Origin of the sequence: Marinifilum breve (genome assembly GCF_003202155.1) — a bacterium.
In the GTDB taxonomy this organism is placed as follows: Bacteria; Bacteroidota; Bacteroidia; order Bacteroidales; family Marinifilaceae; genus Marinifilum; species Marinifilum breve.
In genome coordinates this window covers 692,055-749,725 of the sequence record NZ_QFLI01000002.1, presented here as the reverse complement: position 1 = coordinate 749,725, position 57,671 = coordinate 692,055, and the positions used below count along the sequence as shown (strand labels likewise).

Sequence of the window (57,671 nt, the reverse complement as noted above, 5' to 3'; positions counted from 1 at the left end):
GAAGAGGTTCGGAATTGAGAAACCTAAGGTTGCTTTGATTTCTGCTACTGAAAAACCAAATCCTGCATTCCAGGGATCCGTAGATGATTCAATTATCTGTAAAATGGCTGATCGTGGTCAGATTAAAGATTGTATTGTAGACGGACCATTGGATGTATTCTTGGCTTGTGATCCAGCATCAGTTGAAATTAAAGGAATTCCAACACCAATTAATGGAGAAGCAGATTGTTTGATTTTCCCATCTTTAGAAGCTTGTAATTCTTTCTACAAAGGATTGATGCTGTTTGGTGGTGGAGAACTTGGTGGATTAATTCAAGGAACAACCAAACCAGTGGTAGTAATGTCGAGAAGCGAGAGCGAAAAATCGAAATTCTACTGTATCGCATTATCTGTTTTAATGGCAGACTAGAATAATTGGTAACTATCAATTTACCTTATAGGAAGAGAGATACGGCAGTATCTCTCTTTTTGTTATAAGCGTTTGTTTTCCATATATACTTTTAAGGTTTCACGGTAACTCGATCCAACTGGAATTTGATTTGTGTTGATAAGAATCACTCGACCATTGAATTGGGTAATCTTTTCTAGCGGTACGATGTGAGATTTATGTACACGCATAAAACCATAAGGGGCTAATATTTCTTCCAGTGATTTTAAGGTTTTAAGTGCCAGGTAGTAATTCTTTCCGCAATAGATTTTGGCATAATCTTTCATGCCTTCAATGTAGTCGATGTCTTTCACCCAAACTTTTACATATTCATCTCCTTCTTTGATGAAAAAGGAAGGTGACATCGCTTTATTTGTCTCTGTAGCTGGTATGTCCAGGCTAAGGAAACGGTCGATGGTTTTTGCAAACCGATCGAAGGGGACAGGCTTTAACAGATAGTCAATCACATCCAACTCAAAGCTCTCAATGGCATAATCGGAATAGGAGGTGACCATCACGAACTTTGTATCGGATGTAGTCAACTTTACCAGTTCGGTTCCGGAAATGTTTGGCATGGCAATATCGGTAAATGCCATATCTACCTTATGCGAATTAAGGTAGGCAAATGCCTCTTCGGGATCTGTAAAACACTCCAATAGTTTGAATTGTGGATATCTGGTCAGGTAGTTTTTCAGGACATCAATAGCCAGTTGTTCGTCGTCTATAATGATTGTGGTATAGATTTTCATGCTTCCAAGTTAAGTTCCAGTTCTGCCAGGTAAACCTTGTTTTGTTCTGTTAGCGATAATCTTGAAGTTTTAGGATAGCTTAACTGTAGCCTGTTTTTTAAGTTGTCCAGCCCTTTGCCTTCTCTTTCTTCATATTTTTCCGGCTTGTTGCTCAAGATACTGTTTTGAACCGTAAACTTCATCACCTTGTCTTCCAGTTTCAAATTAATATGAACAAAAGCTTCAGAATTGTTGGTGTAAAAGCCATGCTTAAATGCATTTTCTACCAATGGAATTAGCAGTAAAGGCTCTATAAATTTCCCTTTGCTTTCGCCTTCAGTCTCAAAAATGATATTCGCTTTTTCTCCAAACCTGATTTTTTCAATGGCAATGTATTCTTTTAGGAATTTAAGTTCCCTTTCAATTGGGATTCTACTCAAATTCACCTCGTCGGTCAGGTAACGCATCATCCCCGATAGTTTTAATATGGTATCTGGTGTAGACGGGTGATTGTTCAGTGACATGCTGTAAACCGAATTCAAAGCATTAAAAAGAAAATGGGGATGAAACTGTTGGCGAAGTAATTGATTTTTGGTTTCATCGAGAGCTTCTTTTACTTTGTGATACCTGCTTGAAAAAATATAGTCTAGATGATCAATAGCAAGGAACGTAAGAAAGAGTATGCCTCCAAAACCTATGTATTGCATCATATCATCGAATACTGATGCAAATGATGGATCCGACAGGTGAGGCTGAGTATTCTTAAAATAGGCTATTGGGATGAGAGAAATAAGCATGAGGCTTATCAGGCCTGCAAATAAAAGATACTTTTTATTCAATGCCAATTTCCCTTTTAGGAAATAAAGAATGTAAACAAACAGGCTGGTCAACCCATATTCAAATACATCTCGATAAAAGAAGTCAGGGAACTCCAGTGGCCAATTGATATCATAAGCGGGGACATATATAAACAGGAAGGCAAAAATGTAAAGGCTGTGAAAAAATATTCGTATGCGATTCTTGATTTTCGGCTTTTTTAAGTGTTCCAAAAATTCCTGGTATGTGATCATTTTTAATTGAATTGGTTCGATTGTAAAAGTAGAGAATTTGATTCAAAACAAGTCGATGAACTCTTTCGTCAAATCGATTGGGAATCATCCTACGTCGATTTGGTTTTTCTTTCCATAGCTGCTCCGATATATTCGCTTCCAAAAGAAGTGAAAAGTAGAAATCAGCTTAAACTTTGTGTGGACAGCATGGTGAGAGCATTAAAATTGATATAAATGAAAAAATTAAGTGTTGTAACAATAGCCCTTCTAATGCTTGTTGGGGTGGTGGTTGCCAAGGAAAAAAAAGACAAACGAACACCTTTTCCAAAAGTGGAATATCGTGAGAATCTTCCCTATGTTGAATATCAGGATGCTTGGGTGAAGTTGTTAAGTATAGAAGGAAAGCCTGTGGGTGAGTATATTGACTATGCCCAAGATATGGATCCTAGCGATTGGAAATTTTGTTTTACCCGATACCTGCACTATATCATGGATGATATGAAGATGAAGCGAGGCGAAACGGTAAAGGTTGCTTTTGAGCAAAATGGAAAAATCATTACTAAAGATTTTAATCTGAAAAAGGGAAATCGTGATCTGGCAACCGATTATATGGAGAAAATGATTGGTCAGAATAGGATTCAAAGAAAGCATTACTCTGAGCATCCTGCAGACTTGAAATACCTTCAGCGCAGGTTAGATGGATATGCTCAAACACAAGAGGATTGGATAGGTGCAGACCAGGCAATTCATGATCTGGAGCACCTGGAGTGGCAGATTGTGAACAATTATTCCTATGCCGAACTGCGCCCCTTCGATTACAAGGCGGCCTTGGATGTGATTCGTCAGGATTTGAGAAATGGCATTTCAAAGCGTGATTTTGCCATTCAGTTAAAAATGTTCATGGCCAACTTTGGGGATGGCCACAGCCGTGTTAGCATGAGATATCTTTTTGCCGAGAAATCGGAATTGATGTCCTTTCCATTTCAGCTTATAAAAGAGGGAAAAAACTTTATTGCTGTAAATGTTGGTAAGAAAAACCTATACAAGAAAGACTATCCTCAGCTTCTTTCTGTTAATGGAATTCCAACAGAGGACTTGTATAAAATTGCAGAGAGATTCATATCCAAAACAACACCAAAGTTTGTTGAGCGCAACTCTTTGGATTACCTCTCTTTTAGTGGTTTAATGTTAAAGCTTGCAGGCCAGGAGGTAGGTAAGAGTGTTACGCTGTGCTTTGGTAATGGTGAAAAACAGATCATTGAAGAGGTAAAGCTTGAGAAATACAATCCTCAAAGTGCTATGGAAAGAAATTATTTCAAAAAGGAGGTTTTAGAGGGAAACCTTGGTTACTTGGCATTTCAGGAACATATGGATGATGAGGATGAATTTATAGAGTCTTTGCACAAAGCCATGGGGGAATTTAAGAATACCAATGGCCTGATTATTGATATACGTGGCAACGGAGGCGGTAGCCGAGCACCATTAAAAGCGTTGTTGCCTTACTTTATTAAAGAGCCAAAGGTTACCAATGTGGCGCGTTACCGAATTGATGCAGACAAGGATACTCATCCTAAGAATGGCTACTTGCCTGCACGTTATGCTTATCCTGATAATTATGAAGCATACTCTAAAGCCGAGAGAAAGGCAATCAAAAAAATCAAAAGATCTTTTAAGCCTGTTCGTTCTGTCAGCGCTTATAAATTCACAGAGTATCACTATATGGTTGTAAGCCAGACAAGTGATAATGGCACTTACTACTACACTAAGCCAGTTATCGTGTTGGTGGACGAAGGGTGTTTTAGTGCATCAGATATTTTTGCAGCTGGAATTAGGCAAGGCGATAATGTTCGTTTGTTAGGAAACACAACCGGAGGAGGTAGTGGTTTTTCAAAAAGCAGACGTCTGCCGAATTCGAGAATTAAAGTGAAAATGTCAAGAATCTATTCTTATCAACCTGATGGGAACATGTACGATGGTCATGGTGTGATTCCTGATATTCAAAAGGATTATACCTTAACTGATCGCTTGGGTATAACCGACAGCCAGTTAAAGAAAGCTTGTTCTTTATTGCAATGAAAGATGTATTAGTGAAATAGTGTGAAAAAAGGATTAATGAAAAAATTAAATATGTTATTAAAGATACGACTTTTCTTTTTGGTAGTAGGTTTTATTTTAGGAGGAATTATTGTTTCGATACCATGGTATTTTGCCTGGAAATCGGAGGTGCGACAGGCAAATGCAACTTTTTTCGAAAACTTGCTTGATGAACCTGAGGAGATACTTCTTGAAAAGAGAGTGAATGATTTACATGTTCTTTCAGAAAATGAATGGAATTGGAAATTTAAGGATATGAAAGGTGACGATTATCTTTTAAGGGATTATTCAGGGAAAGTGATTTTCCTTAATTTTTGGAGTACATGGTGTTCTCCATGTCTTGCCGAATTTCCTAGCTTGGTGTCTTTGAATAAACAATTCGAAGGAAATGAGAAAGTAGAGTTTCTCTTCTTAACAGATGAGAGTTCAGCAAAGGTAAATAGATTGTTGAAGAGGAGACCAGACATGAAGGGGTTGAAATACTTTCGTTATGAGAGTGAGTTAAAGCCAAATTTGTTTGGTGGAGATGGAATTCCTAATACCATAATAATTAATAAAAAAGGGGAAGTAGTAGTTGAACATTTAGGGGCAGCGCTTTGGGATGGTGAAGAGGTGATTGGTTTATTAAATAAATTGATTACCGAGTAAAAATGAATAAGAAAAGAGAGGCAGGAAAGAGCCTCTTTTTTCTGTTTATGAGATTTTAATATGAGTATATAATATGTTCTTTTGTTATAATTGCGAATTCATCATTTTTAATTCTTTTCTTTGCTCCATGACAAAACAAACACCTTACTGCTTAATGCCTTGGATCCACTATCATGTAGGAAACGCAGGAAAAGTAAAGGCCTGTTGCGTGGCCAATATCCCTTATGGCGATTGTAATACGCAAAGCTATAAGGATATCTGGAATGGAGAAGAAATAAATACGATTCGTGAGAAATTCGAGAAAGGTGAAGCAGATAACAGATGTGGTGTATGTCAGCGTTTAGAACAAGCAGGAGGGAAAAGTATCAGACAAGAAACACATGAAAAGTTCGGAGAGCTGTTTGAAAAAGAACATCCTCAATTGCCCATTTACTTTGATATTCGATTTTCCAATGCCTGCAATTTTGCTTGCCGCACTTGTTGGCATGGAGCCAGTTCTGCATGGTTTCCAGAAGCGAAGCAGTTGAAGCGAAATTTGGGAGAAATAGCTTTATTACAAAACATTGCTGATTTTGATAAGTTTATTGCAGAAAGTGGAGAAGCCTTGCTGCAAGCCAAAGAAATCTATTTTGCAGGAGGCGAGCCTTTGGTTACCAAGGAGCATTATCAATTGCTCAACTGGCTGGTAAAGCATAAGACAACACAAATGAAATTGCGATACAATACCAATTTTTCGGTTTTGAAGTTTGGTGAATATGATGTACTCGAATATTGGAAACAATTTCCCGAAGTTGAAATTCTTGCTAGCATAGATGCACATGGAAAATTAGGAGAATACATCCGTAAAGGTTTCAATTGGCAGCAGTTTCAGGAGAATAGAGACGCAGTTCGACCTTTGAAACACATTCGTTTTATTATTGCTCCAACCATTTCTGTTTTATCCATTAAGAATTTACCTGAATTGTACCGAACCTGCCTGATGGAGCAGATTATTGAACCTGATGGCTTTTACATTAATATGCTTGATAGACCACTATATTACAATACCAAAGTGATGCCTGAAGAACTTAAGCAAGCCGTTGTTGTTGAATACCAAAGATTTTATAGCTGGGCAGAGAAGAAGCAAATTCCTCAATCAGTAATAAACCAACTAAAAGAGTGTGAAGCATACATGCTAAGTGAGGACCTTTCGAAATATTGGCCTCAGTTTTTAAAGGAAACCAAATTGATGGATGGGATAAGGGAAGAGAGCTTTGTTAAATTAGGAATTCCCAAAGACTAATTGTGTGTCGCGGATATTTGATACAATAAACTAAAGCCCAGATCGTAAGACTGGGCTTATTGATACAATATAATAATCAGACTTATAGGTTATAACTTATTCCAATTCTGATACCGCCTTCCAGTAAATGTTCATGATATTTTTCATGAGAGAACGGAATAAGTGCATGAGATTTAATGTAGGGATTTACAAACAGGCATGCACCACATGTAAAGTCATATTTCATACCCAATCCCAATATACCTCCTATACCCGATTGAGAATCGATGATGCTTGAATCTGAGGCATCAATATCGATTGAGAACCCCCCATTCAGAAAGAAATATTTTCCAAAATTTGTTCTCATTGTTAATGGTATGCTTACCATTGAAAGATCACTTTTCGATTGAATAGCCTCATGTCCAGGAATAAAATTTGGCTCAGAAACAACTGAACAATGAAGGTACTCTATGCCAGTTTCCAGTTCTAACCACTTGTTAAGCTTATGAGTATAGTTGATTCCAATAGCGTAAAAGTTTTCACTATCGTAGCTTGCAGCACCAGTCAAAGATTGAAAGTGGACTACATCGCTATCTGCAAAAGAATAAGTAAGGCCGATTTTGTTTCGTGAGTTTTTCTTAGATATTTCTTGTGCATTACTATAATTAAAAGTGAATAGTAAGCAGGTTAGAATTGCTAATGTTTTCATTTTATTTATCACTCTTAGTTGTTAATACTTTATTTTTAATCGATGCAATATGTTTATGCAGTTTACGGTTGTCAATTGTATAAACCCAAACAGTATCTGTGTACATGTACGATTTTACAATGCTTTTTAAATCAGGAAAAATAGCTGGTCTTGATCGGCCATTTTTAGAATAGTACAATCCATCTTTGTAATACATGCCATGATTGATTCTGTCTTGTTCTTGTAGAGCTAACAATGCCTCTTTGGGCATATTGTGTTTGTTCTTCTTGAATTCTTTCCATGAGATTGCCTTACTTTCCAAATTGATAGCGTCCAATACAATAAGGTAAGTTTTGGAACCAATTAAGGTTTCAGAATCAAAGTAAGGATGAGGATTAATATTGTTATTCTTGAAAAAATTCTCCAAGGCAAAAGAAAAACAAGTTTGTCCATCAAATTTACATGACTGAAAATAGAATGCTGAATCAGCCTCAATTTGTGGCATATGCTTTCTATCTTTCAACTTTTCCATCATTGCTTTAAGTTCCTTAAAACGTTCTTGAGGATCTCTAATAAACTGATGTATTTCAAGTACCGTATCTAGAATGTGATAATTGAAAATACTATCTGACTTTTTAACTTTTACAAGCTCTTTGTTTTTATCTTGCTTGAATTGGTATTGATAAGTAATGTCATGTCTTGTTAAATTGTCGACATATTGGATTTGTGATTGTGGAGAACAAGCCAACACAAATAATGCAAGCATTGCTTGAAGGAATTGGTTCATATATTTTTTCATTATTGGGTGTTTTGGTTAGGAAATATATTTATTCATCGTATATCTTTAAATTCTCTTCTTCAACTTTTTTCCATAGAGCTTGATTATCAGGATCAGCCCAGGCATTTTTAACTGCCTCGATATATTCTGGATGTTTTCTATGCCTGATTTCCAAAATACTTTCTTTAGGTGTGATGATGAAGAGAAACCCGAATACTCCAACAAGGATAATTCGTTTTAAAATTTCAAAGTAGAACTTGTCTTTTCCAATTGAATATTTGACTATAGAAACTATGGTAGCAATTAATAGTCCCAATATACCAGTAAGTAAATTTACCTCTGCCATTGGATACAATTGCAATTTGAATAGCATTCCTATAAGGCTTAAGGATAAAACCATTCCGGTAAGAACTGTTCCAAAAATTCGTAATTTACTAACATTCAGGTAAGCCTCTTTCTTTAATATTCTCGTGAAAGGAATTTTGTTGAATAAAGCAAAACTTAAATACATGTATAAAAGTGCTAAACTTGTAAAACCCAATGCCGAAATAACTCCATTAAAAGTTACATGATTCATGCTAAGTATTATAGATATGAACGCGATTATACTTAGTACTATTTCTGTTCTTTTCATGTTTAATAATCAATTTGTCAAACTTGTTAAACTGCATCATTCAGTTTAACAAGGATTTTGAATGCTTCATTATATGGAAATCAAAAAGATTGACTTTTAGTTATAATACCATAGTAGACCATTTTAACCTGCCATAAGTAAGCTTTGGTGCGATCGTTTTTGGAAAGATTCTGACCATTGGAGAAATCAATAATAAGAAATGATTTAGAATCAACAGCTTCTCCATCTTTTAATGCAGGTACCCAATTGTAATCAAGTTCTTTAATTGTCTTGATTGCTTTTTTATCGTATTCTTTATCAATTGATTGTTCAACTTTAATATTCTTTAAATTACCATCCTTGCTAATTACAAAGGAGTAGATGAATACTGTTGGAGTGCCATTTTTGATCACACTTTTGGGTATTGTTAAAGATTTCGCTAAATCATACTCAGCTTGATTTTTAAATCCAATATGAATTTGAGGACTATCCACTTTATCTAGGATGTATTTATCATCTTTCTTGATATAGGTAGAATCTTTTGTAATTCTGTACCTGTTACTTATTAATTTATTTGTACTGAAATCATACTCTAAGTATGGAAATTTACCTCTACCGTAATATTTCCAAAGACCGACTTTTTTGTCATCCTTATAATTACCACTAATTAAGGTGTCATTTTTGCTAGTGTCTATATAATAATAAAATCCCTCTTTTAGTTTACTTTTTTTCTCAATTTGGTATACTTCTTTGTGAATGAGGTTTATTTTTTTCTTTACGGTTTTGTACTTTTTTTGTCCAAAACTTACAAATGAGAGCATAAGTAAAATGTAGAGTAGTGTAATTTTCATGTGTTTTTAATTTTTAATGAATTTGTATTAAAATTTTGTGATTGTTGATTATTAATTCTGGAAATGGGATTTGCAAATGCTTACTCCATTAACTTCAATCTTTCCTCTCGACGGAATATGATCTTGGCAGAAGGAGTGAGGCCAATTTCCAATTCGATTTCCTCCAGATTCATACTGTCAATTTTTACTTCCCCTTTTATTTCAACAGCCTTAAATAGACCAATTAATATAAAATTGAGAAACTTGTTCTTTTTGGTTTTGGTCAGAATGGCTTCCTTCTCTTCGGAGCTAATTTCATGCACTTGCTTAAATCGTGCAAATAGGCGAGGCAGAAGAGCTATATCGACATCCAAACGAACCAAAACAAAACCTGCTTTCTCAATATCCGGTAGAGCATCATTTAACTTTTGTATCCCAAGCTTAAGTTTATCTTTGCCCGAACTTTTAATATTGCTCCAAAGCTCAGAACCTTTTTTCTTTGCACCATCTAGTAAATCATCAAGTGTGTTTGCCATAACTATAATAATTAATATATCTGTACTTTGTTTTTGTGTTTTTTTCCGTTCTTCTTTGCTTCCATACATTCATTGATATGCACCAAAAGATGTCGGCTAGCAGGCATAAGTAGAATCCCTGCTATGTTTTTTTTACCCCAAAAATCAATAAGCCAGGATGCTTTCTCATCTTTTGCTACTGCACCCAATGATATGATCTTTTCTATTCCTCTTTTCGATACTTTGTTCTTTAGATCAGCATATGTAAGTGAATTTACAATTTCACGAGTTCTTTTACCTACGAGTTTTCTGTAGTTCCTTAAGGCTTTAATATTTATTATCTTACTAAACTCGATTATTTCGTCAGGTTCTAAAGCATTACCAGTATCATAAATTGGTGAATTTATTTCTTTCAAACACTTGTATTCATCAATAACTTGTCCTTTTTCGGCTACAAGTAGATTCATTGTAATATCCTCAATTCGTGTTGAGTGCCATATTCCATATGCTACAGTTCTTCCTTTTTTATTCTGACTGATACGAAATGAGACATCATCCATATCCTTCCATAATTCATCTTCGAAAGTAAAAAAATCAACTTTCGAAACATCTGAGGCATGAACTCTGGCATGTTGATCAAGAAAGAGTTTAATTGCTTCCTGAAATGAGGACTCTTTACCTAACAAATCTCTTAGTCTCTTTTGATTTTGATTCCAAGTTTTCCTGGTATATTCCATTTTAATATTTCTTAGGATTAATTTTTGTGAAAAATGAGCACATATGTTTCCCCATATTTTGTAATAGAATTATAAATTAATCAATATTGCAATAAAGGTTATGACTCCAATAATTGTGGTAAATATTCCAGTTTTCCTGGATTTGGTCCAGCCAGAAAGAGCGATTAAAACTGAAAGAGCAATAATACCGAACATAAATGCCAAGAAGCCTGTAATTTTAGGAAGTCTTAATTCGGAGGAATCAACATTGAGAGGGAATCCATCCGTGGTCATCATCACAATTTTAGTCATGGCAAATAGTGTAATTAAAAAGCAAGCTGCTGCTATGGTCGTAACTTTTAGAATATGATTCGATATTCTTTTTTCCGTGTTGCTAACCAATAGATTTGCCAATACAGCAATCGAAAAACCGCTCAATAATGAACTAATTACAATTAATTGATTGGCAATTTTGTTTAAATACTCAGGTTCTAGTTCTATCATTTTCTCGAGTTTATGCTGTTTTTGTATTAGTTACCAATGGGAACATTTATTTCCCAAATACCATTGTTGTGCTAAAGAAAAATCCTCTATTGGAAAAATCCATATTGCTCGATGAACTGAGATCTGCCAAACCATGCTGATAGCCAAGAAATGCATCCCATGTACCAAAGGCTATATTCAATCCCGTTTTAATTCCATAGTCCCAGTTTCTTAAATGAGAAAGTTCACCAGTGTTTTTTCCTCCAATACGATAGGCGCAATAAGGTGCAAAACTGGCTCTTACTGGTTGAGGACAACCAACAATTTTGTGATTGAATATCTTGTAATTAAATCTTAAGGGTACTTCAAGATAATTTAATCGGATGTCTTTCGAGAGCTCTTTGCTGTGTCCTCCTATCGAGTTAAATATGAATCCACTTTGGAAAACAAATTTTCCCTCAAGTTTCTTTGGGGTATAATCCATTATAAATCCCAGCTCATAACCTGTCTTCGAGTGGTCAAATGCACTGTTGTTTAGTTTCATGCTGTTGATACCGACACTAATTCCTGGTCTCCATTCGCATGATAGCATCTTTCCTATAAACTTGTATGCAGCACCATGTTCTTTCATCGTAATTAAACTCTTGTATTTCGAAAGATCCATTGTGGCCGTATCCAATTCTAACAATCGTATCATTTCCGATTCATTAATACGACCGGCATGGCGAGCTAAGTATTTTTTATACTTGTCCTGTACAAATATGATTGGGCTAATATTATCCTTCTTCGATTTTTTTAACCATTTGGCGTATTTGGTTTCACCTAGATTAAAATCACTGGTAATGAATTTTCGTTCCGATATTTTGTTTTTTACTTTGGGAGCATCTAAGATCGACTTCATCGCCTCTCTCTCAAGGCTATCATTTAATCCATATAGAATGGTTATATATCTGGCATCTTTAATTCCTGCTTTTAATCCATTCTCTTTCTGGGATTGCTTGGTACTGTTAGAAATAAATTGCGAAAGGTCAGCTTTATCCATACCACCATCTTTACGCATTAATATTTCTTCCTTCGAATTAACAATTACCAATACAGGAACACCTTTGTCAATATTATATCGAACCTTTAATTCTCTTCCTTCCGGACTATCAATATCACAATAAACCAGAATGTGTTGAGCTAAAATCTTTTCGGAAACTTCAGGGTCTGTAAACACCTCTTTCTTCATTTGCTTGCATGGTGTACACCAACTAGCCGTAAAAAACAACAGAATGTTTTGATTCTTTTCTTGTGCAAGCTTTAGTGCATCATCATAACTCGATATACTGCTTTGAGCAGAAGCGATAGAGGTTAATCCAAATACCAGTATAATACTGATTAAGTTTTTGATGGTTTTTAAATTCATACTTGTATTTTGATTTGGTTAGTATTGTTTTAGGTTTTAAGAATTGGCTTTAGCAGAAACTTTCATTTATTTGTAATTGGTACATTCTAACTTGTTTTGTGATCTGATTTCGAAATGTCATAAACAAATAAACTATTGTTGTGACGTACATATAAACAGCCATTGTAAATGACAGGATGTGTGTAATGATCTGTCTTTTTTGTACCTGGAACTTTAAATTTTCCTCTGGTTTCAAATTTTTTATCAAGGGGATTAACCAGGTAAAAATAACCTTCATCTGAATAACAATACAGCAGAGAATCCGCAGAAATGATTGCAATGCGATGAGGCTTACTATTGCGTACAATCTTATATTTTTTCATTCCAGTATTCCAATCAACACAGTTGAAAGAATAATTGGCTACATCAGCACCATATATATTATCTCCCAGTATTACCGCATCTCCTTGTTCTGCAGCTAGCGATTCACATTTCCAAACTTCTTGTACATTGCTGCCATCTGCCGAAAGTTTTAATTTTACTGTGTGTCCTTTCCATCCATCTATAGCAAGGATATGTCCGTCTTTATAGATTGGAGTATTGGAATGAAGATCCGACTTCATCGGATGCTTCCACAATCTTTTTCCATTTGAAATGTCGATACCCACAATAGATTTTCGCAATTGGATCACAAATATTTTTTTTCCATTCCTTTCAATGAGAATAGGATTAGAATAGGCATTCTTTTCACCATTTCCCTTACTTGTCCATATTGGCTTACCAGTTTTACGGTTTAGTGCAACAACACAGGTTTCTGGTCCGGTAGGGGTGCAAATCACTTTATCTCCATCAACAATTAAATTTTCTGAGTATCCCGAGTTGTGAGGACGACCATTAAATTCCTTTTTGATGTCTTTTTTCCAAACTACATTCCCATTTTTAATATCAAAGCAATATACTACGCCAACACCGGTAAGGAAATAACCATAGTCACTACATATAATAGGAGTACCTCGACTTCCAGGATAATTGTCAGTAAATTCCAATCCCATCTTTTTCTTCCAAAGCAATTTTCCTTTGTGATTAAATGCCACAATAAAACTGGTGTCTTGCAAGCTGGCTACAGTATACACAACATCATCGGTTACAGCTGCCGAAGCATAACCAACACCAAGATCATTATATTGCCAAAGTAGTTTTGGACCTCCTTTTGGCCAGCGTTCCAGCAAGTTCTTATCGGGATATATACCATTCCTTTTTGGACCACGCCACTGTGATAGTATCTTACAAGATGGCGCTTTCTTTACAATAGCTTCGGCTTTTTGTTTCGTGGCAGTTTTCTTATTCTCGTCTGTCTTAGATGGAGTAGGTTTGCATTGACTGAGTATGAATAGCAATGATAATAGGAATGTGAGTAACGGAAGTGCTGATTTATGAGTGGTCATATTTTAATTGTTTTGGGTTTGTAGGTTAGGGTTTAACTTTTGTAGAGATAGGGATTTGCCTTTTTATTTAAGTTTCTATTCAAAAATCATCTCAAAAACGAGGTAGTGTTTTATTCCAAACTCCTTTCCCCAGCTCTCAATTTCTTTACCACTACTTTCTACAGCACACCAATATTTCATTCCATCTTTTTCATAAGGCAGAATATAAGCGAGTAAGTAGAATTTTTTCCCATATTCAATTTTCTCACCAGATACTTCAGCAACGTTTCTCAAACTATAATCATCAGAGTCGATTGCGTCAAATTCTTTTGTTGTGGAAAATCTCGGAAACTTGAAAGTCATTTTTAATTTGTTTTCCTGTGTCAATTTTGAAATGACTTTTAAGTTGAAAATCGTATCGTTTACTTTTGATAATTGCTGGAAGCTAATTTTAGCACTATTTATAATCGTTGTGTCCGATTTAATCACTCCATCCCAAATTTCCTTCACCGATAAATGGTAGCTTTTATCTTTTAACTCTTTGCCGGTAAAGCTTATTTTTAGATATTCAATTCCCTCAAAGCGGAGGATGTCACTTAATTCAGAATCAATAGATGAATAGGAGGATGTCATCTTTATAGCATTTTTAGATTCTTGTGCGTATGACAAGCCTGAGCTAATAAGGAATAATAAAATCAGAATATTTCTCTTCATTATTTGTGGATTTGGTTAGTATTCATATTAAAATTGAAAGAAGCACATGCCTAACATCTTCGCGGTGCTTAGCATGTGTGAATTCTTCAAAATATGTATAAGTAATTTGATTTTAACTTTCAGCTTTAACAGCAGCCTCAGGATTAAAATATCCTTCCAATTCTTCAAGTGTATCATTAGAAGTGAAAAGATCCTTAACTACCTGACCTTTTTCCAGAATCACGATGCGCTCACTTACTTCGGCAATATGATTCAAGTCGTGACTAGAGATGAGCATAGTTAGGTTCTTTTTCTGATGTAAGTCTTTCAACAACATCTTCAGGCGTATCTGAGAGGAAGGATCCAGGTTGGCAAAAGGCTCATCCAGAATTAAAACTTCGGGTTGACTAATGATAGCACCAAAAATGCCAATCTTCTTTTGATTCCCTTTCGAGAAGTCGCGAACATATTTGTTCTTATTCAGGATTTCATCTCCAAAGAAATCAGCAAAATCATTGTAAAATGCTTGCAGTTCTTCTTTGGTAACGCCATTAATATCAGCAATAAACTTAAAGTATTCTTCAGGTTTTAAAAAGTCAATTAAAAAGCCTTCGTCAAGGAATGAACCCGTGTAGTTTTTCCATTGACTGTCAGCATGTACAGCAATATTTTTACTCAATACCTGTCCACTGTTTGCTTGAATCAAATCTAGTATCAATCGAAACAAGGTGGTTTTACCTGCTCCATTATTCCCAACCAAACCAAAGGATTGACCTTGTGGAATCTCCAATTGTTCTATGTCTAAAACCTTAACGGCATTATATGCTTTGCCTAAATTATCTATATGTATCATGTTATTTTCTTTTAATCCGGATTATCTATTAGTGTTTCTTAAGGGTATTTATTATTTATCTCTAAACCCTTCTGACATTTGGTAGCGCTTGTTAATAAAACGTTGGGTGATGATATCCAGTAACTTCTCGCGGAATAATATTCCTAAAAGCCCTATGGTACCTATGATGGTAATACCAATATTGGACTGATCTAGTAAACCGAAAGGGATATATATTAATATTGGCAAAACCAGTAATGGAATGATAAGGACAAAATGTCTTCCACTCACGCCCTGGTAATTAAATGATGCACCTTTAGAAAGATCCATGTATTGATTGTTGTTTGTTGCAAAATAAAGGAGTAGTAGACTGTTAATGCCAATATTAAACAAAAAACATGCGCAGTTTACCAACAGAACATTTAATCCATAGTATACATAGAATGTAGATAAAAGAAAAAGAATGATACTGCTTGAAAGCATCAGGTAGTACTTGGCTTTTATATAGTCCTTATAAGTATTATTGGTGGTCAGCATCAAATCAAAATGTCCCGATTCCCAGGCAAAGAAGTACAAACCAAAATTCATCATAAAACCACCTGAAATAAATATGCCTATGAAAATCAGAAAGCCATTCATATCCAGATTTTTCGGATCATTGTAAAAGAACAATCCATAAAGCAGGAACAGAGGTGCCATAAACAGCATGGTTCTGGTGCGTTTGTTTCTTACGCACATTTTAAGCTCCAGTAGGGCAAAGGTTCCTATTTTTCCGAAGCGATCCAGGTAGTTCAAATTCTCTAAACTGCTTCTTTGGTTGGTATCGCCCTTTCCAAAATCTTCCAACGAAAAGTGATTGTATAGTAATTGGAAATTCAGGTAATAAGCCATTGCAAAAAGCAATAGTCCCGTTAGTAACCACAATGGCTGAGCAATTACTTGCATAAATACAAGGGAAGAAAAAGCCTGAAGATCGATAATGGCAAACTGATCCAAAAAAAGCAGAGCCGCAACACTGGCAAGGAACAGGTAAAAGACATATTCATGTTTTATCTGCACTCTTTTAATGTAGATAGACAGATAGTTCACAAACAAATCACCAGTCATAACAGTAGCAACAATCACCCAAAAGCTATAAGCATCCATCTGCTTGTGCAAACCTAGTGTAATAGCCAAAACAAAACTAAGCGGCAGGATGTTAAGACTGTTAAACAACGGTTTGGTCAACATGAAATTAACCAGCTTGCTTTTCTTTATGGGTAAAATCAAATAAGGCTTTACCATTAAAGTTGGCAGTTTCTGTAGCATGTAGCGAAACAAAAGAATGGCCAAAAAGAAATACACTCCATAGCGCATTAAATCAGCTATAGGATTTGCCGAGCTTTTGGCAAGTGCCGAGCCCAGGTAAAAGCCTCCTCCCAATAATTCGAGGAATAAAATGAAAAAGACAAAGCCCATGAAGACTTTAATGCCAACACTCTTGGAAACCGCCGCCGATCGGGTGGCCGCTTTCCATTGATGGCTTAGTAATGTGAATTTTTGCATATCTGATGTGTTAAATTTTCTTGTTTTGATTCAAGTTAGGTTATTCTATTCGTGTTATCTATTAGGAATAAACTTTACTCAAAAATCTTCTCTTCTTCTTTTCTCAATTCCACTTCTTTATGCACTAACTTCACTAGATCGATGCCTTTAAAGTCTGATGAGCATGCATTTTTAAATGACAATTTTAATCCAGCGTGTTTTGCGGCAACTAATCCATTAATAACATTTGCAGTATTGCCTCCAGCTAGGGCATGAGCTTCCAATTCAGTTCTGTTTATTGGAATACCACCTTTGTTTGCTGTTATCAAACCCATTACAATATCCTGAATAGGAGATTTTCTCAGTCGCATAAATATTAATTCCATTAATGTAAGATTTACCCCTGATAGCAGTGCAGAAAACCAGAGTGCAACTGGGACTAAATAGAAAAATACTGGTATTCCGATTAATACCGATACAATTAATAGAATAATTGTGCTTATGTCGTTCATAGTGTTGTTTTATAAGTTGTGGATTTAAAATTACCTTGTATATAATAGAATAAAGCTATTATAATCAGATGTGTTTTTTAAGTGGTGATGTTGTGGCTCTTCTGAATGACACTTAATACATAGCCCAATTAAGTTTTCATCACTGCAGTCTTTCTTATATCCGTTTTTGTGATGAAGATGAAGATACTTAGTATTATCGCTTAAGTTGATTTTACATTTTTCACAATGGAAGTTTATATTTCGCTTGTACCGATTACTAATAAACTTCCAATTGGGAGGATATTCATCTTGGTTAAAGTCATTTTCTTCTCGTTTGGGATTGACTCCATGTCTAGTCGTGTCATATGATTCAAAAAAATCAGCGATATTAAAATTATTAAATATCTCTTCTCTTTTAGATTTATAATAGTTGTATCCCTTATAATTTAATTCTCTAAGGCAATTTTTACATACATCTAACTCTTTCCAATAAGTTTTTCTTGAATAATCATCTTGCAAAAGATTCAATTTAAATCTAGTTGATGGATTATCTTTATCCCTATATGCAGCTACATATCTTTCTATTCTTCCATTATCAACATATGATCTTAATGTACTACATCCAGCGATATGATATTTGGGAGTGTGGCTGAAAGGTTCTCTTATGTATAGTAAAACAGGTTTGCCTGTTTCTTTATGGAGGATTGTACCGTCATCATTTACATCAACATCTTCGAAGAAATCCACTTCTGCGCCATCATCACTTTTTAAAATTTCAAATGCAGTTTGTTCAATTTGAACATCTGTTAGTTTTAAAAGTTTAGCTCCCATAACTTTTCTCAACGCATCCAAAGTATTAAACTCGACGTCTATTTTCATATTTATTGATTTAATATTTTGACCATTCTTTGTTCTGCATTGGTTTTAATCCGAAATTCGACTCTTCTTGATTGTGATCTATTTTCAATACCAGAGCTGTCAAGTTTTATTCGACTAAATGAAAGCCCTGTTGCTGTTAGGTGTTTCATAACCCAATCCTTTTGAATGTTAGGAGTGAGATTACTATATATATAATTAAAGGTAGAGAAAGCTCTCCTTTGTGAAAGGTTCATATTATAAATATAGGATTCATCTTTATTCATACCAGCTTTTCCCTCACTTGAAGTATGACCTTCAATTTTTATTTCCTCTATGTCATTTATATATGTTGTATCTGTAATGATTTTTAAATAACGGGGAATAAAATCACTAAGAATTTCCTTGAATTCTGGTTTTAGTTGAGCTTGACCTGCTCCGAATAAAACTTCTGGAGATTTGAATTTTACAGAGATAGTGGTACTATCAATTTCAGCATTCCATTTTTCTAGATCATTTTTAAATTCCTCATGTAATTTATCGTATAAATCATCTTGTAATTTATTATATGTTACTGCAATTTCTTTTATTTTGTTGAATTGTTTTTTTACAACGAACATATAACTTATTGCGATAAAAAGGAATACCATCATCAAGACGGACATTAGGTCGGAGATGTGTATCCACTGACTTTCTTCGTTATTATTATTATCTAATGCCATTTTATTTTAATTTTTTGCTTCTAAACGTTCTGCTAGATTTACAACTTCTTTTAACTTGTTTGTTAATGGTACATAGTCTTGAACAAATTTGTTAGATACAGAAGCAAGTTGGTTTCCTAATGCTTCAAGTGCCTTAGTAAGCTCAGAGGAAAGTGCTTCATCAAGCTCTTTAAACTGCTTCTCGATACTAGCATTGACATTATCTATTCTGCTAAGTGTAATTTCTTTGATTTTATCTTGCGCTTCAGTAAGGTTGACACTCTGTTTTTGAATTTCATCAATTGATGATTTAATTCGATCTGTAAAATTACTGGTAAGTAATTCAATATTATCATTAATTTTAGGTAGAGCACTTTTAGCTTGATTACCCAACTCAGCAAAACCATTCAATCCAGATAAAACATCACTTAGTGCTTTTTCCATTCTTTGACTAGCATCAATTAAAATAGTAGAATTTGCTGCTAATTTATTTATTGCAATTTCAGTGGAAGTCATACAATTACTTGTTTGTTGTAACTGTGCAATAGATAATTCAATTTGCTCTTTGTAATTTTCTTGCCATACTAATATTAACTTCACAGCATGATTTAATTCTTTGAAGTTTTCTCCGAATTGCTCATTTATCTTTGTATTAAAGTCATGCATAACATCTGTGAGGGCATCAATTAAGGCTTGAGTATTATTAGCAACCATTTTATCAGCAAAAGTGTTAAATGATTTATTTAGCTCGTCTAATTTGTCAGTTGATGTAGTTCGTAATTTTTGTATTTGAGTAATGATTGTAGAATCTCCATCTCCTGTTAGTGACTTAATTAACGCATTATTAGAGATAATCTGATTATCGTTTATATCTTTTAGTAGTAATGCGAGAGTTTCAATACTTGCTCCTTTTGAGTCATTAGGTTTGCGATGTATCCCATAAATGCTTGGCTTTATTTTTAGAATTAAGGAAATAGTCATTCCTCCGATAGAAGTTATAAAAGCTAAAGTTAGACCTTGTAGAAGCTGAGGAATACTACCCTGAATGTCATTTACATTAAAATCTAATAATCCTTTAGTTACACCAATAAAAGTTCCAAGTATTCCCAAAATTGTAGAGAAAGAAGCAAGCTCTTTTGAAGAGAATTTATTTCTAAAGAGTCTAGGAAATAAAATGATAATAAATAATCCAATACCAATTAAAGAATAGTCAAAGTAGTTCATTATATATTTTTATTAAAATTAATAAATCAAGTTTTATTAGAATTGTAATTCTTTGTAAATTAATTTTATTTTAAATTTAATTTTCTATTCAATTACTTATGAGATCTTTGATTTGATTCTATCTCTTAATATAATAGGTATAGGTGTATAAAAACAATTCAAGCCTACCAAATTTAATAAATCTATTACACAATAACATTTATTTTTATAATAAAATATATAAACCTTATGTAATTTTGGTTGATCCTAAATAATTAATGGCTCTGCATGATTCATAGTGGGTAATTCTTTAGAATTATCATTACCGAGCTTCACTTTACCTCAGTGCTCACTATGGGCATTGGAAGGTCAAGCTAATTAGACGTAGAAAAAGTTGTATTAACTATGGCTATGTCAACCTGAGGGATATTTATCGAGAGCGATTCGAAATAAAACTTTGCTATGGAATGGCGAGCAGTATCCGATTGGCTTGACTTTTGAACGATAGAGAATAACCCAAATAAAGAACAAAACTTAATGCTTTGAAAGATCGGCATCATCTACGTAAGTGGGGCCCCATAGGCAGAGAAAGCGACAAATAGAAATGCTGTCGAACGAAGCATGAGTGAGACTATCTATTTCTATTCGCTTTTGAGCCGTATTGGGTCACTGAGTAGGTGCGCCGTAGATTCTTTGCTTACTTTCTCATCAATGGAGAAAGTAAGAGCCTATCCGGCTAGAGGATAAAGAGACATTCGATTGGCTCGACTTTTCTGTTTCGTTTTAGATCTACCACAACAAGGTGGAGTTCATGAACAATAGTAAATAACCCAAAGATGAAACCGGTTTTGGGAGAAGTGCCAATTAAACTAAGACAATATTAGAGCAAAACCCATCAATGAAAATTTTTTATGTAATCATTTATTCTTAAATTGATTGGATGTTTGCTTAAACTCTGCATTCAAACCTAAACAGCGTAAACAAAGCAGCACAATACGAGAGATTTTGAGGAGAGAGCATTTATTCATCTTTTAAAGAATCGATTATGTCGGACCAACAAAATGTATGGGAATACCCGGTAGAAAACATTGTACTACCCGAAATTACAGACGAACAATTGTATGAACTCCTTAGCACCATTGCCTAATGGGCTTACAATAGCATTTTGTAAGCAAAAACTACAAACAAGGGCATTTACATTTCTAACATAGCCATTAACAGTGCTGATTAGCTAAACAACACACATGTTATATCCAATGAAATAGCTGTTTTCTAGAAAGACATGCCTGATTTACGAAACGACACGTTTGAAATGCGAAAAGACATTGCTGTTTTAAGTAAATACATGGCTGATTTATGAAGTGATATGCATGAGATTCCAAGAGACATAGCTGATTTACAGAACGACATGGGTGAAATGAGAAAAGACATCGCTGTTTTATGCAAAGACATACCAGATAAATGAAGAGACATAGCTGATTTATAGAACGACATATATGATATGCGCAACGACATTGATGTTTTATAAGCAGACAAAAGAAACAAGAAAGGAAACATTGTATACCATAGCACTACATTTAATGATTGATCCATGAAATCAAATAATACAACTACTAACTTAAGGAATACATAACACAAACACTTATGCACAAAAGAATCAGAGCCAAAATCGAAAGCTACATGTCTATTCAGAACATTTTAAACCAGAACCTGAATCCTTTTGAATCCGATCCTTCAGCTAAATTGCAAGTTCAAAGTTTTTTACAGAATTGCAAAAGGCTAGAGAGCATGTTTGTAAAGCTGAATCAGCCTACAGAGTGGATTACAGCTGAAAACAACAAACTGTTTAAGCTGCTTGTAAAGAAAGCACAAGTATTGGAGATTGCCATCAATCGTTTGGTAGCAGATACCAATGATATGGAATTGCTAATCAATTTGAATATACACCTTCGAAACATCAAAAGGGGAATACAGCTAAGGAGAATCAATTCGGGCTATTTACTGCATAATTTGTGCGAGAAATACCAAAATCAATTGGAACAATACGGCACAAGCCACGAGTTTTTACAGGTCTATCGCCAAATCCTTCTGGATATAGAAGGCAATATTCTCAATAAGAAAAAAATAAAAGATCAGAACGAAAGAAACAGAAAGGAATTCAACGATTTGGTTGCTAGTATCAATCAATTTTTAAAGGACAAACTCGACTGGACCATCAATTCATACCAGGATTCTCATCCCGAATTACACTTCAAGTATCATTCAGCTCGTAAGCTAAAGAAATCCAACTCAAGACATTATAGTATACGTGGATCTATTGTAAACAAAGACACTGGACAGCCCATTTCATATGGCACCGTTAGCGTTTTGGAGAACAATATGCAAGCAAAAATTACCAAAAATGGCAACTTCAATTTCATGAACTTTCCCGAAGGCGAGTTCACACTTAAAATAGAAAATATCCGATACCACCCTAGCCAACACATCATAAAACGATACAGTACCGAACACCTAAATCTTAAAATCGAATTGCAAGCATTACCCGTTGCTCATCCTGGCTAATATGGCAAGCCTAATGTTATCCCTGATTTGTAATCAGGGATTATGGAGTATTGAATTTTAAATTCCATTAAAAGAATTTCTGTGAATTAAGGCACGACCGTAACTATCATTTCTTTTCATCATTAAGCCGTGATGGGACACCGAGTGTTTCCACCTAGTCCCGATCACTATTGGGATTGGTTCTCTTATAGTAATGATAACAGAGCTTTGCGAGCATCACGAATGCCCATAAAATTATAAATGATTAAAAGTAAGAGTTCGCCTGATCTAGAGACAAAGAATTAAATACTATCATCGCAACAAGCCCACTTAATCATATATCATTACCTGTTACAAGAATATCAATTCCAAATCATAAACCCAAGGCGAAAGTCGCTAATGCCTCCTTCCCCTGGGCTATATGATCTGTGCCTTGCAGGCAAACCCCTACTTAAAACGATAAGTAACACCATTAATGGTCGCACTTTCAATGGTATCACCCAATCCCCATGCATTCGAAAAATTATTGATTTCCCCTATACCAGCAGCAAATACGATGGTATGCTCTTCATCAACAATCAACATTGCATTGTAAAAGAATCTTTTGCAGTTTTCCAATTCGGTATCATCAAACTCAAAAGTAATCTCAGGAAGAGATGTAACTGTCCACTCATCTTCTCGTCCAATCGAGTTGTTAATGTATGTCCAGCAATCATCAGCATTTAAGTTAAAGTCGGCAAATAAATACTCTCCTGATTGATCACTATTTAGTTTGTAAACCTTATTGTTGCCTGTTGTTCTAAAGTAGGTTTTGTAGGTATAATATAAAGTATCAGCACGATAAGTTTCGTGCGTAATCTCCCTGTATTCTTTGTTGTTAATCATTTCCGATCCGGTAACCTTTCGAATATGATCTTTATACTCCCAGGTATCACCAATATGAATGGGAAAATAGTCGGTCGATTCAATGATTGGGAAACTGGTATCATCGCTATCACATGCAGTAAACAATGCGATAAGTACAATTAAGTATGGTACATGTCTTTTGGCTTTCATAGGGCATCTTTTTTTTGCTTGTTTCAATAAAACTTACATGAGTTAGATGCAGAAAGTACAATTGGTTGCGTTAGAATCTTTTTATTCAACTTTCATTTGTAATATGGAAAACTGAAAAAGAATGATTCTCAGTTGAATCAGGACGGTTTAAAATATCATATTTATAATAAAGGGGCAACACTTCAATTTAAGTATTACCCCTTTGTAATTTATATTATCTGTAAGGATGTTTTTATTCCACCATGGTAAAGTCGCCAGTAGCTATGCTCACTTTATAAGTTCGTTCGCCTCTTTTTCCATCTTTTTGGGTGTATTTTATTTCACAATTTACATACCCGTCTTTTGGTTGGCTAAAGACAATTACATCCTTTCGGATGTCTGATGGTAGGTCAGATAGTGGATTTTCACTTTCCCACAATATTTTATTTGTTTTAACGTTTATACGATAGAAATTATTACGAAAAGCAATACAATCTTCTAAAGAAATTGGAGTATAATATTTGCTAACATTAAAATTACTTGTTTCAAATTGGTTAATTCCATCTAATGTATAGCAAGTCCATTTCTTATAATCCACATGTAGAGTTGTAGATGAAACTATTATGCTATTATTAAACCATGGAGTAACCCCTGTAAAATAAAAGCTTGATGCTGGAATAGAGAAACTCTTTATACTATTGTAATTTTTATCTGAAATTAAATATAAATGGGATGTTAAAGATTGTCTGTTCATCAAATATTGATCACCATTTGCCATTCCCCAGAGAAGAAGTACATAATTATCTTCAGATTTATGAATGTGTCTAATTAAAAAATCAGAAATACTATGAGTTGAGGATACACCATATCCTTCGTCAATATTTATGATAGTGTCTAGTTTAATTTCTTCATGCGAAAAAATAAGTGATTTATCTTTTTTATTAAATCCTTTAATAATAAGCTTATCCTTTATACGACCATTAAAATAAATATTATTGGTATCCAATCCGATTTTACCTGATTCGAACTGTGCGCCAGTATTGAACAGGTTATATTCATCCAATAATTCTTCGAATTCATTGCTTGGTTTTAATTCTTCTTCAACAACAGGAGAATCACTACCCGAACAGGACAGCATCAATAATACAATGGCTAATCCATAAAAGAGCTTATTCATTTTCATATTTAATTTACTTGCTGATTGTATTTTAAAATAAAACAATCAATTGGTTTGTAATTTATCTTAACAGTTTGCTAAAGATAAAAAACAATAAGTCATAATCATCATCAATGTGTAATATATATTAATGCAAAATAATTCTTTAGTTTTAATTGAATTATTTCATTTGATGAGATGTAACTTGTTTACATTAATACACTGATTTTTCTTTTAAACAAGAACCCATTAAATGCTACAGGTAAAGTTCTTTACAGAATCATCAATAAGAAGGAATAATATATTTAGGGATAGCCAAAATCACTTCATTGTAATCTGATTGTTGTTTACTTATAACTGTTCACTGTAAACTTCCTAACAGCTTCATAAACCTCCTCAGCATTTCTGGTGTTCATCAAATCATTACGCAAGGAAGAGGCACCACGAAATTCATTGGTATAGATTTTAAAGAAACGACGCAGAATGGCAAAGTTTTTCGAATTGCCCCATGTCTTATCGAACAAACGCGTGTGTTCCAACATCATGTCAAGTTTTTCTTCCATTCCAATCTCTTTCTTTTCAGGATGAAAGAACCATGGATTCTTGAAAATTCCTCTTCCTATCATTACACCATCTACGCCATAAGTCTCACACTTTTCCAATCCTTCCTGATACGATTCCACATCGCCGTTTCCTATCAGTTTGATGTGTGGAGCCAATTTATTTCGCAATTGCACCGCTTTCGCGATTTCGTTCCAGTCGGCCAGGCCTTCGGACATTTGTTTCTGAATTCTACCATGAATGGTTAATGCATCAATAGGCGTTTGCAACAAATGAGAAACCCACGATTCGGTAACCACCTCTTTAAAACCGATTCGGGTTTTTACGCTCAGTGGCAAATTGGTAGCTTCCTTAGTTGCCAATATAATCTCTTTGGCCAAATCAGGTTGAGCAATCAAAGCGGAACAACAACCATTTTTTACCACATTCTTCACCGGACACCCCATATTGATGTCTATGCCATCAAAATCGGTCTCGTTCGCAATGTATTGTGCCGTCTTGTAATACTTTTCAGGATCCTTTCCCCAGATTTGCGCAATCAGCTTTACATTCTTTTCTTTCAGTAATTTCTTTTCCGATTCATTAATCTGCAGGCGATGCTTTACCTTATCGTGTCCAACTGGGTGACACATGCCTTCAACAGATGTAAACTCTGAAAACAGGAGGTTCAGCTTGCCACTTGCAGCGCTTTTTAAAACTACCTCTCGAAAAGATGTATCCGTAACATCTTCCATTGGAGCAAGCGAAAAGTTTGGGGTTTGTATGTTGTGCCAGAAATTCATTTTATTCAATTATCGATTATCAGTGAGCAGTTGATTTTAGATTCTTCCCATTTCAGGATTCCACTGATGTATGTAATTTTAATATTTAAGACAAATAATATAGACCTACAGTCCTTTAATTTTAGAATTCTCCCTTTATAGGGGAGATCCCGATAGGGAGAGGGGTGTTAACAAGCTATAAAAACTTCTCTTTATCAACTTGTAGATCATAGCCATTAATACCATTCTCTGTATTGTATTTTGATTATTATGATTTGGAACTTTTAAATTTATTCTTATTGATTCTTAATTGCGAAAGCTTTGGCCTGATTCTTTGTCTGTAGATTTGACTCTTGCTATACTTATCGTGGAATTTTGAACGCAATTTTATCCTTTCTTCCTCAGGCAATTCAATAATTTCTTTGCACTCATCGGTACAACATCCATTGTAGTGCTCACGACATTCATCGCACTGAATAAACAAAAGGTGACAATCATCGTTGGCACAGTTGGTATGCGTATCGCATGGCTTTCCACACTGGTGACATTTGGCTATTACCTCATTATTGATGCTTTCACCCAGTCGTTCGTCAAAAACAAAGTTCTTTCCCCTAAATTTCGATTCCAATCCAAGCTGTTTGATCTCTTGTGCATAAGCAATAATACCACCGTGCAACTGGTTCACATCTTCAAATCCATGATGTTTTAAATAAGCACTGGCTTTTTCGCAGCGTACACCGCCGGTACAGTACAATAAGAACTTCTTGTCCTTGTTCTTTGCATAGTCTCGAACGACTAAGTCAATTTCTTCACGAAAAGTATCCACGTCAGGACAAATTGCATTCTCGAAATGGCCCACTTCACTTTCGTAATGATTTCTCATGTCAATAATGATATTGTCTGGATTGCTTAACTCTTCATGAAACTCAACAGGAGATAGATGTGTGCCTACATTGGTAGTGTCGAATGTATTGTCATCCAAACCATCGGCAACAATTTTAGGGCGAACCTTAATGGTAAGTTTGTAAAACGATTTTCCATCATCTTCAACAGCCCATTTAATAGGCATATCAGCCAATTCTGTTCGACTGTTCATATCTGTAAAAAAGGCATCTAAGTTGTGCTCAGGTACACTCATTTGTGCATTAATCCCTTCCTTGGCAATATAGATTCTTCCTCTACAGTTCAAAAGGAACCACTTCTTGAACAACTCGTCGCGGTATGCTTTCGGGTTCTCAAAATTCACATATCGGTAAAATGAAATGGTTTTGCGCGCAAAATCTTCGGCTTCCATTTCCTTCATTAGCTCTTCTTTGCTCAGTTTATTATATAGTTGCATGTTGTTAAGTAATATGTAATAAGTATAAAGTGTCAAGTATCAATTAACAAGTACATCTGTCCTTAATGCTAATTTATTCCCTTCAGGGAAGATGCCTCCAGGCAGAGGGGGGCTTAAACCCGAACATGAATTAATAATTCAATCATCTTGTAACTTGCAACTTGATACTAAAAGCTTTTAATTGCTATTTAGAATAAATAAACATTGCAAAAGTAGTTCATTTGGATAAATCACAAAGCAATTGGCAATAAAAAAGGATCTTTTACTCTTTATTTGGTGGAAAATGTTTAGGTTTACTTATGAAATTCTTAACTTTTATATAAGAAAGTACCAATCGTCAACTTATAGAATCAAATGAACAAACAGTTTTTAATCGTCGGGCAAGGTATTGCAGGCTCATTGTTGGCTTATAACATGTATAAGGCAGGTTTAAGCTTTAAAATTGTATCGAGTCTTGAGCTTCGCAAAGCTTCGGATATTGCTGCAGGTTTGTTCAATCCGCTTGTGTTTAAACGATTAACCAAAAGTTGGATGGTTGATGATTGTTTGCCCGTAATGTTTGAAACCTACCGTGAGTTGGAAGAGCTGTTGGGGCATAAGTTCTTATATGAGAAGGATATTTTAAAGCCTCTATCCGAACATGAAAGCGTGATGTGGAAGGAGAGAAGAGCTCAAGACAACTTTGGCGATTTTATTTCTGATATACATGTTAATCATGTTGGCAAAGGCATCAAAGGAATGCATGCTTACGGGAAGGTTACCCAATCGGGCTATGTGGATTTACCAAAGATGCTGAAGAAACTGCGCAAGTTCTTTAAGCGAGAAGGACTAATTGTGGATTCATATTTCGATTACAAAGATTTGGGTTTTATCGATAAGCAAATCTCATGGCATGGATTAATGGCCGAAACAATTGTCTTTTGTGAAGGGTATCGGGCCACCGAGAATCCATACTTTGGTGATCTGGCTTTTAAACCAACAAAGGGAGAGCTGCTCGAAATACAATGTGATGAATTGCAAGAGGATTACATTTTGAACAAAAAGCTTTTTGTGATGCCTGTTGGAAATCATCGTTTCAAGGTAGGAGCCACTTATGATTGGACACAGCTGGATGAGGAAACCACCGAAGAAGCAAAAATGGACATCATATCCAGGTTAGATGATTTAATTGATTTGCCTTACAAAGTGATTAATCAATGGGCAGGAGTTCGTCCAACGGTTTCCGATCGTCGTCCTATTCTTGGAATTCATCCTTTGCATGAACACATTGCCATTTTTAATGGTTTGGGAACAAAAGGGGTAATGTTGGCACCATACTTTGCTCGTGAAATGACACGATTTCTTTCTGTGAGTGATTATCCATTAGCTCCTGAAATCGATATTCGAAGATTCATGAAGTAGTTTCATCCTTTGTTTTTTGTTCGACTTTTGTAAGCAAATGGTAACATTTTGTTAGATGTAGCGTACATAAAAAACAATTTACTTAAACTACAAATTCCTATGGATAATCAATTCCTGATTGTTGGACAAGGCATTGCCGGCTCTCTTCTTGCTTAAGATATGTACAAAGCAGGTCATAAATTTAAGATTGTTTCATGTCCCGAAGGAAGTTTGACTTCGGATGTTGCAACCAGAAGATATAATCCCGCTATTTTCGATAAACTTGCCAAGAATTGGAATGTTGATGAATTGCTGCCCGTAATGACCAATCTTTATCAAGATATTGAGAATGAACTTGGTCAACAGTTTTTACATCCAGTAGATTTTACCCAGCCACTAAACGAGAACGAAATTCGAGTTTGGAATGAACGAATATTCGATGGAGACTTCTCGGATTATATGGAAAGTGCCGACATAGGTTGGATAAAACGGGGAATGGACAACTTTAATCTGTTCAATCGAGTAGGGAAGTCGGGTTATCTCGATTTGGCAAAGCTTTTAGCAGAGCTGAAAAAGTTTTTTAAAGAAAAAGGCCATCTAATCGAAGCCAATTTTAAGTATCAGGATATTGGATTTATAAATGGGCATATCACCTGGCATGGCGTAACTGCTAAAACCATTGTATTTTGTGAAGGTCATCATGCAACAAAGAATCCTTATTTTAAAAACATATCGTTTATTCCAACAAAAGGAGAACTAATTGAAATAGAATGTAATAAATTGCCTGAAGATTACATCATCGATGAGAATCTATTTGTGATGCCAATGGGCAATTCTCGCTTTAAAGTGGGTGCAAGCTATGATTATTCAAAACAGAATGGAAAAACGGTTCTCGATACCAAGGCAGATCTGTTATCACGATTGGACAGACTCATTTCTTTGCCTTACAAAATTATTAGTCATTGGTCAGGCATTCGTCCAGCAGTGAGCGATCGACGTCCGGTTTTAGGCGTGCACCCCAATAATCAGCATATAGCTGTTTTTAATGGCTTGGGAACAAAAGGAGTGATACTGGCACCATATTTTGCTCGCGAAATGATGTATTCATTGGTAAACCGAAATTACATTCTCGATAAAGAGATTGATATTCGGAGGTTTTCAGAAGAATCAGTATCCAGAAGATGTATTTCATGAAGGCTCAGTTTATTCTTGTAGAATAAGCTAATTTCCTAATTGTTTTATCTGATAACAGTGAAAAAAAAGAGACTGTCTCCTTTCAAGAAACAGTCTCATGATCTTAATGATTTTTATAACCAGATTTCTTCATGTTCTTAATGATTTTGGAAAGCTTCTTTCCTTTCTGTTTTCGGTCTTGTAGGCTACTTTCATAATGTTCCATTTCCCGATTCAAGCGCATAAAGCTTTCATATTCATCTTCTGAAAGATTTCCAGTTTTAACGGCCTTTAATACTTTACATCCTTTCTCGTTGGTATGTGTGCAGTTATGAAACTTACAACCTTTGGCAAGATCACCGATTCCATGAAAGCCAGATACCCCTGACTCAACACTAGAAGTCGTCAATCCAAATTCCCGAGTGCCAGGCGTGTCAATTACAAGTCCACCATTTTTTAGGATGTACAATTCTCTTGAAGTTGTGGTATGTGCTCCCTTCATGGTAGCCTGACTAATTTCTCCTGTTTTTAAATCCTTTCCTTCTTGCAAAGAATTGATGATTGAGGATTTTCCGACTCCTGATGCTCCAATAAAAACATAGGATTTACCTGTTAGAATCTTATCCTTTAGCAAATTCAAATTGCTTCCATCGCTTGCACTAATGGGAATTGCCTGATAAGTGTCAATCATGAAATTCATGATTTCTTCTTGTTCATCGTCAACAGGTAAATCGGTTTTGTTGATCAGAACAATGGGCTCGATATTACAATTTTGCAATTGAACCAAAGTGCGCTCTAATCTTCTTAGGTTTAAGCCAATTTCAAGACATTGAACGATAACAGCATAATCGATATTTGCAGCTATAATCTGCGCTGCAATTTCTTTTCCTGATTTTTGTCTCGAAAGGCAATTGTATCTTGGCAATACTCTCGAAATGATCCCCAAATCGCCATAATCCAGAAACAAAACCCAGTCGCCAGTTTTGGGTTTTTCATTTTCTTCTAACCCAAACATTAAATTTCCTGCTAACTCACAGGTTTTACTTCCATTTTCATGGATTACGATACAATTCGACTTGTTCACTGTTGAAACACGACCAATTGCCATGTTTTGTTTTTCTTCTGAAGTAAGAGATGATTCAAAAAAATCAGACCATCCCAATTTATTTAGTGTATTCATTACATTCGGTTTAGTTTCAGCCATAACTACTAAAAGCTGAAATATCTTTCTAAAATTTACGGTATAAAAAACTGGGCATCAAATAAAAATGATGCTAGAATTGAAGTGTCGGCAAGTTGATTCGAGACAAATCCAATGACTTGCCTATAATGCGGACTCCGAATGATATGTAGAAGTTGTTCTTTTAATCATGAACTGCAAAAATAAGAAAAAATATGCATAGGTAACTAATTCGTGAATCGAAATCGTTTGTGTAGAAAAAGTCTCAAAAATCGGTTAATCTGTAAGCTATATTTTTCATTCACTAAGAAATAAAAACTAAATTCGGAACGAATCAGAAAACATCTGTATTCATTAACTATATTGACCAAACTAGAATACCCCTATGGTAGATCCAAGAATAGAAAATTTAAATGTAAGTGTTGAACAATCCATCATAACTCCCATAGCATTAAAAGAGCTTTACCCTTTAACTGAAAAATGTATCAATACAGTTCATAAAGGACAAAGTACTATAAAAAATATACTAAGTGGGAGAGACAAGAGAATATTGGCAATTGTGGGTCCTTGTTCTATTCATGATATTAAGGCTGCCAAAGAGTATGCACAAAAAATCAAGCTCTTGGCTGATGAATTAAAAGATAAAATCTTCATTGTGATGAGAGTTTATTTTGAGAAGCCACGAACTACTGTAGGGTGGAAAGGTTTAATCAATGATCCGCACATGGATAATTCTTGTCAGATACAAGAAGGTTTAAAGCAGGCAAGAGAGCTTTTGGTATACATTGCAGAATTGGGGTTGCCAGCAGCGGGTGAAGCTTTAGATATTGTTACCCCACAATACATTCAAGATTTGTTTTCTTGGACTGCAATTGGAGCCAGAACAACCGAATCGCAAAGTCATAGAAATATGGCAAGTGGATTGTCTTCAGTTGTAGGTTTCAAAAATGGTACTGATGGAAATATTGATATCGCTTTAAATGCAATGCAAGCCGTGGGCGCTCCGCAAAACTTTGTGAGTATCAATCCAAGTGGAAATGTATCGGTGATAAGAACATTAGGAAATCCCAATACTCATATCATACTTCGAGGAGGAAAGGAACCAAACTACGAAACCAAGTATGTTCAGGAAATTGAAGACAAATTGAATGGATTGGGAATTGATCCGAAAATCATGATTGACTGTAGTCATGCCAATTCAGGTAAGCAAGCCATAAATCAGAAAGTTGTACTTCAGGATATTGCAGAGCAAATACAAAATGGCAATAAATCTATTATGGGTTTTATGCTTGAAAGTAATTTAGAATTTGGAAAGCAATCCATTCCCGATAATAAGAAGGAATTGAAATATGGAGTTTCGGTTACCGATGAATGTATAGATTGGGATACAACAGCTGAAATTCTAAAAGAGTTTTGCCAATCGATTGAATAAGTTTGATATTGAATAATGGAACATGATTGAGCAGTTCACATTAAGTGTGAGCTGCTATTAAAAATAGAACGATAAGTTCTTTATTCTATTTTATGCATCCCATTCCTTAAAAATTTAACTTCAGGAATTTGCCTTGATTTGTTGAAAGCATCATAGGCAAGTTTTTGTACTTTCCATAGGTTGGTTTTATCAGTATCAGTTTTGTACTTGGAAAGAAGTACTTCAAAGTTTTTATTCGATAGTTTGGCAGGGAAGATATGAACCGGAATTTGATTCTGACCATTGCTTTTTGCCTCTACACAAAAGATGTACAATTCTTTGATTTGATCGTCGGTAATTGGCAAACAGCCAACGGTTACACGTGATCCGTGGATGAAGATATCTCCGCCAGGATCGGTTTTATCGGCCCAAAATAAATCTGATTGGTTTGGATAGTTAATGCCCAAAGAGAGGTGGAAATTGCTGGCAGGATTAAATCGATCAATATAATAGAATCCTTCAGGGACTTGTAAATCGCCTTGTTTTCTTTTTGGGCCAAGCTTACCCGATTTTCTACAGACTTTATATTCTTTGATCAATTTGAACTTTTGATCTGATTTGTTTTTACCCCACAGCTGAATTTTTTGCCCGAATTTAAAAGCACGCAAGTACACTTCTAATTCATCAATTTTGATGTTCTTATCTTCAAGAAGTTTCAAGATGCCATTTTCTTTTTCGGAATATGCATCACGAACACGAGGGTATTTAAGTTGTTCCGATTTGAATGAACTTGAATTGGTCACAATAAAAGATGTTAGTATAAGGGTAAGGATTAGTTTCATATTGCAAGATAACATTTTGTAATGCACATATGGAATGATTTGATGTTTTCAGCAAAGCTATCGCATTGTCAGATTTCGGTTATCGGTTGTCAGGGAAAAATGCTAACTGATTACTAGTTACTTGTAAATAAAGCTCCAGAGGAGCGTGATCTTTATAGCCCAAGGTGAATGAGCTACGCGAATGTTGCCCTGGGTTAGTAAGTTTTATAAATAATCGTCGCAACTGCATGCCTTTATGAATATGGAATCTTAACATGCGACGGAAGAGATCTTAAGTAAAATAAACCACAAAGGAACACGAAGGGTATTCACCAAGGACCCAAAGTTGTAGACGTAGAAGGTGATGTTTTTTGCGATTGGGCAGTTATTGGTTGCTGGTTGTCAGTTTTTGGTTATCAAATTGGAATTAAATTAGTGAGAATCTCACTTTGGAGTGAGAGCCTCACAAAAAATCCCGATCTGCAGTGCAAATCGGGATGAATATTATCTGAAAAATGAATTACCAGGTTTTAGGTGTTTCATTTTGCATTTCAATGAAGTCAGCTCCTTCACGGTAATCACCCAATAGGTGCTTACAGAAATATTCACTTCTTAACCAGAAAGAGTATTCGCTCATGTTACCAAAGCCATGACGCTGGCCAGGGTAAATGAAGAAGTCGAATCTTTTATTCGCTTTAATCAAAGCATTTGCAACTCTTACAGTATTCGCAGGATGCACATTGTTATCAATATCACCGGTTACCAGTAAAAGCTTACCTTTTAAATTCTTAGCCAGGCTTGGGTTGGTTGCAATCTTGTACTGGAATGTAGTATCCTTTTCAGTAACTACTTCTTTTACTCCATGGTGAGTTTCACTCCACCAACGGTTGTAAATGTTGTTATCGTGGTTACCTGCAGCCGATACTGCTACTTTAAAGAAATCTGGATATACAAACATTGCAGCTGTAGACATGAATCCACCACCTGAGTGACCGAAAATACCAACTCTGCTGATATCAATGAAATCATGACGATTAGCCAAACGTTCCAAAGCCACTTTCTTGTCAAGAAGAGGATAATCTCTCATGTTTTGATATCCGTAGTTGTGATACCATTTTGAACGATCTGGGTGACCACCTCTGTGTCCCATGGTAACAACAATAAATCCGAATTGGGCCATACGATCAGCACGATCCATGCGAGTTGAGAAACTCTTATAAACCGCTTCGGTTTGTGGACCAGGATATACGTAAGTCAAGATTGGATATTTCTTGTTCTCATCAAAATCAAATGGCTTGTACATTACACCGTAAAGGTCAGTTACGCCGTCACCAGCTTTCACAGTAAAGATTTCCGGAAACTTGTAGCCAGCTTCGAATAGCAATGAAAGATCAGCTGTTTCCAAATCCATAATCTTATTACCACGTGTATCGTATAGTTTCGATTCAGGAGTTGTATTTACTCTTGAAGAGTTGTTTACAAAGTAATGGTTTTGATCATTCAAGCTTACTTCATGATTGAAATCTCCTTTGTTTAGCAATTTCAAACCAGTACCATCAAAGTTTACTCTGTACAAGTGAGCATAGTAAGGATCTTCTCCTTTTTCATGACCATTGGCAGTGAAATAAAGCACTCTGTTCTTTTCATCAACACCTTGTACTTCGTCGGCATGCCAAGGGCCTGATGTAATTTGGTTTTTCACGTTTCCTTCTGCATCGTAAAGGTAGAAGTGAGCCCAACCATCGCGTTCCGACCAGTGAATGAACTCTTTTCCATTGTTAATGGTAATCAGATTACGAGTTTCGATATATGTATTTAATCTTTCCTCTATAATTACTTTTACTTCACCTGTCGTTGTATTTGCCGAGCAGATATCAACTCGTTTCATATCACGACTTTGACGTTGGAAGTAAATCAAATCGCTGTTTTTCGAAAGCCATTTAGAGAATTTCAAATCATCATCAGCATTTACCTTTTTGCGCGGAGCTCTTAAGATGCGAAGGGTTTGATCTTTCCATGCATCAGCTTTTATAACAACTGATTCTTTTGTCTCAAAATCGAATACTTGCATTTCATATTGAGGAGCTTCTTTTTCTCCTGCCATATGATACTTGTATGTTTCCAAAGTAGGACGACCTTTTGCAACCGAGTTCAATACCCAAAGGTCTTTCACTTTTCTTTCGTCTTCGCGGATAATTGCAAATTTCTTTGAATCGTGCGAGAAAGTTACGTAAGCAGCTTTTCTGTCATCTTTTTCTTTCTCTTTTTCGGTATTGGTTTTACCATATCCGGTATCGCCATAAGCATAATCCTTAATACCATCAGTGGTTAATTGGTGCTCAACAATGGTAGTGTCTTTTTCGTTTTTCTGAGCTTTCTTGTAGTTCTCGGCATCCATCCAATAAAGGTTGTGATGTTTTGCAAAAATTACATACTCCTGGTTAGGAGCAACCGAAGCCCATTTCTTTTGTTCCAATGGCTTTTCAAAATCATCTAAAAGTCGAAGTTTTCTGCTAGCTATTTCGTATTCGAAATGCCAAACTTTGGCAACCATCTTTTTCTTTTTGTCTTTTTTCTTGCCGTCTTTCTCTTCTTCCTGCTTGTCGCCGTTTTCTTCATCTTTCTCCTCTTCTTCGGCCAATTTACTTTTCACTTCGAACTGAACAACTCTTTCGTTCTTAATGAATTTCATTTTTTTTATGCCCATGTGTTTTGCATCGAAAGGATCGCCAGTTAAGCGACTCATATCAGCAGCCATTTTTACAGGATCAAAAAGCTTGCTTTTCATGTTTCTTGCCGGATCAACCAAATAATAGTTTAATCCTTCGGAAGTTTGGTAGGCATACCAAAATTTTTCACCGTTTTTAAGCCAGTGTGGACGTACTCTGGTTGAAAATACCATTGATCTCAATTTGGTAGGAGAGAACCTTGCAGGTAATTCATAGTTTGCCTTTGTAACAGGTGTTTTCTGTGCAAAAACACCAATTCCTATTAAAAGAAATAGAAATGTCAGTAAATGTTTTTTCATCTGGTTGTAATTTTTGTTTTGTCATCCCGATCGTTATCGGGAGGAACTCGATGAATTTTAATCACACTTTTTTTTAAATGCATACTAAAATTCATGTTCGTTTCATGATTGGTTGTTGTTTTTATGCAATAATGTAATAAGGACAATAAAAGTAGGGAAGTGGATGGTAAAAAAGGAGGAAATTTTCACAATTTCGATGATGATGGGAATTTTCGCGATGTAAAATCATGGAAATCTATGAAGAACTGATATTCGTCATATCCCAAAAGATAATGATAGCAGTTTGGTTCGCTTTAATACGTATATATAATTTGTGAAAATTTGTGCCATTGGTGGTTGATTTTGTTTTACCGATGTGCAATTATTTTTTACTAAAATGTCCGGTAGCATCCGACTTAAAATGAACATCCATTTGAGGAAAAGGAATGGAAATGTTGTTCTCGATAAACTTTTTATTTATCAACATTCTGATATCAGATTTAAGATTTTCAATCCTGAAAATATTTCTACTGAAAAACAACAGTTCAAAATCAAGAGAAGAACTTCCAAAATCAACAAATCTTACCAGAATAGATTCTTTATCGGTAATGTCCCTGCTTTCCAGTGCGCTTTCTTTTAATACTTTGGTCACCAATTCTACATCGCTACCATAGGCTACGCCAACGCAAATTTTAAATCTTGTTTTGTCAGATTGATGACTCCAATTGATCACCTTATTGCTCGTAATTAGCGAATTGGGTATGATAATAATGATGTCGTCGCGATTTTTTGCTGATGAGGTTCTTAGGCCGATTCTTTCCATTTTCACCACATCGCCATCTATTTCCAAAATATCTCCAACCCTAATCGATCTCTCGAAGAGTAAAATGATTCCTGAAACAAAATTGTTGAATGTGTTCTGTAAGCCCAATCCAACCCCAACAAGTAAGGCAGCCGATCCGGCCAAAAGTACATTCAATTTAAATCCCAATGTTTCCAGAATAATTAAGGATGAAATGATCCATACCAGGTATTTGATGATTTGAAACAAGGAGTATAGATTTCCTTTATCGATGCTTAGGAATGATTTTTTACGGAATAGCGCTTTTTTAATTAACCAGAGTAAAAAAATGGTGATTAATATGGTAATAAGAGTACTGGTAATTTTTCCAAATGTGAACGAAAAGTTTCCAATTTTAAAAATCTCGTATTCTAAAAACTCAATTACTCTATCCATAATCATCTTTCTTATTCCGGTATTTTATTCTTCTAAGGACATTTACTTTTTATGCCATTTCGGGCCTGCAAAATAATAATCCTTTGTAAAATTTACACCAAGTTTATCTTTTTTTATGATTGAAATTATTCGGTGCGGTATGATTTATAATGGGTAATTATATAAGAGATGCCTAAAGTACTTAGAGTATTGGTGCTGTTATATGCAAGCTTAAATGAGTAATTGCAGGTTTATACCGTATGCTTTAACTTTAAGTACTATCTGATAACTCACCTACCATAAATCTTATAGGACCAATTAATCTCATCTCTACGATATTGGTTTTTATCGTCTTATTTTCTTTTGTATTTTTAGTCATCATTATAAATCCACAATCAGAATTTATGGAAATATTAGGAATAGATATAGGAGGTTCGGGAATTAAGGGAGCTCCGGTGAATGTTGCAATAGGAAAGCAGTTGGAGGAGAGGTTTCGCATTCCAACCCCTCAGCCATCTACGCCGGAAGCCGTTGCAAATGTGATAAAGGAAATTGTTGATCATTTCAATTGGCAAGGCCCTGTAGGCTGTGGATTTCCAAGCATAATTTCTCATGGCAAAGCAATGGCTCATGGCAATATGCATGCTTCCTGGGTGGGGGTTCAGGTTGATGAACTTTTCAGTAAGAAAACCGGATTGGATGTAAGTGTTGTGAATGATGCCGATGCCGCAGGATTGGCAGAGATGAGATATGGAGCGGGCAAAGGTAAGTTGGGCTTGGTGGTAATGGTTACCATTGGCACGGGGCTTGGCTCAGGCGTATTCTACAATGGGCAATTGTTGCCAAACTTTGAACTGGGTCAACTAAAGCATAGCGATGGAATGAAAATTGAAAAATATGCAGCCGATTCGGTACGCAAGAAAGAAGAGCTAAGCTTTGCGGAATGGGGCAAACGATTCAATGAGTTTTTGCACCATGTGAATGTAATATGTGCTCCCGATTATTTTATAATTGGAGGAGGAGTAAGCAAAAAAATGGATAAGTTCGAAAGTGAAATTGATGTGGAAGTGCCTGTATTGCCTGCACAGTTTCAAAATGGAGCTGGAATTATTGGGGCTGCGGTTAGTGCCAATGGAATAGCTTAAATTGTTCGACTATTATAAATAAAAGGATGGCAGAAATTAATCTACCATCCTTTTGCTTTTCAGGGGAACTTGCAATTATACAGGTTCTTCCTCTTTTTTCTTGCTTACTTCATCGATAGTAAAGCCCCATGCACCAAGTTTTTTTGTGTCGTTTGGGAAATGAGCTTTCAACAAATCACGAATTTGCTTGATATCATTAATGATTTCTTTAGCCATTTTCGCTTTTTGCTCGTTTAACTCTTCTTTTAATCGATTTGCATCATTTGCTTTTTCCTGATAATCGATCATGTTGTTAACCTTTCCTTCAATTGCGGCTATGTCGATTACAGAATTTAATAAGCTAGCTTCACCATCCGCATCATTTTTTCGTTTAATGTCAGCGAACAAACCAGCTAAATAATTAGCATTGCCTTTGATTTTGATTTGTGCCATATTATTTGAATTTAAAAGTTTAATTTTTTGAACAATTAAATTTATCAAAAATGCACTTGGTTAAATTATAATCATATTGTTTTTATGAAATTTAAAATCGTTTTAAATTAATAAACTTATGAATATTATATGTTATTTGCATTGTGATTATGTCTGTATTGTAGCTCTGATGGGAGTTTGCTTTATTGTGTGATTTATAGTTGTATAGATAGATTTTAATTGAAATATGAGAAAAACGCAGGGTAAATGTCGAATGATTCGCGTTGAAAGTTGAAGATTTAACGTAAAAACAGGAGGTTTTAACGTAGAAAGCTGACATAACAAAGTTGAAAGTTGATGTTTCAACGTTCGGAAGAGAGTGTGCAACTTAAAAACCTCAGCTTTCAATATTAAAAGCTGAGGTTTCAATGTTGAAAGCTTACCTTCCAATGTTTTTTGTTGTCTTTCCATGCTTGAATGACATAGTTTTTGATTGAAAAGACAGCCTTTTGCGTTGAAAGATGAACTTTTAATGCTGAAACTTCAGCTGGCAATGTTGCTCACTCAGCTTACAATATTGAAACCACAGCTAGCAACGTTGCAGACACAGCTTTTAATATTGAAAACACAAGTATTAATGTTAAAAGAACAAGTTTTAAGGTTGAAAGCTCAGGAAATAACATTAAAAGTTCAGGTTTTAATGGGAGCGTAGCCATGTGTTACGAAGAAAAACGATCCTAGATTAATGCCTGTAAATTAATCATAGGAATACTTTGTTGAGGGATTATTGTTTTGTATTTTCATTGGCGAAAAACAAATTAGTGCATCTTTTACATCCAATTGGGAGGGATAAAGTGCATTAATGCACTTTATATACAAGTTAGCTTTAATTGAAAAAAAGTACGCATAGAAGAAAGATGCGAAAGTTTATACTAATGGATAACGATAAATACATATTAGATTTTAAAAGTAAAATTGAATCATATGCATTCATTAGTGAAGAGTCTTTGAATAAATTGAAGTCAATTATAAAGTTCAAATCTTTAGTGAAAAATGAGATATTACTGAACAATGGAAGCTCTTCTAAAAATATTTACTTCATATGTAAAGGAGTATTAAGAGCATATTTTACCAATTCTACAGGCGATATTTACACCAAAAACCTATTCTTCGAAAATGATATTGCAGGTTCTCTTGTTTCTTCAATGCTTGAAAAGCCATCGGAATTTACACTAGAAGCTCTTGAGGATACTATTCTTATTTCATTGGATTATAAGTCGTACAGAAATCTAATTAATAATAATGAGGACTTAAAAGAGTTTTATATTGCATATTTAGAAAAGAATTGGGTAATTGACAAAGAGCAAAAGGAGGTTTCCTTAATTCTAGAGAATGCTACTGAAAGATATATGAAATTGCGTGGTACATTTCCCGATATTGATACTAGAATAGCACAACAACATATTGCTTCACATTTAGGAATTACTCCAACCCAATTAAGCAGAATAAGAAAAGATTTAAAGAAATAACTTCAAAATCAACATATGTAAATGTGAGGAAGAAATCGATAAACTACATTTGCATTATGAATAAAGCAATAATTTTTATACTAGCTTTTACAGGTGGAGTTGCACTAGCTGCACAAAGTGGACTAAATTCCCAATTAGGAGTAGGTTTAAAAAATCCCTTATTAGCATCTGTAATTGCTTTTTTGTCGAGTACTCTTTTTGCTATTGTTTTTGTTTTCGTTTTAGTCAAAGATTTCCCTACTATTACACAAATAAAAGGAATACCAATTTACCTTTGGTTTACAGGTGGGTTTTTAAGTATGGTTGGTATTGGATTGTATTTATATACGATTCCTAAACTTGGAATATCAACTATGATTTCAATTGGTCTTTGTGGACAATTGATATTTTCTGCTATAGCAGGTCATTTTGGCTGGCTAAATTTACCAATGGAACCATTAACAATAAAAAAGGGTATCGGGATATTAGCAATGATTTCAGGTATTATAATAACTAATTTGAAGTAAACATGAACGAACAGATAATAAATAACTTGTATGAACTTTGGGAACAAATTGGTATTATGACCAATAAGATTTTCAAAGCGGAAGATTATACCTCTATTTCAATGGGTGATTCAGACTGGCCTAACAGAATTTTCAATTTTAAGAGTGATTCTGAAACTGTTACAAAAATTTTACATTTAAGCAAAGAAGATAAAGCTCCTGAGATAATAACGATTCGAAAACCAAATGAATTAAGTGGAAACCCTAATTTGGAATTTGTAATGGTTCAAAAAAATATGGCTCTTGATTTGAATTTAGTTTCAAAAGATATTTCTTCAAATTCTAATATCAAACAAGTAAGAACAGAAAAGGATTCTGTAAATTTTGCAGAAACAGCATCAAAATCTTTTGGGTATAAAATTGACTCTCAGGTAATTTATAAAATTGTTAAAAACTCAGAAAACATTCGATTATTTATATTCCAAGAAAATAATGAGAGCTTAGGTTGTGGAATTGTATTTTTTGATTCTAATAATAATGCAGGTTTACATATGATTGGAACACTCCCAAAAGGTAGAGGAAAAGGAATCGGAAAAAAAATGACAGAGTATTTGTTAATTGAAGCGAAAGAAAATAAATCGAAATTTTGTGTTCTTCATGCTTCGAAAATGGGAGAACCAATTTATACAAAGCTTGGATTTCAAAAATATGGAGAAATTGAAACCTATAGAATACTGAAAGATAGAAACAACTAAAGCTAACAATAAATATACGTAATGCGTAATCTACTAAATTCGAGCTTTAAAGCGATTAATAAATAAAGTAACGATTTGATAGTGAGGTGCCTTGAAATCCCGCACTACGCATATTCGAGCCGTTATAGGGCATTTGAAAAACCGCAAGAATCGGGTTTCATTACGTTTTGAGAATTGAGAATTTTGTCAAGACATTTAAAAGGAATTAATATGCAATTTGATTTTGACAATAAACAGAGAAAAGAAATACTCGAAATAGTATTTGAAAAGCTGGAGAACTATTATAGCTCAACACAAGATTTTAAGACCAATCCTGATTTAAATATTAATAAAATTAGAGAATCGCTTCTTACCACAGACTTAGTTAATGGAATCAAACCAGAAAAAGCTATCCAACACGTAACAAATGGACTTGAAACCTTTAGTGTTCATACACCACATCCTAAATATTTTGGATTGTTCAATCCACGTTCTAATTATGCAGGAATTATCGCTGACCTAATCACAGCTACCTATAACCCTCAATTAGCTGCTTGGAGCCATGCCCCTTTTGCCGTTGAAGTAGAGGAGTTAATAATTAGGGAATTTGCAAATAAATTTGGATACGATAAAAATGCAGATGGTGTTTTCACAACAGGAGGAGCTGAAGCCAATCTTACAGCAATGCTCTGTGCTTTGAACCATAAATACCAAAATTTTGCTAAGGATGGAGTATTTGGTTTAGACAAAAAACCTGTTGTATTTTGTTCAGCAGAGGCTCATCACTCTATTCAAAAAGCCGCAAAAGTTGTTGGGATTGGATATAATCTTGTAAAATCAATTCCAATTACAGATGAATTAAAACTGGACACGGAGATTTTACAGCAAAAACTAAATGAACTTGACTCATCAATTTATGCGCCATTAATGATTATTGGAACTGCTGGAACTACTGGGACAGGTACAATTGACGAATTGAATCAGCTAAGTTCCATTTGCAAAAAGAACAACATTTGGTTTCATGTTGATGCCGCATACGGAGGTGGAGCAATTTTAAGTCAGGATTTGAAGCCCCAATTAACAGGTATCGAAAAGTCTGATTCCATTACTTTTGATGCTCATAAATGGATGTCGGTACCAATGGGAACAAGTATATTTTTGACATCGAGAAATGATATTCTCGGAAAAACGTTCAGAATTACAACGGAATACATGCCAAAGGAAGCTGATAAACTCACGATTACTGAACCCTTTACACATTCTATTCAATGGTCGAGAAGATTCATTGGTTTAAAAGTATATCTTTCACTACTATTCTATGGTTGGCAGGGATATGAACAAACCATAAATCATCAGGCAAAGATGGGGCAATATTTAAAAAATCAGCTGATAGAAAATGGTTGGAAAATCAAAAATAATACAGATTTGCCAGTTGTATGCTTTGCAAAATCTGAATTTGAAACAGATTCAAATTTCCCGAAAGAAATATTGGATAAGGTTTTAGCAAAAGGTAAATCATGGTTATCTGTTTATCCTATAAATGGAATACCTACTTTTAGGGCTTGTATTACAAACTATAATACCACTGAAAAGGAAATTGATGAACTGATCAATGAGTTAAATATAGAATTCACTAATTATTTAAAGTAAATTCGACATGAGAAGAAAAGATAAAGAGATATTCGATCAAAATACAATTCAAGAGATTTTATTAAAATCAGAAATTTGCAGAATTTCATTGAATGATATTGATTATCCTTACATACTTCCATTAAACTACGGATATCAAGATAATAGTTTGTATTTTCATTGCGCCAAGCTTGGAAAGAAGGTTGATTTAATCAGAAAGAACAACAAAGCAAGTTTTTTAATTGAGCAATACTATGAAATTGCTAAAGATGATATTTCCTGTAAGTGGACAACTAAATATCGTTCAATTATTGGCTGTGGAACAATTGAAATCATAAATGAAACTGAACAAAAGAGAAATGGATTAGACGTAATAATGAAACATTACGGAAAATTTGATAATGAATATTCAAATAAACAATTAGAAAATGTTCTCGTATTAAGATTGAATATTGAGAAGCTCAATGCCAAACAATCAGTATAATTAAAGACATACTATATTTTAAATAAAAGGATTGAAACTAAATTATGCCTGATAATAATAAAACATATCAGTACAAAAAAATTGCAGAGGCTATTGCTTTTATAGATGATAACCATAAAGGACAGCCATCTTTAGACGCAATAGCTGAGCATGTTAACTTAAGTCCTTTTCATTTTCAGCGTCTATTCAAGGAATGGGTAGGAATTAGTCCAAAAAAATACTTGAAATTTATCAGCTCAAATTATGCAAAGAGTTTGCTAAGGAAAAAAGAAAGCAATCTATTTGACACTGCTTTTGAAATGGGTTTATCTGGAACAGGAAGGCTTCACGACATGTTTGTAACAATAGAGGGCATGACTCCTGGAGAATATAAAAACGGTGGTTCAAGCCTGATAATCAATTATAGTTTTGCAGAAACTCCTTTTGGTGAAATCATAGTAGCAGCCACCAATAAAGGAATCTGCCATATGGCATTTAGCGAGAATAATGTATTAGCATTCGAGGAGTTACAAGCTATTTTCCCGAATGCAATATTCAATCAAAAAGTAGATAAATTTCAACAAGACGCTTTGTTTATTTTCCGTAACGACTGGACTAATCTAAATGAAATAAAATTACATTTGAAAGGAACAAAATTTCAATTGAAAGTTTGGGAAGCATTGTTATCCATTCCTTATGGAAATCTCTCTACTTATGGAGAAATAGCAGAAGCGATTCAGCATCCAAAAGCATCGAGAGCAGTGGGAACTGCAATAGGAAACAATCCGATAGCATACCTGATTCCATGCCATAGAGTAATTCAAAAATCAGGAAAATTTGGAGGCTATCATTGGAATCCGACAAGAAAGAAAGCCATAATTGGTTGGGAAGCTTCAATATTGGAAAATGAATAAAAACGCCCTATAACAATGTATATTCAAAATAGGCGTGATGGTAGTAATATAAAGGGTTGTAGCCCGCTTCAAGTTTTTCATGGTTCGATAAGTTTGAAGCCCGCAATCGCCTACTTTGCATATACTAAACGTTAGACATAACCAAAGATGACGCTCGACGATATATATAAAACTAAAGAAACTGTATGGTTATTTGAAACTTTTCATGAACATTATAAAAACATGAAAGCCAAAAATGTATGGGAGTCAGATAATTATTCATCTGAAGAAAAATATATAGAAGCTTGTTTTCATCAGCAGACTAATATATTAGAAGTTTGTGCACAACTTGAAAAAATCACGGTGTATTTGAGGCGTTTTGATAAAAATTACTTTACTAAAAATCAAATTAGTCAATCTGATTTCATTCAATATCACTTGGAAGTATATACAAATAAAATATTTACATTATTTGAATTAATTCTTGCTTTTATAAACACAGTCTATGAGTTAGATTTAAAACCTAGACAATGCAATTTGAAAAATATTAAAAAGAAACTTAATGAGCAAAATATAATTAATCTATTAATATCATTATCAGATAACCTTAACAGTTGGAGAGATATTAGGAATAAGACGGTTCACCATAATAAGTTCACGAAAGACAATGAATTCCATAGACTTTCCATGGAAGAATCCTACTGGATTCACTGCGAAAAATTGGGAATTGAACCTAAAGTCGACTTGAAATTTACAATGCCAAAACACTTTGTTGACTGGGCTCTAAGAGAGGAGCGCAGAGAAAAAATAAAGTTCATAAAACAAAATAACTTAGGCTTAAACTCATATATTCATGTATTAAATACTAGAGTAATGAAACAGATCAAAAGAAAAATGGCAATGCCTAACAAAAGCAAACATCACACAGCCCAGTAATATTTGTAAAAAATAAGATACAAGCCTTAAAAGTATGGGAGTTCACCAGCTTTTAAGGCTTTTTTTTTACAGTTGATTTGTTATGAGTTTTGATTTTATCATTTAATCAGAACACACTATTTCATCCTCACAAAATTACCTTTGGCAAATCCGCTTCCTTGCACAATGGAACACTTGGAAGCTTTACCGTTTCCAACACTGGCATCGGTAATTTTGATTTCGCCTATTTTGGTATCAACGCTTCCCAATGAAATGCCTGTGTCAGGATCAATCAGGTCTTCACCTTTGCTGTAAACCGCAAATACATCACCAACTTTAAGGCCATCGGCTTCTCCGGAGTTGATAAACACAATTCCTCCTTTTTCGGTGATTACTTTGGCTTGCCAAGGAATGTTATTGGCACTATTGTCTATCATGGAAACTACATCTTCTATGGCTTCGCGTGCTGCTTTCCCAACCAATGATTCATCAAAATCCTTCCTGTCCTTAAAAGCAAGTTTATTGGTTCTTAGCTTTAATCCTTTTGCCGATTTCTTTTTGCGTACATTCTCTGCAGTAATAATTTCTCCGGTGTTTGTATTTACCATGCGAACATCAACACCAACAACAGCTTGTTGGTTCGATACGCCAATTCCCAAGCCTTTAATGGCGCCTCCGGTTTCTCCTTTTTTGTATCCAAATTCTGATACCGATCCGATTACAGCAATCTCAACTCCTAACACCTGGCCAATTTTCGCCGCGCTTTGCTGTGTAACTCTACCAGACTGACCAAAATCTTGCTCATTCAGGATTCGGTCAATTTCGGCACGTTCCATTACCCTATAATTGCCTGATTTTACCAGTGCAGTCGTCAGCATATCGCTAACACCATCACCAACTCCCTTGTTGTTCCACCACCTCCAGCTTTTATCGGTTTTATCCTCAAACACAAAGACAGCAATTCGCTTTTTAATCTGTGGTTGTTGTGCCGAAACTTTAAAAGCTATGAATGAAAACAAGACAAGCAAAGCACTTATCTTGATTAGATTTCCGATTTTTTTCATTTTGGTTTAAGTTTAGTTAATATTCTAAAAATCAATAGATAGAAAAGTAAGTTACGGAAATTTGGGGAGCTTGTAAAGAGGGAGAAGAGGATCATCTTTCTCAGCTAAATGCTATTCTTTATACACAAATCTGAAATAATTCGTTTGATTTAACAATGCTGAATCATTTAAAGTATTTTCAAATTGATTGTTTCCCTTTTAGGGAACCGAAGCGAAGTGTAGCTCGTGAACACATTAAGTGTGAACAAACTGTCGACAGACAAAAGGGTGAGATAAGAAAAAAATAATCAAAAATACACCCTTCTCCCTGTCGGGATCTTCCCTAGAAGGGAAGAATTTAGGATCAAACGATTGTATATATAATTCTTCTTCATACTATATTCTGGAAAATAAATGTGCATAAGGGATAGCCTGGAGGAGAGGAAACTGGAACTACCAAGATTTTATGGATAGTAAATTATTTGCAGAATATTCCTCTTCTCTTCAAGGAGAAGGGGTTGGGGGATGAGGTTTATCCAATTGAAAATATGTAGGAACCATGAATTGCCTCGGGTTTCAACCCGAGGATATAAAAAAGAGACACCCAAAGGCATCTCTTCTCATTGATTGAAATATAGGTCTAAATATAACATGCAGCGACCTAATATTATCTTCTAGCTTGATCTATCAGTTTTAAGTCTGCCAATGCAATGGCAGCAGCAGCTTCAATAATCACCGGAATACGAAGTGCAATACAGGCATCGTGGCGACCTTCAATTAGCAGTTCTTCTACCTTTCCTTTGGCAAAATTCATGGTATTCTGAGTTTTTCCAATGGATGAGGTTGGTTTGATGGCCACACGGAATACCAATTCATTTCCGTTGGTAATTCCACCATTGATACCACCTGCATGATTGGTTTCTGTTTTACCCGTTTCATCGATAAAGTTATCGTTGTGCTCCGAGCCTTTCATTTTAGCGGCTTCGAAACCCGAACCAAATTCAATCCCTTTGGTAGCAGGAATGGCAAAGATCAGATGTGAAATCATCGATTCAACCGAATCGAAAAATGGTTCTCCGTATCCGATAGGAAGATTGTTTGCTTTACACTCCACAATTCCTCCAATTGAATCATGCTCCAATAGAGCTTCTTCGATGGCAGCATCGAAATCGGTTCTACCACCTATTTCGGTCAGCTTGGCATCAATGCTTACATCTCCCAATATCTTTTTTGCTACCACACCAGCTGCTACAATTCCCAGGGTAATTCTACCTGAGAAGTGACCGCCTCCCGTGTAGTCGTTGTTCTTTCCAAATTTGTGCTGCGCCACAAAATCAGCATGTCCAGGACGTGGACTATCCAATAAATTGCTGTAATCTTTCGATTGGGTATTCTTGTTTCTGAACAAGATAATGATTGGAGCTCCCGTTGTTTTGCCTTCAAAAGTTCCACTTAAAATGGCTGGTAAATCTTTCTCGATACGTGGAGTAGTTCCTCTTGCACCAGATTTTCTGCGACCTAAATCCTGCATTAAATCTTCTTCAGTAAGAGGAATTCCTGCCGGACAACCATCAATGGTTATTCCAACTCCTTTACCGTGTGATTCACCAAATATGCTTAATCTGAATATTCTTCCGAAATTGTTCATGTTCTATGCTTGTTAATCTTGTGTGCTCTAAATTAATGTTTTTGTCATGATAACATTATCAATATAGTTACCATCTGGTGTTTTTATGAATTTTTCTTGCCTACCATTCTCCTCGAAACCAAATTTGCGATACATGTGTAAGCCAGATTGGTTGGTACCAAAAACTTGTAGCCATAAAAGTTCGATATTATCATTCTTTTCGTAGCTATCAATCATTTTCTGAAACAGAAAAGAACCAACACCACAGTTTTGCCAATCTTCATGAATTCCCATGCCAATGTATCCCGTGTGCTGAAGCATACTTCTTCTGCTGGATGTTACATCAATATTGCCTATGATCTCGCCTTCATATTCAGCTACAAGCAATAAACTGTTTGGAGCAGCGTTTAGCTCATTGATCCAGTTTTCAATTTCTGCATCCGATTGATCAAATTCCTCTCTCGTAAAAGGAATGGTAACTCCGTTGATATAGGAAAGAATACAATTTCTAAGTGAATGTGCATCCGAAATGATAGCTTCACGAATTGTGATTTCTTTACCTGATTTGCTTGTGTGTATAGAAGGCTCGATTTTCATCGCTTGGTGTTTTTACTCCTTAAAGTTCGTTTCATCTGTTTATATTTTTCTGTTATTTGCCAGATGGAACTCTCGATGAATTTTAATCATTCTCTTGTGTATAATTTAGAATGCTAAAATTCATGTTCGTTTCATTTTTGATTTCAACTCCTTGTTTTGACAATAGTTCGGCGGTCAATCCGTTTCCTTTGATTTTCTCTCCTGTAAAGCTGCCATCGTAAATCATTCCATATCCACAGGATGGACTATTGGCTTTTAATATGGCTTGTTTGCAATCCAGGATTTTAGCGATTTGGGCTACCTTTCCGGCTCCTAAAAGAAATTGCGCTGTACAATCTACTTGATCCTTTGTCATCACTTTTAATTGATTGTCCTTTTTTACAATTTCGCATGGGATGCGTGGGGTAGATAAATCGCCTAATTCTTCAGGACATAATGCAATGGCTCTTCCCGATAAAACCAGTTCTTTGATTTCAGGCACTAAATTGTCATTGCCATCGTACCTGCACTTTACGCCTGCCAAACAGGAACTTACTATGATCATATTATACAAATTGACTTTTGAAATAGAATTCGGCAACGCCGCCACCAATCTTTCTTAAATCTTTGAAAAAATCAGGATAAGACTTTGCAACACAATCATGATCGCCGATTTCGACTGCTTGTTTAGAATTTAATCCGGCTACAGCCAATGCCATAGCAATTCTATGATCGTTATTGCTATTTGTAATGCCTCCTTTTAATCTACCTCCGGGAATTACCATTTCATCTCCTTCAATTCTAATTGGCACTGCAAGTTTTCCAAATTCTTTCTGTAGAACGATTCCTCTGTTGCTTTCCTTATGCTCTAGTCGGTGTACCCCTTTAATTCTGGTATCACCATTGCAATGAACGGCTAAAGCTACCAAAGGAGGGAAAAGGTCCGGACAATGAGTCGCATCAAATTCAAAGGCGTTTAATCCTTTCTTTTCAACCGTCAGGCTATTGCCATTCCAATGTAAACTTGTTCCACATTTTTTCAAAGCATCCAAAATGGCAATGTCGGCCTGGTACGAATATGGATTCAAATGTTCAAGGGTAACCTTTCCTTTTAATGCACCAGCCACCAAAAGAGGTGCAGCTGAACTCCAATCTGCTTCCACAGTATAATCTGTAGCTTTGTATTGTTGATTCCCTTTAATGGTAAAGGTTTTGTAATTGTCATGATTGATTTCAATCCCAAAATCCTTTAACAGATCAATGGTCATGTTGATATAAGGAATACTCTTAAGGTTTGTTACTTCCAGAGTCGTATCTTCCTTTCTGCAAGGCAATGCCATTAATAATCCGGTTAAGAATTGAGAACCCAATGCTCCGTTGATTACGGCAGTGTTATTTTTATAGCCACCTTCCAATTGAATGGGAAGTAATCCTTTGCCAGGATTTTTACATTCTATTCCCAGTGCTTCCAATCCTTCAAGGATATTGTGAACGGGACGTTTCAGAATACTTCCACGACCGTTGATTTGTACAGGTTCAGGATTTAACGCCAGAATAGGAGAGAACATCCTTAATGATAATCCTGATTCTCCTACTATAACTTGTTCAGGAGATTTCTCTTCATTTCGGCATACTCTAATGGCAGTTTCATCTTGAATTACCTGAGCTCCCATTTTCTGAACAATTCCTGTGGCTGCTGTGGCATCATCACATCTACAAGGGTTAAGGATTGTGCTTTCCCCTTTCGCCAAAGCGGCGGCTGCCAATGCTCTTTGCATCATGCTTTTTGAGCTGGGAGGAGTGATGCTCCCTTTTATATTTGAATTTTGAATTCGTACTCTCATTATTTGTGGTTATTGTATTGGTTTTGGGTCTTTGCAAAGCTGAATCACTTTGCTTTTTAAATCTTCAATTGGAATTGACTTGATGCAAGCTTCTCCAATTTTAGTTAATAGTATAAAGTCAATAGAAGAGCGATTCTTTTTCTTGTCTTTTAATAGAAATTCATTGATGGTTTCCGCTGAAACTTCATGGGTAACCGGAAGTTCATACTTTTGAAGAAGTGAGATAACTTCTTCGCTTTCTTCAGAACCTAATCCACACATTTCTTCCGATAATTTTGTAGCCAAAGCCATTCCAACCGATACAGCCTCACCATGCGTAAGGTCAGAATTGTTTTCGATAGCATGACCAATGGTATGACCGAAATTCAATTTCTTGCGCTCACCTTTCTCGAATGGATCATTATTTACTACATCAGTTTTGATAGAGACAGCTCTGTAAATCAAGTCTTCCATTAAATCTGGTTGAAGATTCAAAAGTGCTTCTCTGTTATCGTTTAAGAATTGAAAAAGATCTTTATCCTTAATAAAAGCGTGCTTAATTACCTCTCCAAATCCACTTCTCACTTCACGCTCAGGCAATGTTTTAAGAAGTTGTGGATCGCAAATTACAAACTGGGGAGGATTGAAAACTCCAATCATATTTTTCAGCTTGCCAAAATTGATTCCATTTTTGCCGCCAACACTTGCATCTACTTGCGATAGAAGGGAAGTTGAGATGAATCCAAACTCCAATCCTCGCATAAAGATAGAAGCAACAAAGCCTGTAACATCACAAACCAATCCGCCACCCATTCCCAATAGGTAAGAGTTTCTATCGGCTCCGGATTCAAGCAATTTTTCTACAATCTTCTCTACCGATGACCAAGTCTTAATTCCTTCGCCACAGCCAATTATGATGTGGTCAAAATCATCGATAAAACTTTTGTAATGAGCGTATATATTTTCATCGCAAATTAAAAAGCACTTCTTCTCAGGCAAGTATTTTTTAATGTTAAGATATGATTCACCAATTAAGATTGTGCTGTTCTGATTTTCGATGTGTATGCTTTTCATTGTTTAAATAGATGTTAGATTTTAGAGGATAGATATGAGAATTAAATGTCTTAACTCTCATATCTAAGTTCTTTTATCTCAAGTTACGAATTCATGATGTCTTCCTGCTGGTTAATTGATTCCTGATGAATTGCTTTGAACAAATTATTAATAAATTGTTCACTGAATCCTTTTTTCTTCCCGTTTTCAAGGCTCTTTTCAAGAATCTGTCCCCAACGCTTATTTTGTAATACAGTAATGTTATTTTCTTTTTTGTAATGACCAATTGTTTTGGCAACCTGCATTCTGTTTTCCAATAATTCCAACAGTTTCTGATCGAAGTCATCAATTAAGTGTCTCAATTCACCAAGTGTATTATTGATTACTTCATTGTCAGCTTCCGGATCACGAAGCACTAAGTTAGCTAAAAGTTCTTCAAGTGACTTAGGAGTCAGCTGTTGTTTTGCATCACTCCAAGCTTCTTCTGGTTTGCAGTGTGATTCAATAATCAAACCTTCGTAGTTCAAGTCCATCGATTTTTGAGTGACTTCATCAAGGAAAGCTCTGTCACCAGTAATGTGGCTAGGATCGCAGAACATTGGCAAGTTTGGCAATCTTCTTTTCATCTCAATTGGAATCTGCCATTGCGGATCGTTTCTGTACTTCAACTTTTGGTAAGTAGAGAATCCACGGTGAATTGCAGCCAATTTTGTAATTCCAACTGCACTTAGTCTCTCAATAGCACCAATCCATAATTCTAAATCTGGGTTAATAGGATTTTTCACCAATACAGGAATGTCTTTTCCTCTTAATGCATCAGCAATTTCCTGAACGGCGAAAGGATTTACAGTGGTTCTTGCTCCAATCCAAAGAATATCTACTCCTGCACCTAGGGCCAATTCAACATGTTTTGCGTTGGCAACCTCAGTTGCAGTTAACATTCCGGTTTCTGCCTTAACTTTTTGCAGCCAGATTAATCCTTGTGCACCAATTCCTTCGAAACTATTCGGACGAGTTCTTGGTTTCCAGATACCTGCACGGAAAATTGGAATTCCCGCTGCTTTAATTCCTCTTGCTGTTTCCAACACTTGTTCTTCTGTTTCTGCACTACAAGGACCACCAATAATTAAGGGTCTGTCTATATTTTCGATTGACCAAGCACTTAGTTCTGCTATTTTTAAATTTTTGCTCATGCTATTTTGATATTTACTCTTTTCTCGAGTGATTAAAAATTTGGTTTATTTCTTTATACTTATTCCTTGATATTTTATCCTTTTCAGGCTCTTCTTATCCTTTTTGCATTCTTGATGGTTTCAGCTTCAGTTCTTTCTTTTTCATCTAAAACTCTGCGAATGTCATTGGCATCATTGATCAAATCATCTACACCTTCATGGTCATCATTCTCAATTCGATCTTTAAACTGTTGCAGCGTATCGATGTATTTTTGAAGAACCTTCCCAATGTTCTTTTTGTTCTGATGGAAGATTGGCGTCCACATTTCGGCAGAACTTTTTGCCAATCGAACAGTAGAGTCGAAACCACCACTTGCCAATTCGAAAATGTGCTTGTCTTTCTTTTCCTTCTGCAAAACGGTTAGCGACAAGGCGAATGCGCTGATATGCGAAAGGTGAGAAACATAGGCAGTTTGTCTATCGTGTACCTCTGCATCCATGTATACGCATCGCATTTGTAAAGTATGGAACATGTCGCTAATCACATTAACCGCATCTTTATCCGAATCTTCAGGATTACAAATGATAGAACATTTGCCATCAAACAATCCTGAGTGTGCCGCTTGTGGACCAGAGAATTCGGTACCCGCCATTGGGTGAGCAGGAACATATTGCTTTCTCTTTGGATGATTTGCTATTGATTCAATCAATTGTTCTTTGGTCGATCCCAAATCTGTTACAATTTGTTGATCTACCATATCCATGATTTGCGGTAGAGATTTTAGGCATGCACTTACCGGAATGGCAAGAATAACCAAATGAGATGATTCAACCGCAGTTCTTAAATCCTGGATTTCATCTGCAATACCCAACTTTTTGGCTTGATGTGCATGCATAGGATTATTGTCCACCCCAATCACCTTGTCAGCAAATCCCCTTTGCTTTAAATCCAAAGCAATAGAGCCACCAATTAATCCTAATCCTATAACTGAAACTATCATTGTTTTTTATTTATAGTGTCAAGTTGCTTGTTACAAGTTTCAAGAAAAAAGAACTTGCTACTTGTGACTTGAATCTTGTTACCAATTACATTTTCTTAATTCTATCTATTGCTTCTTTCAATACAGATTCACTGCTACAAAGAGAGACTCTGATATATCTTTTCCCTTGCTCTCCAAAAATTCCTCCAGGAGTAATAAATACTTTCGCTTGCTTTAAAATCTCATCACTTAATTCGTAACAATCTTTGTACTGATCAGGAATAGCTGCCCAAACAAACATTCCACTTTGATCTAGACTTGGCTTGCAATTGATCAATTTCATTAATGAAAATACCAATTCCCTTCTGGTTTTGTATACTTGATTAATAGATTCGTACCAGCTTTTATCTTGACTTAGTGCTTTAATCGCTGCTTGTTGTACAGGGTAGAACATTCCAGAATCCATATTGGTTTTTACCTTTAAAACAGGTTCTAATAGGTCTTTGCTTCCGCAGATCATCCCAACTCTCCAACCTGGCATATTGTGCGATTTGCTTAATGAGTTCAATTCCAGACAACAATCTTTGGCTCCTTCAATACTTATGATACTCATTGGCTGATCGTTCAAGATAAAGCTGTATGGATTGTCATTAACAATCAGGATTTTGTGCTTTCTGCCAAATGCTACAATTCTTTCTAATAATTCTTTGCTTGCTCTTGCTCCTGTTGGCATGTGTGGATAATTGATCCACATGATTTTTACCTTTGATAAATCTCTTTTTTCTAATTCATCAAGATCTGGTTGCCAATTTTGCTCTTCGCAAAGCGGATAAGAAATGATTTTACCTCCCAGCAAATTGGTTACCGACTTATATGTTGGATAGGATGGATCTGGAATTAAAACTTCGTCACCTTCATTTAAGTAAGCCAAAGAAGTTATCATGATACCTTCCTTTGATCCCATAAGTGGAAGAACCTCGTTGTCAGGATTGATATCCACATCAAAATAAGTTTTGTACCAGTTCGAAAATCCTTTGCGTAATGCAGGAATTCCTTGGTATGACTGATATCCATGACTTTTTGGATGTATACATGCTTCCTTAAGAGAGTTCCAGGTATCTTCAGAAGGAGTCATATCCGGATCTCCAATTCCAAGGTTTAGAACTTTTACTTCACCCTCGTTCATGCGAGCAATCTCCTTCAGTTTTAATGAGAAGTAGTACTCTTTAATTACTTGGGTTCTGTTAGCTGGTTGAATCATTTCTATTGTTTGTTAAAATTTTGGTTTTGGTCATATTCAAAAAAAAATCCTGCTCTAATTAGGCAGGATCTTTTATACTTTTTACTTGAGTTATGGTATAAGGCATCCCGCCCGATTTGTGATAAACCAGAAATAATAAAAGTAAAATCGGTATGTAAATGCTTTGTTACTCATTCTTCAAAATATTGTATAAAAAAAGGTCTTACCTGTTGGGCAAGACCTTTGATTTATTTCTTCGTATTACTACATATCAATTCTTGCCCTTATCTTGTTGGATAAAAGTAAAACCAGAAAAAATAAAAATTAGAAATGTATGTAGTTACTGTTTTCATCGCTGTTTTGTGCGTTAATTCTGTGTCAAATGTATGAATTAATTTTTTACCTGCAAATTAAAATGAGTTTACTTAATGATTCGTTAACGTTTGTGTAAGTGAATGTAAATTGCTCTTTTGTCAGTAAAATGGGGTTTTTCAGGGCTTTTTAAAAGAAAAATTATTTTTCTATAATGACTATTGGATTATGGGGGTAATTTGTGAAAATTATGACTTTTAACAATGGCACCCCTTCCCTAGAAGGGTATTATGGAGATGATCTTAAAATCAAATCTGAATTTAAAAAATTAACAAAAAAAACATATAGGCTTTGAAGTCTAATGTTTATAAGGGATACAGAGGTGTTAACAGGTGTGAATTTAAGGGGGAATGAAAAAATGTATTTGGAATTTGAAAAAATAATTCTTTAGATTTGTACAGACAAAAAACAAAAATTAATGTTCGGATTGAATAGCAAATATTGGTGGTGGCACATCTGTAATCTCTCAAATACCATGAGCGGAAGTGTCCTCCCTATGTGCTAAAATCAACGAAAGAAAAGATAAAGCAAGCGGCCTACTGAAACTCAGTAGGCCGCTTTTTTTTTAAACCAATCCTGAAATAACTATTAGTCATGATAAAATTTAAATACCTGAAGAAAGAAATGCTTGCCGATGTAATCACACCAGTGAGTATGTACCTAAAGCTTCGAGATCGCTTTCCTGGAGCAATTCTATTGGAAAGTTCGGATTACCACAGTCCTGAAAATGCAAGTTCCTTTATTGCGCTGGAACCAATTGCTACCATTCAATTAAAAGATGGTGATTTGATTGAGGAGGTTTTTGGTAATAAGCAAGTTATTGATGCCAAAGGAAAAGGCAAGAGGTTTGTTTCAGATCGTTTGAAAGCTTTTGTAAATCAGTTCGACTTGGAAGACAAAGAGAATGTGACCAAGGCAAATGCTCTTTTTGGATATACAGCTTACGATTCTGTTCCTTTTTTCGAGGATTTAGACTTTAATACAGATAAAAAACAATCTGGAATTCCACAAATGCGCTATTCTCTTTATCGCTTTATTATTGAGGTAAACCACTTTAACAATACCTTGAAGATAATTGAGTTGGTTGAGAATGGAAATGAATCCAGAATTCGTGAGGTGTCTGATTTGTTGAGAAACAGAACTCTACCTGCTTTTACTTTCTCATTGGAAGGACAGGAGCAATCGAATATGGACGACCAAGCCTACATGGATATGGTAAGCAAAGGAAAGCAACATTGCAGAAGAGGAGATGTTTTTCAAATTGTTCTTTCCAGACAGTTTTCTCATGATTATAAAGGGGATGATTTTAACTTGTATCGTGCACTTCGATCAATTAATCCATCGCCTTATTTGTTCTATTTCGATTACGGATCGTACCGAATTATGGGGTCTTCACCTGAGGCTCAAATCGAAATCAAGAACAAGAAAGCATACATTCACCCAATTGCAGGAACCTTTAGACGAACTGGCGATGCAGTAAAAGATGCAGCTTTGGCCGAGGAACTGCTGAATGATGAAAAGGAGCAAAGCGAACATGTAATGTTGGTGGATCTGGCCCGAAATGATTTGAGTCGTGATGCACAAAATATTAAAGTAGAGACATTCAGAGAAGTACAATATTTCTCACATGTAATTCACTTGGTATCTAAAGTTTCTGGCGAATTATCTGATGATTATAATCCTTTCCAGTTGATGGGAGATACTTTCCCTGCAGGTACCTTATCAGGAGCACCAAAATACAGAGCTATGCAATTGATTGATCAGTATGAGCCAACAGCACGTGGTTTCTATGGTGGATGTATTGGATCTTTAGGGTTTAACGGAGAAGTAAACCAAGCCATAATGATTCGTAGTTTCTTAAGCAAGAACAATACATTGTACTATCAGGCTGGCGCAGGAGTGGTTGAGAAATCAAGCGAAGAAAGTGAATTAAACGAGGTTAGTAACAAGCTGGCAGCTTTGCGTAAAGCAATGGAATTGGCACAAAATATTTAGACTATGAAAATTTTGGTATTAGATAATTACGATTCGTTCACCTATAATTTGGTTGAATATCTGCG

General features: G+C 35.3%; 55 protein-coding genes (2 of these 55 cut by a window edge). 19 read left to right on the top strand and 36 right to left on the bottom strand.

Annotation, left to right across the window (positions count from 1 at the left end; all coding sequences use genetic code 11):
- Positions 1–409, top strand: the 3' end of a protein-coding gene (locus DF185_RS07285; RefSeq protein ID WP_110360078.1) for a phosphate acyltransferase. The gene continues 503 nt to the left of window position 1, outside the view; the window shows 409 of its 912 coding nt (coding positions 504–912); the start codon falls outside the window, past its left edge; the stop codon is at positions 407–409.
- 62 nt (positions 410–471) lie between these two features.
- Here DF185_RS07285 and DF185_RS07280 read toward each other — a convergent pair whose 3' ends face one another.
- Together DF185_RS07280 and DF185_RS07275 are read right to left on the bottom strand one after the other, a co-directional pair.
- Positions 472–1,176: a LytR/AlgR family response regulator transcription factor gene (locus tag DF185_RS07280; RefSeq protein ID WP_110360077.1), complete on the bottom strand. Its 705-nt coding sequence runs from the start codon at positions 1,174–1,176 to the stop codon at positions 472–474.
- Positions 1,173–2,225 (bottom strand): sensor histidine kinase, encoded by a 1,053-nt coding sequence (locus DF185_RS07275; RefSeq protein ID WP_110360076.1) that lies wholly within the window; start codon positions 2,223–2,225, stop codon positions 1,173–1,175. The genes DF185_RS07280 and DF185_RS07275 overlap by 4 nt, the downstream gene beginning before the upstream one ends.
- A 213-nt stretch (positions 2,226–2,438) precedes the next feature.
- Here DF185_RS07275 and DF185_RS07270 point away from each other — a divergent pair, with 213 nt between their 5' ends.
- From DF185_RS07270 to DF185_RS07260, 3 genes are all read left to right on the top strand, one after another.
- A complete protein-coding gene (locus DF185_RS07270) occupies positions 2,439–4,280 on the top strand; it encodes a S41 family peptidase (protein ID WP_110360075.1) in 1,842 nt (613 codons plus the stop codon).
- A 36-nt stretch (positions 4,281–4,316) separates the two neighbouring features.
- A complete protein-coding gene (locus tag DF185_RS07265) occupies positions 4,317–4,946 on the top strand; it encodes a TlpA family protein disulfide reductase (protein ID WP_133249992.1) in 630 nt (209 codons plus the stop codon).
- 154 nt (positions 4,947–5,100) lie between these two features.
- Entirely contained in the window at positions 5,101–6,228 is a 1,128-nt protein-coding gene (locus DF185_RS07260; protein ID WP_165835971.1) for a twitch domain-containing radical SAM protein, read from the top strand.
- Between the two features lie 82 nt (positions 6,229–6,310).
- Here DF185_RS07260 and DF185_RS07255 read toward each other — a convergent pair whose 3' ends face one another.
- From DF185_RS07255 to DF185_RS07180, 16 genes are all read right to left on the bottom strand, one after another.
- Complete coding sequence (locus tag DF185_RS07255; RefSeq protein ID WP_110360072.1) at positions 6,311–6,916, bottom strand: outer membrane beta-barrel protein; 606 nt, start codon at positions 6,914–6,916, stop codon at positions 6,311–6,313.
- A gap of 1 nt (position 6,917) precedes the next feature.
- Entirely contained in the window at positions 6,918–7,694 is a 777-nt protein-coding gene (locus tag DF185_RS07250) for a hypothetical protein (RefSeq protein ID WP_110360071.1), read from the bottom strand.
- A 28-nt stretch (positions 7,695–7,722) separates the two neighbouring features.
- Positions 7,723–8,307, bottom strand: coding sequence for a hypothetical protein (locus DF185_RS07245; protein ID WP_133249991.1), 585 nt, complete (start codon positions 8,305–8,307; stop codon positions 7,723–7,725).
- A gap of 80 nt (positions 8,308–8,387) precedes the next feature.
- Complete coding sequence (locus DF185_RS07240; RefSeq protein WP_110360069.1) at positions 8,388–9,137, bottom strand: energy transducer TonB; 750 nt, start codon at positions 9,135–9,137, stop codon at positions 8,388–8,390.
- A gap of 80 nt (positions 9,138–9,217) precedes the next feature.
- On the bottom strand, positions 9,218–9,652 hold the full coding sequence (locus DF185_RS07235) for a hypothetical protein (RefSeq protein ID WP_133249990.1): 435 nt from the start codon (positions 9,650–9,652) through the stop codon (positions 9,218–9,220).
- An 11-nt stretch (positions 9,653–9,663) separates the two neighbouring features.
- The gene (locus DF185_RS07230; protein ID WP_110360067.1) at positions 9,664–10,368 is read right to left on the bottom strand and encodes a DinB family protein; all 705 of its coding nucleotides are present in this window, start codon (positions 10,366–10,368) and stop codon (positions 9,664–9,666) included.
- Positions 10,369–10,437: 69 nt separating this feature from the next.
- Entirely contained in the window at positions 10,438–10,851 is a 414-nt protein-coding gene (locus DF185_RS07225; RefSeq protein ID WP_110360066.1) for a hypothetical protein, read from the bottom strand.
- A 46-nt stretch (positions 10,852–10,897) separates the two neighbouring features.
- The gene (locus DF185_RS07220; protein WP_110360065.1) at positions 10,898–12,238 is read right to left on the bottom strand and encodes a thioredoxin family protein; all 1,341 of its coding nucleotides are present in this window, start codon (positions 12,236–12,238) and stop codon (positions 10,898–10,900) included.
- Between the two features lie 86 nt (positions 12,239–12,324).
- The gene (locus DF185_RS07215; RefSeq protein WP_110360064.1) at positions 12,325–13,662 is read right to left on the bottom strand and encodes an outer membrane protein assembly factor BamB family protein; all 1,338 of its coding nucleotides are present in this window, start codon (positions 13,660–13,662) and stop codon (positions 12,325–12,327) included.
- A 75-nt stretch (positions 13,663–13,737) separates the two neighbouring features.
- On the bottom strand, positions 13,738–14,355 hold the full coding sequence (locus DF185_RS07210) for a hypothetical protein (RefSeq protein WP_110360063.1): 618 nt from the start codon (positions 14,353–14,355) through the stop codon (positions 13,738–13,740).
- 112 nt (positions 14,356–14,467) lie between these two features.
- Entirely contained in the window at positions 14,468–15,187 is a 720-nt protein-coding gene (locus DF185_RS07205; RefSeq protein ID WP_110360062.1) for an ABC transporter ATP-binding protein, read from the bottom strand.
- Positions 15,188–15,238: 51 nt separating this feature from the next.
- Complete coding sequence (locus DF185_RS07200; protein ID WP_110360061.1) at positions 15,239–16,711, bottom strand: DUF5687 family protein; 1,473 nt, start codon at positions 16,709–16,711, stop codon at positions 15,239–15,241.
- 74 nt (positions 16,712–16,785) lie between these two features.
- Positions 16,786–17,202, bottom strand: coding sequence for a flotillin-like FloA family protein (locus tag DF185_RS07195; protein ID WP_110360060.1), 417 nt, complete (start codon positions 17,200–17,202; stop codon positions 16,786–16,788).
- A 30-nt stretch (positions 17,203–17,232) separates the two neighbouring features.
- Positions 17,233–18,060 carry a hypothetical protein gene (locus DF185_RS07190; RefSeq protein ID WP_110360059.1) on the bottom strand — a complete coding sequence of 276 codons (828 nt, stop codon included), beginning with the start codon at positions 18,058–18,060 and terminating at the stop codon, positions 17,233–17,235.
- Between the two features lie 2 nt (positions 18,061–18,062).
- Complete coding sequence (locus DF185_RS07185; RefSeq protein WP_110360058.1) at positions 18,063–18,758, bottom strand: OmpA family protein; 696 nt, start codon at positions 18,756–18,758, stop codon at positions 18,063–18,065.
- Between the two features lie 6 nt (positions 18,759–18,764).
- Positions 18,765–19,961: a hypothetical protein gene (locus DF185_RS07180; protein ID WP_110360057.1), complete on the bottom strand. Its 1,197-nt coding sequence runs from the start codon at positions 19,959–19,961 to the stop codon at positions 18,765–18,767.
- A 1,623-nt stretch (positions 19,962–21,584) separates the two neighbouring features.
- Here DF185_RS07180 and DF185_RS07175 point away from each other — a divergent pair.
- Positions 21,585–22,502 (top strand): carboxypeptidase-like regulatory domain-containing protein, encoded by a 918-nt coding sequence (locus DF185_RS07175; RefSeq protein ID WP_110360056.1) that lies wholly within the window; start codon positions 21,585–21,587, stop codon positions 22,500–22,502.
- 426 nt (positions 22,503–22,928) lie between these two features.
- Here the strand turns inward: DF185_RS07175 and DF185_RS07170 are convergent, their stop codons facing one another.
- The 4 genes from DF185_RS07170 to trhO all read right to left on the bottom strand — a co-directional run bounded on the left by DF185_RS07170 (position 22,929) and on the right by trhO (position 27,333).
- Entirely contained in the window at positions 22,929–23,537 is a 609-nt protein-coding gene (locus tag DF185_RS07170; protein ID WP_110360055.1) for a hypothetical protein, read from the bottom strand.
- A gap of 232 nt (positions 23,538–23,769) precedes the next feature.
- Positions 23,770–24,693: a hypothetical protein gene (locus tag DF185_RS07165; protein ID WP_133249989.1), complete on the bottom strand. Its 924-nt coding sequence runs from the start codon at positions 24,691–24,693 to the stop codon at positions 23,770–23,772.
- Positions 24,694–25,019: 326 nt separating this feature from the next.
- Positions 25,020–26,015 (bottom strand): tRNA dihydrouridine synthase, encoded by a 996-nt coding sequence (locus DF185_RS07160; RefSeq protein ID WP_110360053.1) that lies wholly within the window; start codon positions 26,013–26,015, stop codon positions 25,020–25,022.
- Between the two features lie 247 nt (positions 26,016–26,262).
- On the bottom strand, positions 26,263–27,333 hold the full coding sequence (trhO, locus tag DF185_RS07155) for an oxygen-dependent tRNA uridine(34) hydroxylase TrhO (RefSeq protein ID WP_110360052.1): 1,071 nt from the start codon (positions 27,331–27,333) through the stop codon (positions 26,263–26,265).
- A gap of 354 nt (positions 27,334–27,687) precedes the next feature.
- Here trhO and DF185_RS07150 point away from each other — a divergent pair, with 354 nt between their 5' ends.
- A complete protein-coding gene (locus tag DF185_RS07150) occupies positions 27,688–28,734 on the top strand; it encodes an NAD(P)/FAD-dependent oxidoreductase (RefSeq protein ID WP_110360051.1) in 1,047 nt (348 codons plus the stop codon).
- A 159-nt stretch (positions 28,735–28,893) separates the two neighbouring features.
- Positions 28,894–29,907 carry an NAD(P)/FAD-dependent oxidoreductase gene (locus DF185_RS07145; protein WP_110360050.1) on the top strand — a complete coding sequence of 338 codons (1,014 nt, stop codon included), beginning with the start codon at positions 28,894–28,896 and terminating at the stop codon, positions 29,905–29,907.
- A 103-nt stretch (positions 29,908–30,010) separates the two neighbouring features.
- Here the strand turns inward: DF185_RS07145 and rsgA are convergent, their stop codons facing one another.
- On the bottom strand, positions 30,011–31,066 hold the full coding sequence (gene rsgA, locus DF185_RS07140; protein ID WP_165835970.1) for a ribosome small subunit-dependent GTPase A: 1,056 nt from the start codon (positions 31,064–31,066) through the stop codon (positions 30,011–30,013).
- Positions 31,067–31,451: 385 nt separating this feature from the next.
- On the opposite strand from rsgA, the gene DF185_RS07135 reads away from it, so the two are divergent.
- The gene (locus DF185_RS07135) at positions 31,452–32,498 is read left to right on the top strand and encodes a 3-deoxy-7-phosphoheptulonate synthase (RefSeq protein ID WP_110360048.1); all 1,047 of its coding nucleotides are present in this window, start codon (positions 31,452–31,454) and stop codon (positions 32,496–32,498) included.
- A gap of 80 nt (positions 32,499–32,578) precedes the next feature.
- Here the strand turns inward: DF185_RS07135 and DF185_RS07130 are convergent, their stop codons facing one another.
- The 3 genes from DF185_RS07130 to DF185_RS07120 form a co-directional block, all read right to left on the bottom strand.
- Positions 32,579–33,319 carry a L,D-transpeptidase family protein gene (locus DF185_RS07130; protein WP_110360047.1) on the bottom strand — a complete coding sequence of 247 codons (741 nt, stop codon included), beginning with the start codon at positions 33,317–33,319 and terminating at the stop codon, positions 32,579–32,581.
- A gap of 499 nt (positions 33,320–33,818) precedes the next feature.
- Positions 33,819–36,326, bottom strand: coding sequence for a S9 family peptidase (locus DF185_RS07125; RefSeq protein ID WP_110360046.1), 2,508 nt, complete (start codon positions 36,324–36,326; stop codon positions 33,819–33,821).
- A gap of 361 nt (positions 36,327–36,687) precedes the next feature.
- Positions 36,688–37,542, bottom strand: coding sequence for a mechanosensitive ion channel family protein (locus tag DF185_RS07120; protein ID WP_110360144.1), 855 nt, complete (start codon positions 37,540–37,542; stop codon positions 36,688–36,690).
- Between the two features lie 383 nt (positions 37,543–37,925).
- On the opposite strand from DF185_RS07120, the gene ppgK reads away from it, so the two are divergent.
- On the top strand, positions 37,926–38,666 hold the full coding sequence (gene ppgK, locus DF185_RS07115) for a polyphosphate--glucose phosphotransferase (protein ID WP_110360045.1): 741 nt from the start codon (positions 37,926–37,928) through the stop codon (positions 38,664–38,666).
- A 75-nt stretch (positions 38,667–38,741) separates the two neighbouring features.
- Here the strand turns inward: ppgK and DF185_RS07110 are convergent, their stop codons facing one another.
- Positions 38,742–39,098 (bottom strand): hypothetical protein, encoded by a 357-nt coding sequence (locus tag DF185_RS07110; RefSeq protein WP_110360044.1) that lies wholly within the window; start codon positions 39,096–39,098, stop codon positions 38,742–38,744.
- Positions 39,099–39,591: 493 nt separating this feature from the next.
- On the opposite strand from DF185_RS07110, the gene DF185_RS07105 reads away from it, so the two are divergent.
- From DF185_RS07105 to DF185_RS07070, 8 genes are all read left to right on the top strand, one after another.
- Entirely contained in the window at positions 39,592–39,789 is a 198-nt protein-coding gene (locus tag DF185_RS07105; protein WP_133249988.1) for a hypothetical protein, read from the top strand.
- Between the two features lie 223 nt (positions 39,790–40,012).
- Positions 40,013–40,606 (top strand): Crp/Fnr family transcriptional regulator, encoded by a 594-nt coding sequence (locus DF185_RS07100; protein WP_110360042.1) that lies wholly within the window; start codon positions 40,013–40,015, stop codon positions 40,604–40,606.
- A 56-nt stretch (positions 40,607–40,662) separates the two neighbouring features.
- Complete coding sequence (locus DF185_RS07095; RefSeq protein WP_110360041.1) at positions 40,663–41,112, top strand: DMT family transporter; 450 nt, start codon at positions 40,663–40,665, stop codon at positions 41,110–41,112.
- Positions 41,113–41,114: 2 nt separating this feature from the next.
- Entirely contained in the window at positions 41,115–41,846 is a 732-nt protein-coding gene (locus DF185_RS07090; protein ID WP_110360040.1) for a GNAT family N-acetyltransferase, read from the top strand.
- Between the two features lie 210 nt (positions 41,847–42,056).
- Entirely contained in the window at positions 42,057–43,475 is a 1,419-nt protein-coding gene (locus DF185_RS07085) for a pyridoxal phosphate-dependent decarboxylase family protein (RefSeq protein WP_110360039.1), read from the top strand.
- A gap of 7 nt (positions 43,476–43,482) precedes the next feature.
- Positions 43,483–43,938, top strand: a complete 456-nt coding sequence (locus tag DF185_RS07080; RefSeq protein WP_110360038.1) for a pyridoxamine 5'-phosphate oxidase family protein — start codon at positions 43,483–43,485, stop codon at positions 43,936–43,938.
- 44 nt (positions 43,939–43,982) lie between these two features.
- Complete coding sequence (locus DF185_RS07075; protein WP_110360037.1) at positions 43,983–44,831, top strand: bifunctional helix-turn-helix domain-containing protein/methylated-DNA--[protein]-cysteine S-methyltransferase; 849 nt, start codon at positions 43,983–43,985, stop codon at positions 44,829–44,831.
- Positions 44,832–45,053: 222 nt separating this feature from the next.
- A complete protein-coding gene (locus DF185_RS07070) occupies positions 45,054–45,746 on the top strand; it encodes a Cthe_2314 family HEPN domain-containing protein (RefSeq protein ID WP_133249987.1) in 693 nt (230 codons plus the stop codon).
- Between the two features lie 116 nt (positions 45,747–45,862).
- On the opposite strand, the gene DF185_RS07065 is transcribed toward DF185_RS07070, so the two are convergent.
- The 9 genes from DF185_RS07065 to DF185_RS07025 all read right to left on the bottom strand — a co-directional run bounded on the left by DF185_RS07065 (position 45,863) and on the right by DF185_RS07025 (position 55,260).
- Positions 45,863–46,789, bottom strand: coding sequence for a CsgG/HfaB family protein (locus DF185_RS07065; RefSeq protein WP_110360035.1), 927 nt, complete (start codon positions 46,787–46,789; stop codon positions 45,863–45,865).
- 646 nt (positions 46,790–47,435) lie between these two features.
- A complete protein-coding gene (locus tag DF185_RS07060; RefSeq protein ID WP_110360034.1) occupies positions 47,436–48,416 on the bottom strand; it encodes a chorismate synthase in 981 nt (326 codons plus the stop codon).
- Between the two features lie 27 nt (positions 48,417–48,443).
- Positions 48,444–48,992 carry a GNAT family N-acetyltransferase gene (locus DF185_RS07055; protein WP_110360033.1) on the bottom strand — a complete coding sequence of 183 codons (549 nt, stop codon included), beginning with the start codon at positions 48,990–48,992 and terminating at the stop codon, positions 48,444–48,446.
- An 82-nt stretch (positions 48,993–49,074) separates the two neighbouring features.
- Complete coding sequence (locus DF185_RS07050) at positions 49,075–49,536, bottom strand: 2-thiouracil desulfurase family protein (protein WP_110360032.1); 462 nt, start codon at positions 49,534–49,536, stop codon at positions 49,075–49,077.
- A 1-nt stretch (position 49,537) separates the two neighbouring features.
- Positions 49,538–50,815, bottom strand: a complete 1,278-nt coding sequence (gene aroA / locus DF185_RS07045; protein ID WP_110360031.1) for a 3-phosphoshikimate 1-carboxyvinyltransferase — start codon at positions 50,813–50,815, stop codon at positions 49,538–49,540.
- A gap of 9 nt (positions 50,816–50,824) precedes the next feature.
- Positions 50,825–51,868, bottom strand: a complete 1,044-nt coding sequence (gene aroB / locus DF185_RS07040; protein WP_110360030.1) for a 3-dehydroquinate synthase — start codon at positions 51,866–51,868, stop codon at positions 50,825–50,827.
- An 83-nt stretch (positions 51,869–51,951) separates the two neighbouring features.
- Complete coding sequence (locus DF185_RS07035; protein WP_110360029.1) at positions 51,952–53,040, bottom strand: bifunctional 3-deoxy-7-phosphoheptulonate synthase/chorismate mutase type II; 1,089 nt, start codon at positions 53,038–53,040, stop codon at positions 51,952–51,954.
- Between the two features lie 83 nt (positions 53,041–53,123).
- Complete coding sequence (locus DF185_RS07030; protein ID WP_110360028.1) at positions 53,124–54,020, bottom strand: prephenate dehydrogenase; 897 nt, start codon at positions 54,018–54,020, stop codon at positions 53,124–53,126.
- Positions 54,021–54,105: 85 nt separating this feature from the next.
- Complete coding sequence (locus DF185_RS07025) at positions 54,106–55,260, bottom strand: pyridoxal phosphate-dependent aminotransferase (protein ID WP_110360027.1); 1,155 nt, start codon at positions 55,258–55,260, stop codon at positions 54,106–54,108.
- A gap of 945 nt (positions 55,261–56,205) precedes the next feature.
- On the opposite strand from DF185_RS07025, the gene DF185_RS07020 reads away from it, so the two are divergent.
- Entirely contained in the window at positions 56,206–57,606 is a 1,401-nt protein-coding gene (locus DF185_RS07020) for an anthranilate synthase component I family protein (RefSeq protein ID WP_110360026.1), read from the top strand.
- Positions 57,607–57,609: 3 nt separating this feature from the next.
- Positions 57,610–57,671 carry the start of an anthranilate synthase component II gene (locus DF185_RS07015; protein WP_110360025.1) on the top strand. 508 nt of this gene lie beyond the right edge of the window, so the window shows 62 of its 570 coding nt (coding positions 1–62); the start codon lies at positions 57,610–57,612; its stop codon lies off the right edge, out of view.

Excerpts from the sequence above, each read along its gene's own strand:
- DF185_RS07275 (WP_110360076.1), bottom strand. The coding sequence starts at position 2,225 with ATGATCACATACCAGGAATTTTTGGAACACTTAAAAAAGCCGAAAATC.
- DF185_RS07250 (WP_110360071.1), bottom strand. The coding sequence starts at position 7,694 with ATGAAAAAATATATGAACCAATTCCTTCAAGCAATGCTTGCATTATTT.
- DF185_RS07170 (WP_110360055.1), bottom strand. The coding sequence starts at position 23,537 with ATGAAAGCCAAAAGACATGTACCATACTTAATTGTACTTATCGCATTG.
- DF185_RS07075 (WP_110360037.1), top strand. The coding sequence starts at position 43,983 with ATGCCTGATAATAATAAAACATATCAGTACAAAAAAATTGCAGAGGCT.
- DF185_RS07145 (WP_110360050.1), top strand. The coding sequence starts at position 28,894 with ATGTACAAAGCAGGTCATAAATTTAAGATTGTTTCATGTCCCGAAGGA.
- DF185_RS07065 (WP_110360035.1), bottom strand. The coding sequence starts at position 46,789 with ATGAAAAAAATCGGAAATCTAATCAAGATAAGTGCTTTGCTTGTCTTG.
- DF185_RS07225 (WP_110360066.1), bottom strand. The coding sequence starts at position 10,851 with ATGATAGAACTAGAACCTGAGTATTTAAACAAAATTGCCAATCAATTA.
- DF185_RS07180 (WP_110360057.1), bottom strand. The coding sequence starts at position 19,961 with ATGAACTACTTTGACTATTCTTTAATTGGTATTGGATTATTTATTATC.
- DF185_RS07030 (WP_110360028.1), bottom strand. The coding sequence starts at position 54,020 with ATGATAGTTTCAGTTATAGGATTAGGATTAATTGGTGGCTCTATTGCT.
- DF185_RS07190 (WP_110360059.1), bottom strand. The coding sequence starts at position 18,060 with ATGAAAATAGACGTCGAGTTTAATACTTTGGATGCGTTGAGAAAAGTT.
- DF185_RS07070 (WP_133249987.1), top strand. The coding sequence starts at position 45,054 with ATGAAAGCCAAAAATGTATGGGAGTCAGATAATTATTCATCTGAAGAA.
- DF185_RS07165 (WP_133249989.1), bottom strand. The coding sequence starts at position 24,693 with ATGAATAAGCTCTTTTATGGATTAGCCATTGTATTATTGATGCTGTCC.
- DF185_RS07235 (WP_133249990.1), bottom strand. The coding sequence starts at position 9,652 with ATGGCAAACACACTTGATGATTTACTAGATGGTGCAAAGAAAAAAGGT.
- DF185_RS07195 (WP_110360060.1), bottom strand. The coding sequence starts at position 17,202 with ATGAACGACATAAGCACAATTATTCTATTAATTGTATCGGTATTAATC.
- DF185_RS07270 (WP_110360075.1), top strand. The coding sequence starts at position 2,439 with ATGAAAAAATTAAGTGTTGTAACAATAGCCCTTCTAATGCTTGTTGGG.
- DF185_RS07120 (WP_110360144.1), bottom strand. The coding sequence starts at position 37,542 with ATGGATAGAGTAATTGAGTTTTTAGAATACGAGATTTTTAAAATTGGA.
- DF185_RS07200 (WP_110360061.1), bottom strand. The coding sequence starts at position 16,711 with ATGCAAAAATTCACATTACTAAGCCATCAATGGAAAGCGGCCACCCGA.
- DF185_RS07025 (WP_110360027.1), bottom strand. The coding sequence starts at position 55,260 with ATGATTCAACCAGCTAACAGAACCCAAGTAATTAAAGAGTACTACTTC.
- DF185_RS07130 (WP_110360047.1), bottom strand. The coding sequence starts at position 33,319 with ATGAAACTAATCCTTACCCTTATACTAACATCTTTTATTGTGACCAAT.
- DF185_RS07240 (WP_110360069.1), bottom strand. The coding sequence starts at position 9,137 with ATGAAAATTACACTACTCTACATTTTACTTATGCTCTCATTTGTAAGT.
- DF185_RS07185 (WP_110360058.1), bottom strand. The coding sequence starts at position 18,758 with ATGGCATTAGATAATAATAATAACGAAGAAAGTCAGTGGATACACATC.
- DF185_RS07260 (WP_165835971.1), top strand. The coding sequence starts at position 5,101 with ATGCCTTGGATCCACTATCATGTAGGAAACGCAGGAAAAGTAAAGGCC.
- DF185_RS07100 (WP_110360042.1), top strand. The coding sequence starts at position 40,013 with ATGGATAACGATAAATACATATTAGATTTTAAAAGTAAAATTGAATCA.
- DF185_RS07205 (WP_110360062.1), bottom strand. The coding sequence starts at position 15,187 with ATGATACATATAGATAATTTAGGCAAAGCATATAATGCCGTTAAGGTT.
- DF185_RS07090 (WP_110360040.1), top strand. The coding sequence starts at position 41,115 with ATGAACGAACAGATAATAAATAACTTGTATGAACTTTGGGAACAAATT.
- DF185_RS07280 (WP_110360077.1), bottom strand. The coding sequence starts at position 1,176 with ATGAAAATCTATACCACAATCATTATAGACGACGAACAACTGGCTATT.
- DF185_RS07085 (WP_110360039.1), top strand. The coding sequence starts at position 42,057 with ATGCAATTTGATTTTGACAATAAACAGAGAAAAGAAATACTCGAAATA.
- DF185_RS07215 (WP_110360064.1), bottom strand. The coding sequence starts at position 13,662 with ATGACCACTCATAAATCAGCACTTCCGTTACTCACATTCCTATTATCA.
- aroA (WP_110360031.1), bottom strand. The coding sequence starts at position 50,815 with ATGAGAGTACGAATTCAAAATTCAAATATAAAAGGGAGCATCACTCCT.
- rsgA (WP_165835970.1), bottom strand. The coding sequence starts at position 31,066 with ATGAATACACTAAATAAATTGGGATGGTCTGATTTTTTTGAATCATCT.
- trhO (WP_110360052.1), bottom strand. The coding sequence starts at position 27,333 with ATGCAACTATATAATAAACTGAGCAAAGAAGAGCTAATGAAGGAAATG.
- DF185_RS07125 (WP_110360046.1), bottom strand. The coding sequence starts at position 36,326 with ATGAAAAAACATTTACTGACATTTCTATTTCTTTTAATAGGAATTGGT.
- ppgK (WP_110360045.1), top strand. The coding sequence starts at position 37,926 with ATGGAAATATTAGGAATAGATATAGGAGGTTCGGGAATTAAGGGAGCT.
- DF185_RS07265 (WP_133249992.1), top strand. The coding sequence starts at position 4,317 with ATGAAAAAATTAAATATGTTATTAAAGATACGACTTTTCTTTTTGGTA.
- DF185_RS07035 (WP_110360029.1), bottom strand. The coding sequence starts at position 53,040 with ATGAGCAAAAATTTAAAAATAGCAGAACTAAGTGCTTGGTCAATCGAA.
- DF185_RS07150 (WP_110360051.1), top strand. The coding sequence starts at position 27,688 with ATGAACAAACAGTTTTTAATCGTCGGGCAAGGTATTGCAGGCTCATTG.
- DF185_RS07060 (WP_110360034.1), bottom strand. The coding sequence starts at position 48,416 with ATGAACAATTTCGGAAGAATATTCAGATTAAGCATATTTGGTGAATCA.
- DF185_RS07210 (WP_110360063.1), bottom strand. The coding sequence starts at position 14,355 with ATGAAGAGAAATATTCTGATTTTATTATTCCTTATTAGCTCAGGCTTG.
- DF185_RS07050 (WP_110360032.1), bottom strand. The coding sequence starts at position 49,536 with ATGATCATAGTAAGTTCCTGTTTGGCAGGCGTAAAGTGCAGGTACGAT.
- DF185_RS07245 (WP_133249991.1), bottom strand. The coding sequence starts at position 8,307 with ATGAAAAGAACAGAAATAGTACTAAGTATAATCGCGTTCATATCTATA.
- DF185_RS07020 (WP_110360026.1), top strand. The coding sequence starts at position 56,206 with ATGATAAAATTTAAATACCTGAAGAAAGAAATGCTTGCCGATGTAATC.
- DF185_RS07175 (WP_110360056.1), top strand. The coding sequence starts at position 21,585 with ATGCACAAAAGAATCAGAGCCAAAATCGAAAGCTACATGTCTATTCAG.
- DF185_RS07055 (WP_110360033.1), bottom strand. The coding sequence starts at position 48,992 with ATGAAAATCGAGCCTTCTATACACACAAGCAAATCAGGTAAAGAAATC.
- DF185_RS07080 (WP_110360038.1), top strand. The coding sequence starts at position 43,483 with ATGAGAAGAAAAGATAAAGAGATATTCGATCAAAATACAATTCAAGAG.
- aroB (WP_110360030.1), bottom strand. The coding sequence starts at position 51,868 with ATGAAAAGCATACACATCGAAAATCAGAACAGCACAATCTTAATTGGT.
- DF185_RS07230 (WP_110360067.1), bottom strand. The coding sequence starts at position 10,368 with ATGGAATATACCAGGAAAACTTGGAATCAAAATCAAAAGAGACTAAGA.
- DF185_RS07110 (WP_110360044.1), bottom strand. The coding sequence starts at position 39,098 with ATGGCACAAATCAAAATCAAAGGCAATGCTAATTATTTAGCTGGTTTG.
- DF185_RS07220 (WP_110360065.1), bottom strand. The coding sequence starts at position 12,238 with ATGAATTTAAAAACCATCAAAAACTTAATCAGTATTATACTGGTATTT.
- DF185_RS07255 (WP_110360072.1), bottom strand. The coding sequence starts at position 6,916 with ATGAAAACATTAGCAATTCTAACCTGCTTACTATTCACTTTTAATTAT.
- DF185_RS07160 (WP_110360053.1), bottom strand. The coding sequence starts at position 26,015 with ATGAATTTCTGGCACAACATACAAACCCCAAACTTTTCGCTTGCTCCA.
- DF185_RS07135 (WP_110360048.1), top strand. The coding sequence starts at position 31,452 with ATGGTAGATCCAAGAATAGAAAATTTAAATGTAAGTGTTGAACAATCC.
- DF185_RS07095 (WP_110360041.1), top strand. The coding sequence starts at position 40,663 with ATGAATAAAGCAATAATTTTTATACTAGCTTTTACAGGTGGAGTTGCA.